The following is a 57,671-nucleotide window of genomic DNA, read 5'->3' on the forward strand; positions in this document are numbered from 1 at the left end:
ACATTGGATTTTGGATCGAAGGATACGAAATGGATCGATACGATGTGGCAAGAGGCAGGCAAGGTATGGGACGGCAAGATGACGGCAGCGGACTGGGCGAAGGAAATGCAGCCGAAGCTTCAGGAGCTGTATGACAAGGGCAACAAGTAAGCGGAATACGCAAGTTTAAAAGCTGTGCCTTCAGGTTCTTAACCTAGGAGGCACAGCTTTTTTTTATAAAGACAAATCATAACTAATTTAGTATACTTAATATATTAATATAAAAAAGAGGGTGCGACGTGAAAAATTATCCTTTATATAAACAAATCCAAGCGGATATTTTAGGACAAATCCAAACGGGGAAGCTGCGTCCGGGAGATCGTGTCCCTTCGGAAAAAGAGCTTGCAGAGCAATACAGGGTCAGCCAAATTACGAGCAAGAATGCTTTGATCGGACTCGCGGATGAAGGTGTGCTCGTTCGCGTCCAGGGAAAAGGGACGTTCGTTCGGCAGGATGGCGAATCCACTGTAGAAGCCGCAGCATCTAGCCATGCGAGAGACGTGATTGGACTCATTTTGCCGTGCATGAAGACCAAGGTGGATCAGAAGATCCTGGATTCCATTGAGAAATACGTGACGGCTAGCGGATACAGCTTGCAGGTTCGCATTACTCGAGAGTCTCAAATCGAAGAGAGTGCAGCAATTGAATCGATGGTCGCTTCCGGCGTACGAGGTCTCATTGTGTTTCCGACGGAAGAGGAGCGATATAATGATAGTATTTTGCGCTTGTCGCTTGATAAATTTCCGCATGTGCTGATTGACCGCTTCCTGAAAGAGATCCGAACATACAGCGTCAGCTCGGACAATGTGAACGGAACGGAGCAGGCGATTACGCATTTGCTGGAGATCGGCCACGAGCACATTGCGCTTATTACCCCGGAGATTACGAATACAGCGACCGAGGAGCGGTTGATCGGGTTCGAGAAAGCCTATCTGGCCAAGAAGCTTCCGATCGATAAGGATTTGTGGTGTATATTAAAAATCGAGGATATATCAAGCGGCAACGCGCAGCCTATAATTGAAGCCTTCATGAACGAGAGGCCTGCCGTTTCAGCTGCTTTCGTAGTTAATGTAGAGTTGACCAACTATACCTACTACGCCGCAAAACGTTTGAAAAAATCAGTGCCGGACGACATCGAGCTTGTCTGCTTCGACCAGCCGGATTTCCAGGATGTATCCTATTTACAGCAAAACGAGGATGAGATTTGCAGGGTTACGGTTGATTTGCTGCATGCGCAATTACAAGGCGAATATACGCCGCAGCGAATCGTCGTACCCGTGAAGTTTTGCAAAAAGTAAGCGTCAGCCTATATAGAGCATCTTTGCACAGCTTTTGTGCAGGGATGCTTTTTTATATTGTATTTAGTATATAAACATATAACAATATAATTTATAATGAGTTTATTGATTTAAGCGCTTACAGTTGGTGTCATGCGTGTTCAATTTACTAGGGAGGGTCAAACGAAATGAAGAGAAAACAATCGGCAAGGCTTGGACTTATTTTTCTATTATGCTTCGGGATGCTGCTGTCGGCATGCTCATCCGGCAATAATGGCAAAGGATCGGCAACGAACGGCAACGAAGGTAATAAAGAGCAAGGCGCGGAAAATACGCCGCAGGAGCAGGTGAAGATCTCGTTTATGGGACACGGCAGCCCGCAGGAGAAGGATATATTCACGAAGCTCATTAAGTCCTATGAAACGAAATATCCAAACGTAAAGGTTGAATATACAAGCGTACCACCGGCAGAGTACAACCAAAAGCTGTCCACGCTGGTCGCATCAGGCAAAACGCCGGATGTATTCTACGTATCGGGGCCGCAATTTTATAAATTCGCYGAGGCAGGCACGATTCAGAACCTGCAGCCGTTTCTAGAAACGACCGAGCTATTCAAAGAGGATAATGTATGGAAGCAGGCGCTCGACCGTTACCGCTACGACGGCAAGCAGCTCGGACAAGGTGATCTGTACGGCTTGCCGAAGGATGTAGGTCCATGGGCAATGGCGTACAACAAAACGATGTTCGAGGAAGCTGGAGTGGAATTGCCGCCGGCCGAGGTTGGCAAATGGACATGGGATAACTGGCTGGACGCAGCGAAGAAGCTGACGAAGGATGATAACGGCGACGGCAAAGTCGACATTTACGGCGGAGCGAACTTTACGCTGGAAGGAGCCGTATGGGCAAGCGGCGGAGACTTCATCGACTACGGAACAGGCAAGGTTACTATCGACACGCCTGAATTCGCAAATGCGATGCAGTGGGTTGCGGATCTTCGCTTGAAGCACAATGTAACCCCTTCGCCAGAGGACGAGAAAGCGATGAATGCATACTCTCGTTTCGTGGCAGGCAAGGTAGGGATGTTCCCGATGGGTCCGTGGGATCAACCGGGCTTCTGGGATTTGCCGTTTGAATGGGATATCGCGGCATGGCCGGTAAATCCGACGACAGGCAAGGCGGGAACATGGGTTGGTTCGATGGGCTACTCGGTATCGAGCAAGTCCAAGCATGCGCAGGAAGCATTTAACCTAGCCGCATTCCTAGCGCTGGACGCAGAAGGCCAGAAGCAAAACTATGAGCTGGGCCAAGCGGTGCCAAACCTAGTGGATATGGCAAAAGGCGAGTTTGTGGCCTATGATAAAGCGCCGGCTAACCGCAAGGTGTTCCTGGATATCATCGAGGATTACGGCCATGCGACATTGGATTTTGGATCGAAGGATACGAAATGGATCGATACGATGTGGCAAGAGGCAGGCAAGGTATGGGACGGCAAGATGACGGCAGCGGACTGGGCGAAGGAAATGCAGCCGAAGCTTCAGGAGCTGTATGACAAGGGAAACAAATAACGTTATATATAAACATTTAAAACTTAAATAACGAATAGCTAGTGCGAGGATGTGTACGCATGAAAAAAAGAAAACCTAGTTATATCCGCAAAGAATACGCTTGGGCTTATGGATTTGTGGCAGCGCCAGTGCTTGGCTTTCTCATCTTTGGAGTCGCGCCGCTTCTCTACTCGGCCTGGCTGAGCTTCACCTCGTGGGATCTCGTTACACCGCCTGAATTTGTTGGCTTTGAGAATTATGTGGAGGTTTTCCACGACGAGAAGGTGTACAAATCTCTCTATAACACGGTATTTATGATGCTTGGCATTCCGATCGGGATGGTAGTCGCGCTGCTGTTGGCGATTATGATGAACCGTCCGCTCAAAGGCATATCCTATCTTCGGACGATTTACTATTTACCGGTTATTTCCCCGATCATTGCCGTTTCGCTGCTGTGGCAGTGGATTTTGAATCAAGATTTTGGACTGCTCAATCAAACGATGTGGAACTGGTTCGGCATCGAAGGACCTAACTGGCTCGGAGATGCAAGCTGGATTAAGCCTTCCATGATTCTTATGGGCGTATGGGGCGGCGTTGGCGGTACGATGGTGCTTTACTTGGCTGGATTGCAGTCCATCTCGTCTACGTATTACGAAGCTGCTGAAGTAGACGGCGCAAACGCGTTCCAGAAGCTGTGGTTGATTACGATTCCGCTGCTCACGAATATTCATTTCTTCGTCGTCGTTATGGGCGTCATCGGCGCATTCCAGTCGTTTAGCCAGATTTACGTATTGGCAGGTGACGGCGGTCCGGAATACAGTGCGGCAACCGTTGTATTTTATATTTTCGAAAATGCGTTCAAGTACTTCAATATGGGCTATGCCAGTGCAATTGCTTGGGTTCTTGGCCTTATTATTTTCATCGTTACACTCGTTCAGTTCCGACTGTCGAAAAAATGGGTGTATAACGATTGATCGTTTACCGTCACAGTTTGCGAGGGGAGTTTGATTTCACATGCTGCAAAAAAGAATGACAAACCTTTGGGTGGCCTTAATCCTCTGTATCGGCTCGGTTGTCATGCTGGCACCGTTCGTATGGACGATTTCCACTTCATTAAAAGATCAACGAAACGTGTTCGAAATTCCGCCAAAGTGGATTCCTGATCCTGCTACGTTCAAAAACTATGTCACGGCTTGGAACGATTCTCCGTTGCTTAGCGGTTTTATGAACAGCATGATTATCGTCGTATTTGTTCTCGTCATCGGACTTTTTGTATCCACGATGGCGGCATATGCTTTTGCTAAAATCGAATTTCCGTTTAAGGATACGATTTTCCTATCCTTGCTTGGAACGATGATGATTCCGTTCTCGGTCGTTATGATTCCACAGTTTATTGGCTTCTCGAAGATCAACTGGACGGATACGCTGCTGCCGCTCATTGTTCCTGGCCTATTCGGGAACATCGTCGTTATTTTCTTCCTGAGGCAGTTTTTGGCGGGCGGTCTACCGAATGAGCTGGTCGAAGCAGCCAAGCTGGACGGCAGCGGATTCTTCCGCACCTTCTGGACGATCGCATTGCCAGTTGCCAAACCGGCGATTGCGGCTCAAGCAGCATTAAGCTTCATGGGGATCTGGAATGATTTTATGGGTCCGCTTATCTACTTAAGCTCGCCGCAGAAGCAAACGATTCAAGTCTTGATTGCTTCGATGCAATCACAATATATGGGCTCTTCTAACTATCCGGTTATTTTGGCGGCGTCGATCATATCCATGGTTCCCGTCATTCTCGTATTTTTCTTCTGCCAGCGCTATTTTATCGAATCAATGGCGATCAGCGGATTAAAGGGTTAACCGGATGCGAATATTTGTAGCAGGAAAAATGAGGGCGATGAAAGCTGTCGCCCTCCTTGCCGCAGCATTGGCGCTCATGCTGAGCGGCTGTGAATCCAGCCCGGATGAGAAAGAGATCACCCTGTTAAAGGAGGATGCAAAAGTGTATACGAACTCGTTCAAGCTGGATCAAGAGTGGGAGGATTACGGAATCGGAGATCCTTTCATCATGCGCTACAATGGTAGGTTTTACTTATACTGCAGTACAAAGGACTTCCGGCCCGGCATCAAAGCATGGAGCTCCGACAACCTCGTGGATTGGAGCTATGAAGGGCTGGTTACAGAGGATCCGATCACGACAGGCGCTTATGCTCCCGAAGTCTTTTACTGGAACGGAAGCTTCTATTTATATACATCGCCCGCCGGACAAGGACATTATGTGCTGCAGAGTGACAGCCCAACGGGTCCGTTCGTCGTCAAAACAGAAAATTTGGGGAACTCCATCGACGGCTCCGTATTTATCGATGATGACGGAAAATGGTATTTCACGAATGCGGGCACGCAGGGCATTGTTGCCCATGAGATGCCTGATCCGTTTACGATTGATGTCGGCGTAACGACTAACGCCTTTCTTGGGCACTGGACGGAAGGCTCGATGATCTGGAAGCGAAACGGCTTGTATTATATGACGTATACGGGCAATCATGTATTCAGCAATGGCTATCGCGTCAACTATGCGGTGTCAAAGGATGGCCCTTTCGGCGATTATGCATTGCCTGCGAACAATCCGATCGTCATCAGTGTAAAGGATGAATTTAAGGGGCTTGGCCATAGCGCGACGGTGCTTGGTCCGGATATGGACTCTTATTATTTGACCTATCATAATTTGGTTGGGCATTCCGCTGAAGGCCCCCCGGTACGCGAGCTCAATATTGACCGGCTTGCTTATAATGGCGATAAGCTGGTTGTGTTTGGTCCCACGCATGACCATAAGCAGCCTGCGCCTGCGATGCCAGCCTTGTATAGCTGGTTGTCAGATGGGATCGCGGCTGAGCAATGGGAAAAGACCGAGTCAGCTAAAGGCGAAACGGTGCTCAGCAAATTAGCGACAGAAGCGACGTTTATTGCCGAATATAATTTCCGATTGGGCGTAGCAGACGCTGCAGCGGATAACGGGATGGTTGAAGCGGTATTTTCATATACAGACGCATCTAATTATTCAGCGGTTATCCTATTGCCGTCGAAACACGAGCTTCATTATATTACTGTAAAAAATGGTACAGAGCAGCATGGCGGATATGCCGCGCTTCCTTCTGACTTTGATTACTCGAAGCTGCATACGATACGCGTGGAGCGGCGTGACGACCGTGTTCTTGTTTTCTTTGACGGGATGAAGAAGCTGGAGGAAGAAACGGCTGGTCCAGGTGAAGGGAAAATCGGGTATGTCGCAACGAATGCGAAGCCGATCTATGAATATACGGCATTCACGAATGATGCAGGCGGCAGCAGTGATTTTGAGGCTTATAAGCCTGTGCCTGGCATGATTGAAGCGGTTCATTATTTGAAGGAAGCGGAACGAGGCTTCCACGTAGAGCAGAAGTCCTCGGAGATAAGCGAATACCGGGCGGCAGACGGCGTACCCATTCAAAAAAGCGATGACGGCAGCTACGCCGTAACGCTGCAGCAGCCCGGAGACTGGTTAAAATACAAGCTCAATGCGAAGGCTGATGCGAAGTATGGAATCGGTCTAGCTCTCCGGAAGCCAGAGAAGGATATCGTGCTGGAATGGTCCATAGACGGAGGAGATTCGGTAAAAACGAGGATTCACGCAGATGATCCAGCGTTTACGGAGGACACGGCTAAGCTTCGAATCGGAACGTTGGATATTTCTGCAGGCTTTCATGAACTGAAGGTTGAACTGAAAAGCGGCGCGGCTGTTATTCAATCTTATGAACTGTTTACTGCCGAGAAGCTGGAAGAGCAGCAAACTTTCGAACAATTGCCTGTGCAATCGGGCTTTGGGTTATTTAACCAGGACGATCAAGCTTATAACGGCAGCGGGACAGAGGATGACCGCTTATTTGCGGGCAGCGATGCGTGGGATGACTATACGTTTTCGGTTGACGTGAAGCTGAATGCCGACACGGATATTGGCGGTCTATTTATTCGCGAGACGAATGAATCCTATCATCGCGATCAAGTGAGAGATGCGGCGATGGGCTATTATATCGGCATTTCTTCTTCTCAGCTGACCTTAAATCGTTTGAACTATGATTCCGTGCTTATAGCCAGTGAAACCGTAGAGCTGGAGACGGGACGCGTTTATACGCTGAAGGCAGAAGCAAAAGGCGGGACTATTCAAGTATTTCTAAATGATGAGCCGAAGCCGCTAATTCATTACACGGATCCGCATCCGTTTTTATACGGCAAGGTAGGCATTCATGCCGAGCGCTCAACTCTATCATTCTACGATTTAATCGTAAAACCAATAAAGAAATAATATAAACATAAGCAATAGGACTGGAGTGGGAACATGATTGAACCATCACGAAATGAATATCCTAGACCGCAGTTTGAACGGACTTCCTGGCTTAATTTAAACGGGGAGTGGGAATTCGCTTACGACGATACGAATGCAGGCTGTGACAATCGATGGTATGAGGGAGAAAATTTTGACCGTAAGATCCAAGTGCCGTTTTGTTATCAAAGCGAGCTGAGCGGCATTAATGAACAAGCATTTCACGATATCGTGTGGTACCGGAAAAATGTCGAGCTGCCTACTGAGTATGCCGGAAAACGCATTATCCTTCATTTTGGCGCAGTCGATTACGAAGCAAAGGTATGGGTGAACGGGCATTTGGCAGCATCCCACGAGGGAGGGCACACCCCTTTTCAAGCCGATATTACGGCAACACTTCATGCTAGCGGGGCGAACAGCATCGTTGTGCGCGCTCAGGACTACAGCAAAGATGTCACGCTGCCTAGAGGCAAGCAGTATTGGAAGGAACAGTCGGAACAGGTTTTCTATACACGGACGACTGGCATTTGGCAAACGGTATGGATCGAGGCGGTGAATGCTGCGCATGTGGACCGTGTGAGGCTGACGCCGGATATCGATTCCAACAAAATTCATATTCGCACTTTTATTAAGGGCACGGAATTATACAAAGGCTTACGCCTCAACATAAAAATATCCTTTGCGGGCGAGCTGATAGCTGAGGATGTCATTCGTGTCATGGCGCAGGAAGAGGAAGTTTCCATTAAGCTGCATGACTTCAATGATCACGGCCTTGGACGCTGGTGGTCGCCGGAGAAGCCGCATCTCTATGACATCGAATTTAGGCTGCTGGACGGCGATGAAGAACTTGATCAAGTGAAAAGCTATTTCGGTATGCGGAAAATATCGATTGAAGATGGCGTTATATGCTTAAATAACCGTCCTTATTATATGAAGCTAATTTTGGATCAAGGTTATTTCCCAGGCGGCGTGCTTACGGCTCCAAGCGATGAAATGCTGCGTACGGACGTGGAATTGACGAAGCAGATGGGGTTCAACGGCGCGAGGAAGCATCAGAAAATAGAAGATCCACGTTATTTGTACTGGTGCGATAAGCTTGGATTGCTTGTGTGGGGAGAGATGGCAAATGCCTATCAATTCTCGGAGCAATATGTAGGCCGAATTACGAAGGAGTGGCAGGAAGCGGTTCAACGCGATTATAACCATCCTTGTATCGTCGTCTGGGTTCCGCTGAATGAGAGCTGGGGAACGCCAAACATTTTAATCGATAAAAGACAGCAGCACCATGCTTCCACGCTCTATTATTTAACCAAATCGCTGGATGACACTAGGCCGGTTATTTCGAATGACGGCTGGGAGCATGTGAAATCGGATATTTATACAGTTCATGATTATGAAAGCCGCGAAGAAGTATTAGCGCGCAGGTATGCAACGCCCGAGTTATCCGTTAAAAGCGATCCGCAAGGCAGAAAAATAATAATTCCCGGATTCTCTTATCAAGGCGAGCCGGTACAGCTGTCGGAATTCGGAGGGATTTCATACATTCAAGGCAGCGGAGAAGGCTGGGGTTACTCTTCGGCGAAGGATGATCAGGACTTCTTGAACCGTTTAACCGCGGTGATGCGTCCGATTATCGCTGCCGGCGGATTGCAGGGCTATTGTTATACGCAGTTGACCGATGTCGAACAGGAGAAAAACGGCCTGTTGTCATTCGAACGCGTTCCTAAGCTTCCGATTGAAACCTATCGCCAAATTGTATCGGGCGCGACTCCGGTGTTAACGGGCGGATTGGAATAGTCATAGAGGGGCGGCTTGAAATGGATAGAACATTTGTGAATCCTATTCTGATGGGCGGAGCAGATCCGTGGATGATGAAGCATTCAGACGGCAAATATTATTTGATGGTAACCAAAAGAAGCTGTTTGGAATTAAGATCGGCTGCTTCGATGACCGGAATCGCTGAAGGACGGCATGAGGTTATCTATACGCCGCCTGCCTCGGGTCCCGGAAGTCAGAATCTATGGGCGCCGGAATTGCATGTGATCAACGGCAAATGGTATATATATTTCACCGCTAATGATGGCGGAGGAGATGATACAAGGAGAGTTTATGTGCTTGAGAACGAGCATCATGATCCATTTGAAGGAACGTGGTTAGAGCGCGGCGCCGTAAATACGCAATTGCCGGGACTGGATGGAACGGTGTTTCACCATAAAGGGACGCTGTATTTCTTATATGCCGGATATGGTCATTTTCCCGATTACGGTTCTGCTATCTATATCGCCAGAATGGAAAACCCTTGGACGATTGCTACCAAGGAAACCATGCTTACGAAGCCCGAGTTTGAATGGGAGAAGCAAGGCGGCATGGCTATTAATGAAGGACCGGTTGTTATACAGAGGAATGGCAAGCTGTTTCTCGTGTACTCTGCTAGCACGACATGGGCGGATGACTATGGATTAGGCATGTTAATAGCAGACGAAACATGCGAGCCGACCGATTCCGCTGCTTGGACGAAGCTTCCGCTGCCGGTATTTAGTAAATCGCCAGAACGAAACGTGTTTGCGCCAGGACATAACAGCTTCACCGTATCGCCTGACGGGACAGAGGATTGGATTGTCTATCATGCCCTTTCTGAATCAGGCGCACCGACGGAAACACGAAGCACGAGAATTCAAGCTTTTGGCTGGAATGAGTCAGGTTATCCGGATTTTGGCGTCCCTGTTGCTGTCGATACAAAGATCCCTTTGCCATCAGGTGAATAGCCATATTAAGATCATGAACCAAAGCAGAGCATAGCGGGTATGCTTACCGAACATAATAGTCCAAACAACTATTATATAAGTCAGGAGCATACCCCTCATGTACACAGAAGCTGTCTCCGTTATGGACAATAAGATAAAGGTTATCGAAAGTGAAAAAGGCATTATTTATTTAGTGGGGCCGATCCAGCTTCCGGTAAAGCTGGACGAAGGTGAAGCGGTATTTGACTGGTACTGCTGGCTGCTGTGCAAAGAAAAGCTGGATGATGCCGAGCAGATAATCAAGAAGCTCTCTGCCATTAACTTAGCGGAAATGCAGCAATCCAGCGTGCTTGTATACGGAGATTTCGAGCAAGCCGATGAGGCTTGGATTCGGATGCACAGCATTTGCCACACAGGAGATATCTTTGGGAGCAAACGCTGTGATTGCGGGTATCAGCTGCATGAGTCGATGCGCATGATTGTCGATAAGGGCTCAGGCGCTTTATTTTATTTGGCGAATCATGAAGGTAGAGGCATTGGTTTATTTAGTAAGGCTATGGCTTACTTGCTGCAGGAGAAAGGTTTTGATACGGTGGAGGCGAATGTGGAGCTTGGTTTTGTGGATGATGCCCGCAATTACGGAGACGCTATTCGCGTGCTAAAGTCACTGCGGTCGAAGCCGGTCGCGCTTATAACGAATAATCCCAAAAAGCTTGATGCGCTTCAGGCCGCGGGGCTTGATGTAACCGATCGAATTCCGCTTTGGGGGGATCGATCCGAGCATAATGAACGTTATTTGGATACCAAAATAAACCGTTCAGGCCATCTTGCGGCAAGCGCTTGTCCTAACGAATAAAGGCCATAAAAAATTGGATAGGGCTGTCCCGTTAACGCATAAATGCGCTAGCAGGACAGCCCTTAGTTGTATCGTATATTTAACCGGACCTCTTCTCAAATGAAAGGCCGTATGGAATCCCCTTGTTAACAGCAAACAGCATGTGTACCAAGTTGTCTAAAACTCGCATCCTAAAACAACGAAAGCCCTACCTCTCTTCCGTCCTCGCGGCTCCGATGACCGCGCCAGTGTGAATCAGAAATACATCACGAAACAGGTTTGGGATTAACAGCAAAGAAATCAAAATCTGAGGAAAACATTGAATCTTACTGGGGATATGCTGGGGTTAAATATAATACATTCTTTATATTGTACTACATATATTTATGAATTGCAATAGTTGAATGGAAAACGAATGACTTTAGCTATTCTGGACACTCTAGGAACGGAAGGGGGAATAGACATGCCAAGTTGGTTGGAAATTGTAATTCGCACATTGGCTGCTATCGTCATTTTATTTGCGCTGACAAAGGCGCTGGGAAAACGCCAAATATCGCAGCTATCGCTGTTCGAGTACATAACCGGCATATCGATCGGTAATATTGCCGCCTATGTGTCACTGGATCTCGATAATCTATGGTATTTGGGTATGGTCTCATTAGCGGTTTGGGTTAGTGTTTCGGTAGCTATGGAATTTGTAACGATGAAAAGCAAAAAGGTACGCGATTTCGTTGACGGTAAGGGGACTGTTCTCATTAAAGATGGTCAAATGCTCAAAAAGAATTTGCATAAGGAACGGCTGACGATAGATGAAGTGCTGGAGCAATTGCGAAAAAAGGATGTTTACCGCGTAGCTGATGTGGAGTTTGCGGTCATGGAATCAAGCGGTGAGGTCAACGTGCTGCTGAAAAAGGAATACCAGCCTATAACCGCTGATCTTCTTGGCTGGAAGGTGGCAAGCGAGCATGAAGCGCAAACCATCATGATGGATGGAGATATTCAAGATGAGGTTTTGGAGAGGTTAGGTCGTAATCGCGACTGGCTGCTGCATGAGCTTAAGACTAGGAACTTAAAAGAGGAGGAAGTCTTTTTAGCTCAGATGGACAGCAACGGTCAGCTTCTTCTCCAAACGGGTGAAGAGGGCAAGCATCCGCAAAATAGCTCATCAAAGCCGAAGGAGCGAGTTGCCATTCTTATGGAACAGTTTGAGGCGGAGCTGCTCCGCCTTGAACGGTTATCTCGGAATGAGAACGATCGCAGAGTGTATCAGACTGCGCRCGACCGGTTTCAAGCAAGCATAAATTCGCTGCCCGATCGAGCGTTAAAGCGTTAAGCTAGTTCCATCTTGCTGACCAAAGCTTCATTTCTTTTAAAATATGATGCAGGTCCTCGCCCTTTGGGGTTAGGGTGTATTCGACTGTGACGGGTACTGTTGGAAAAACCTTGCGTTCGAGCACGCCCTTGTCTTCTAGATGACGGAGCGTGCTTGTTAACGCGCGCGGGCTTACCGCCGGGATGAGCCTCTGAATTTCTCCGAATCGTTTGGTGCCGCAAAATAACTCTCTCAACACAAGAAATGCCCATTTGCCTCCGATGACATCTAATGTCTTCTCGATATTGCATTCAATATGAACGGGCTCTTTCGGGATGTAATTTTGTACGCTCAAAACGTCATACCCCTTTTCGTTTATTACTATCTATGAGTATAGTATATATATTAAAGATAATAAAATGAAAAAACATTCACTACTTACATTAAAACATAAACTGCTATACACTACTACTTGAGAGCGATGGAAAAGCCAAAGAGGAGTGTTATAAGATGAAATATAGAAGACTTGGCAATAGCGGACTTAAAATAAGTGAAATCGGACTTGGAAGCTGGCTGACTTACGGAACGGCAACGGAGACGGAAACGGCTCAAGCATGTATACATAAAGCCTATGAACTTGGCATTAATTTTTTCGATACGGCGAATGCTTACAATAATGGAGAAGCAGAAAAGGTAATGGGGGATGCTTTGAAAGCGTATACGCGCAGCAGCTACGTTCTCGCGACAAAAGTATTTTTCCCGATGGATTCAGGTCCCAATGACCGCGGCTTATCCAGAAAACATATCGTTGAGCAATGTGAAGCCAGCTTAAAGCGTCTTGGCACCGATTACATTGATCTCTATCAATGCCATCGCTATGATTCGGATACACCGACGGAAGAAACACTTAGGGCACTCGATGATTTGACCGCGCAAGGGAAAGTGCTCTACACGGGTATCAGCGAATGGACCGCGCAGCAAATTACTGATGCGGCTCAGACAAGCAAAAGGCTTGGTCTTCGTCCGCTCGTATCTAACCAACCGATCTACAATATGTTTGAGCGATATATCGAGCAAGGAGTTGTTCAAGCATGCGAGCAGGAAGGCCTCGGACAGGTAGTGTTTTCACCGCTCGCACAAGGCGTTTTGACCGGTAAATACAAGCCGGGACAAGCCATTCCGTCAGACAGCCGCGCGGCAAACAATAAAACCAATGGCGTTATTAACAGCTATTTGCGTGAGGATGTGCTGCAGGTGGCTGAGAAGCTCGAGCAGTTGGCAGCTAGCATTGACGCATCACTGTCGCAATTTGCACTGGCATGGGTGCTGCGTCAGTCTAATATCACCTCTGCAATTATAGGATCCAGCCGTCCGGCTCAAGTGGAAGAGAATGTGAAGGCTGTAGATATTGTGCTTACGGATGATTTGCTCGCGCAAACCGAGGCTATCTTAGCGGAAGTAAAAGGCTTCGCGCCCATGCGTTAATTCCAAATAAAGTAAGAAGGCCAAAAAGGCTCTTCATCGGAAGAGCCTTTTTGCTATATATAATAGAAGCGATTTTTTTTATTGATCCATTTGAGACTCGGAAGGGCTATTGGTGCCTGGCTGTGTGATCGGAGGAGGCATTTCTTTGCCGCCGGCAAAATGATATTTCACCACAGTATTGAATTGATCTATCCAAGGCATAAGCGAGCGTCCGCCCCAAGCTTCTTTGGCAAAATCATTAAAGTAGTTCACGAATTCCATGTTAGCCGAGATGTGGACCTCTTGGACCGAAGGCGCAAGCTCACGAACTTTAAGCGCTACCGTTTGTTTCAGTTCATCGGACAAGTCATTAATATCGTTCACGGAAAAATAGGAATTGTAAGGTGAGACTAGAGCGCGGCTGTTCCCGTAAGGGCTGCCGGTATCATGGTTATAGACGCCTTCGTTGGTACCGGTATTGTCCTGCTCGCTTCTTCCGCCGGAATTTCGTGTGCCCACCGCTGTCCAATCCAGCATTAGACCGACATACGCGTTTTTGTCCGTAAGCATAACGATAGCGGATGCAATGCCATTTAAATCCGTTACCTTGCGAGAAATGGCGGAGCTGTATTCGAAAAAGGAGTTATCATGCTGATGCGGATTAGTGGACAACGGGCCGTAGGATTTGCTGCCCAGCATCTTCGGATCGTTAGCCTGGCGGCTTCCGTAATCGGTATCGCTTCTCTGGGCGAGTTCTTCGTAATTGCAGCCTGCAGCTGCCGTAAGCACTATCGCAGAAAGCAGCAGCGCAGCTATTCGTTTAACCATATAGTGAGGACCCCCATTCATACGATAATGGCTTTAGTTTTTGCCTTGGGAGCTTAAATATACGTTTAAGCGGGTATACATAATTGACCATGGGTTTGGTGCACAATGTAGGATAGAGAGAATGCCATGATGACAGGCATAACATAACGAAAATGTAAGCGGAAAAACGTTGTAATGATGCGTTTTTGACAGCTTTGAGAACAATTTGTGAACTCTCTGTGGAACATTGACAAATAGGGTCTTCAACTTTATATTTAATAAAGTGATTTAAGTTGCAGGAGTTGTAATAACATCTGTGAAACACGCAGCCAGCCGCATGCCACGTGAAAATTAGGCAGCTGCGAAAACGTCAAAAGTGGGGTTGATTAATGATGAAACGGTGGCGATTTGTAAAACGGCTTGCGCCGCTTATGGCCATGATGGTATTGGTGCTGACGGCTTGCGGGCGGAGCGATTTGTCGACGCTGAATCCCCAGGGACCTGTAGCGGAAGAGCAATTCGGACTGATGAAACTGGCAATTGGAATCATGTTAATCGTGATTGTTGCCGTATTTGCGATCTCTTTGTATGTAATTATTCGTTTTCGCAGACGTCAGGGAGACAAAACTATTCCTAAGCAAGTAGAAGGAAACCATAAGCTGGAGATTATTTGGACAGTAATTCCAATTATCATGCTTATCATTTTGGGTGTTCCAACCGTACAATCCGTATTTAACTTAGCTAAAGATTACAGCAAAGATCCGGAAGCAGTTCAGGTCATTGTTACTTCGCATCAATACTGGTGGGAATTTGAATATCCTGAATACGGAATCAAAACAGCCCAAGAGCTAATTATTCCAAAAGGTAAAACCATTTCGATTCAAGCGAAATCCGCTGACGTGCTTCACTCGTTCTGGATTCCATCGCTTGCAGGTAAAATCGATACAAATCCTGGTGCGAACGTAAATGCGATGTACTTCTCGGCTCCAAAAGAAGGCGTTTACCTAGGTAAATGCGCCGAGTTATGCGGACCTTCACACGGATTGATGGACTTTAAGGTCAAATCAGTGGACGAGTCTTCATTTGATCGTTGGGTAGCAGCGCTTCAAGAACCAGTAGCTCTTCCAAGCGACCCGGCAATTGCAAAAGCATTCGAGAGCAAATGTTTATCTTGCCACGCAGTGGGAGATCTTGGCGGACCGGCATACCCTAACTTAACTGGTATCGGAAGCCGTGAGACTGTCGGAGGTATACTTGTTAACACCGATGATCCGCAATATTCCAATGAAGGTTCAGTATACGACAACCTGCACCGTTGGATTGAAAATCCGGATGAGGTTAAACCGGGTAACCAAATGGGCAAAATTGATCTAACTGAACAAGAACTTGAAGGTATTGCTAAATATTTATCAGAACTGAAGCTTAACTACGAACAATAATTTATCGGTGATTGAAGGAGGTACCTACTTTGGCTCATGCGCATACGCATACGGTCAAACGTTACAGCGGTCTGATGGACTGGCTGACAACGGTTGACCATAAGAAAATTGGAATATTGTATATGATCGCTGGCGGATTTTTCTTTCTTGTCGGCGGTTTGGAAGCCATTTTGATACGGGTTCAATTATGGAAGCCGCTAAATAACTTTGTTAGCGCGGATACATACAACGAGCTGCTTACGATGCACGGAACGACAATGATCTTCCTCGCCGCCATGCCGCTGTTGTTCGCGCTTATGAATGCGGTTGTTCCGCTTCAAATCGGCGCACGCGACGTAGCCTTTCCTTTCGTTAACTCATTAGGCTTCTGGACATTCTTGTTCGGTGGCGTTTTGCTTAACGTCAGCTGGTTTACTGGCGGAGCTCCGGATGCAGGTTGGACGTCTTACGCACCGCTAGCAGGCACGACTTACAGCGGTGATCATGGTGTCGATTATTATGTACTAGGCTTGCAAATAGCAGGTATCGGTACGTTGATCGGCGGTATCAACTTCCTAGTTACGATTATTAACATGCGTGCTCCAGGCATGACGTTCATGCGGATGCCGATGTTTACATGGACAGCGTTCATTACTTCAGCGCTTATCCTGTTCGCATTCCCTGCTTTGGCAGTTGGTCTTGCGGCGCTTATGTTTGACAGATTGTTTGATGCAAATTTCTTTGATCCTTCCGGCGGCGGTAACGCAGTCCTCTGGGAGCATATTTTCTGGATATTCGGGCATCCTGAGGTTTATATCCTCATCCTGCCGGCCTTCGGCGTTATTTCCGAGGTAATAAGTACGTTTTCTCGCAAGCGTTTGTTCGGTTACAGCTCGATGGTTTTCGCTACAATCCTGATCGGTTTCTTAGGTTTCATGGTTTGGGCGCATCACATGTTCACCGTTGGTCTAGGACCGGTTGCGAACGCGCTGTTCTCGATTGCAACGATGCTTATCGCAGTTCCGACAGGTATCAAAATTTTCAACTGGTTGTTCACGATGTGGGGCGGATCGATCAAATTCACAACAGCGAATTTGTTTGCAGTCGGATTTGTACCTACCTTCGTAATGGGCGGCGTTACAGGCGTTATGCTTGCAGCAGCACCAGCTGACTTCCAGTATCATGATTCTTACTTTGTCGTAGCGCATTTCCACTACGTTATCGTAGGCGGTTTGATTCTCGGTATTTTCTCAGGCCTTCACTACTGGTGGCCAAAAATGTTCGGACGCGTGCTTAACGAAACGCTTGGTAAGCTAACGTTCTGGACCTTCTTTATCGGGTTCCATTTAACATTCTTCATTCAGCATTTCCTTGGATTGCTCGGTATGCCGCGTCGTATTTGGACATATCTTGACGGACTAGGCTTTAATGAAATGAACATGATCAGTACAGTGGGCGCTTTCTTGATGGGCTTTGGTACAATCTTCTTCTTGCTGAATGTTGTCGTGACGGCTTTCAAGCCGCAAAACGCGCCAGCAGATCCTTGGGAAGACGGCCGTACACTGGAGTGGACGATTCCATCTCCGCCTCCTGAGTACAACTTTGCTCAAACGCCGCTTGTACGCGGATATGATGCATACTGGAAAGAAAAAACGGATGGTCACAAGGGCATGACGCCTGCAGAGCCAATTGGTCCTATCCATATGCCATCCCCTTCAATCCTGCCTTTCTTTATGGGACTTGGATTGTTCATCGCAGGTTTAGGCTTTATGTATGCTCACGATTGGGGTAACTTGTTCGGTTCATTCAAAACAGGCTACGCTGTCGGTATTGTTGGTTTGCTTATCTTGTTCGGCTGCATGTTCCTTCGTTCTGCAATCGACGATCATGGCTTCCACATTGAAGAAGAAGAAATCCTTAGAGATTTGGGGGGGAAAGCATGAGTGCGCATTCGCATGTAGAGGGGCAATTGCCTCATGAGCCCGAAAAGGCGACCCTCGAGGGACGCAATAAAGTATTAGGCTTTTGGCTTTTCCTAGGTGGCGAGACTGTATTGTTCGGAACGTTATTCTCCGCGTTTCTTGCACTGCGCCATCAAGTTTTGGATGGACCTCCAGCACATGAGCTGTTCCAGCTGCCGCTCGTCGCTCTGGCGACCGCGCTATTGTTGACATCAAGCTTAACCAGCGTTTTCGCTGTTCATGCTTTGCACACGAATAGAGTGAAGGCGCTCATTAACTGGCTGATTATTACCGTTGTTCTAGGTGCAGGGTTTCTTGCTCTTGAGATCTACGAGTTCTACCACTATGTACATGAAGGCCATGGTTTTACGACAAGCGCATTTAGCTCATCATTCTATACGCTTGTAGGGTTCCACGGAGCTCACGTTGCATTTGGTATTACATGGATCACATTGATCATTATCCAATTGGCAAGAAAAGGTTTGACTGTCGTAACCGCACCGAAGGTATATGTAGCCGGTATGTACTGGCACTTTATCGACGTTGTATGGGTATTCATTTTCACCGTCGTTTACTTGATGGGAAAGGTGGTTTAATCCATGGCAAGCAATCATACAGCCACAGAGGAAAGCCCCAAGCGTCATAAGGTCGAAGGACCTAAGAAACATATCATCGCGTTTCTATTCTCGGTCCTGCTTACGTTTATCGCATTCGCGACCGTAATCAGCGGAGAAATCAATAAAGACTTTATTTACATTATTTTGGTCGGCTTAGCGGTTTTGCAAGTATTCGTTCAGATGGCATTCTGGATGCATATGAAGGATCGTGGTCATACATTCGCCATTATCGGAATTTTGACTGGTGTTTTCATCGTATTCACATGCGTTATCATGGCTGAATATTGGGCTTGGTGGTAAGACGTCTGTTATTTTGAAGAGAGGAGGGTCCCGAGGCTTGGGTCCCTCCTCTTTTGTAAAAAAGGCTAGCGTAATTGAAAGGAGATTCCACGATGCTTGGCTTACAATATTTTCGCTTCGAAGAATTGTGGACCCCCATGTTTTTGTTCGGGATGGCTGCAATAGTCATTCTATATTTCTATTTGATCGGTCCATGGCGTGAGAAGCATACTCCGCAGGCTCCTGCTGCGACAGCAATGCAAAAAACGATGTTCGTTTCGGCTGCAGTCATGTTTTATTTCGTGCATGGCGGGCCTTTTAATCTATTAGGTCATCTGATGTTTACGTTTCATATGATCAATATGTCGGTATCTTACTTGATCGTGCCGCCGCTTGTGCTGCTAGGTATTCCAAGCTTCCTTTGGAAAAAGATGTTTTCGGCTCCTTTTTGGAAAAAGCTGAGCATTATGATGCATCCGATTATTTGTCTCGTACTGTTTAATGTGTTGTTTTCTGTTTATCATATCCCTATTGTCCATGACTATGTGATGACGCACTTTGCGGTGCATCGTCTTTATTATTTTATTTTGCTTATCACATCTTTTATGATGTGGTGGCAAATCGCAGTTCCCGTGCCGGAGTGGGCCAAGCTTACAGATCTGAAGAGAATGGCGTATGTTTTTGCAAACGGGATGCTGCTGACGCCGGCCTGCGCATTAATTATTTTTGCCAAAAGCTCTATGTATGCGATATATAGTGATCCGAACGTTTGGGTGACTGCTATGGGCTATTGTGTATCAGGTGATCCAACAAGATTGCTAGAGAGCTTCAGTGGACCACAATTTTTTAATTTGATGGATGTCGTTGAGGACCAACAGCTTGGCGGGATTGTGATGAAGTTTGTGCAAGAGATTATGTACGGAATCATCCTCGCCTATATTTTCAAGCAATGGTTCAAACGTGAGCATACCGAAGATGATTTGCCAAATACGAATACCGGTACGGCTTAGTACGTACTAATCATTTTGTTAACTATAGGTGGGGTAACGTTGAACAGTTATAATATTATGCCGACAATAAGTACCTTCTTCATCGTACTGAGTGCGGTCTTGGTAGCCGTAGGCTGGAGACTGGCTATTAAACGCAGGTTGGAGGAGCATCAGAAGGTGATGTTCTATGCAGCGGTTTCTGCAACGATCTTCTTTATCGTCTACGTCTCGCGCACGATATTCGTGGGGAATACCTCATGGGGCGGACCGGATGGCTTAAAGCCCTATTATCTTGTTTTCTTGTTATTCCATATTGTGCTGGCAACAGTTGCGGCCGTATTCGGCATTACAACGCTCACGCTGGGCTATAAGAAGAAATTTGCGAAGCATCGCAAGTGGGGGAAGGTAACCTCGCTGATCTGGTTTGTGACGGCTATCACCGGTACGATGGTCTATATTTTGTTATACCTGATGTATCCGGGCGGTCATACTAAGCCGGTTATCGATGCTATTTTCGGATAACCAAATAATTAATGCACACAGCGAAAACCATGCTTACGAAAGAGGCGACTCTTTTGACTGCATGGTTTTTTTACGTTCAAAAAGAGGAATTCCAGTATTTTGTAAATAATTACATGGTAAGGGTTGACAACTGTGTACACAGTGAATATACTGTGTATAAGGATATATACAGTATGAAGAGTGAAGGTTCGAAAGGAGCAAATGCCGTGGGTTTATGGAAGGGTGCTTGGTATTTAGCAAAGCATGAGCTGGCTAAGGATCGATGGAAAAGTCTTTATACGTTAGCGTTTATTGGTTATTTATTGCTATTCACGGTTCCGTTATTAAATGATGTGGTTGATGGGGAAGACAAAAATATGATTAGCTGGGCGACGGACTTTATCTATTTAACGATTCTGCCTTGTCTCGGTTTTGTAGTCAATCAAACGATGATGCGTTCATGGAAAGAAAATTCATACACAAGAAAGATGGCCCAGTGGAGAACGCTGCCTATCTCCTCGAGACAAATTGCGCTCGGACGAATCATTCAGTTAGCGGTTGTATTGTTTTGCGCCCTGCTTCTCTTCTTTATCTTACAGTTCCTTCTTGTACGAAATATGGGTGCAGACCTATCAATCGGGCATTTTGCGTTGTATGCACTATTCTGGTACGGTTACTCCCTAACGATGGCGATTGGATATGTATACTGGGAAGTAGGTCATTCCGGGAAAATATACTTCTTTTTTAATTTGGCCTATATCGTCGTGTTACTCGCGATTTCAGCTAGCTTAGCTATTTTCAAGGTTGGAAATATCGTAGTTTCCTCCTTTGAAGCGATTGAGAACGGCTTATGGTGGTTGCCGTTAGCCGCTATCGCAGTAAGCGCTGTGGCAATATTCATCGGAGTCAATCGAATTGAGAAACGGTTAGAGAGTCGCACCTACAGAGCATAGATCTATTCAGGAATGGAAGAAGGTGAAGGCCATGCGGCTGCCGATACAAATCAACGAGCAAAGCGCAGAACCGCTGTATCATCAAATCGAAGTGCAACTGCGCGCTTTAATCGTCAGCGGCCAGCTTGCGGAAGGGATGCTGCTGCCGTCGATAAGAGAACTTGCCCAGACGGTCAAATGCAGTGTCATAACAGTTAAGCGAGTGTATAACGATTTGGAAGCGGAAGGCCTGCTGCGGACGCGGCAAGGAACGGGGACTTACGTCGCCCAGGTTGGAGAACAGGAGCGCGACCGGCATCGGCTTTCTGCAGTCATTGAAGCGCTTGAACAAGCGGTCGTTGCAGGCAAAAGAGTGCAGTGCACGGAGGAAGAGCTAAAGACGATGTTTAAGGAAGCATTGAATAAGCATTTTGACTAAAGGAGAGTACGCATGATAGATGAGACGATGGCGATTCAATTAGACGGAGTTGTGCAGAATCGTGCGAATTTTAAGCTGGGTCCGCTCCATATGCGCATTCCAAAAGGGTACATCACAGCGATTGTTGGCCCGAACGGCTGCGGCAAGAGCTCAATGTTCCGATTAATGCTTGATTTGGATAAGGYGGACGAAGGGAGAATCGAGCTGCTTGGTCAACGAGTAGAGCAAGGCATCGATACGGAACTGAAGAAAAAAATAGGTTATTTGCATGATCAGTCCTCCTCGCACGAGGACAATATGAAGGGGACAGCAAAGGCTGAGTTTCATCGTTTCTGGTACGACAATTGGGACGTGAATCGCTATCGGGAGCTGCTTCATATCCTTGAAGTCGATGATAACCAGCTGCTGGGCAAAATGTCGAAGGGCATGCGCCGCAAATTCGAATTTGCTTTAACGATGTCACATGGGCCTGAGCTGCTCCTGCTGGATGAACCCTCTTCCGGGCTTGATCCGCTTGCATGGAAAACGATGATTGAAGTGCTCCACCGATATATGGATCGCGGAGATCGTACGATTCTCATGACCTCCCATATTATTGAAGAAGTGAAAAGGCTTGCCGATTTCATCGTATTTATGGCTGGGGGACGTGTACTTGGCATGTACGAGAAGGATGAGTTGTTCAGCAGCTGGTTTACTTTATTCGTAAGCGGCTCCGGCCTGTCACCGAAGAAGGCGGCTGCCATGCCAGGCCAATGCGGAGTAGAGCATGCCGGGGCGACAACGTATCGTATCACAACGAATAAAGCCGCAGCCGCAGAAGAATGGTGCGCTGGCGAGGGGTTTCAAATCGTAAGCAGGCAATCGCTAGAGCTGGACGAAATTATGAGTGCGTTACTCATGCAGGACCGTTTGAGCACAAGAAGTAATTAATCGAGGGGGATGAGTGAATTGAATCCATTAAAAGTAGAGAAAGTCTTTAAACAATACGGAGATAAAACGGCCGTAAACGGCATCAGCTTTGAGGTAAGCGAGGGAGAGATTTACGGCTTGCTCGGCGCCAATGGTGCAGGAAAAACAACAACGATGAGAATGGTGCTTGGTCTGATCTACCCGGACGAAGGCAACATTTTATATCACGGCAAGGCCTACAGTCACAATCAGCTTAGCAATCTTGGTTATTTGCCTGAAGAGAGAGGCTTGTATCCGAAGGTGCGCGTCTGTGACCAGCTTATCTATTTGGCTCAGCTGCGCGGCATGTCGAAGAAGGATGCGGAGCAAAGCTTGAAGAAATGGCTGGACCGCTTCGAGGTTCCGGAGTATTACAGCAAGAAGGTCGAAGAGCTTTCCAAAGGAAATCAGCAAAAAATTCAATTTATCGCTAGCGTAATACACTCTCCTAAAATCGTTATTCTCGATGAAGCGTTCAGCGGACTGGATCCGGTAAACGTTGAGCTGCTTAAGTCGACGGTTAAGGAGCTGCGTGATTCCGGCACGAGTATCCTATTCTCTACCCATCGCATGGAGCATGTAGAGGAGCTGTGCCGAAATATTACGATTTTGCATCGCTCTAACGTCGTGCTGAAAGGGAATTTGAAGGAAATCAAAAAGCAATTCCCGAAAGAACGCGTTATTTTGAACACGGAGAAGGAAGTTACGGGCTTGGAACGGATTGCAGACGTTACGAGCGTTAACCGGCATGAATACGGCTATGAGGTCGGCATTGCGAATGAAGCGGCGGGCGCCGAGATTTTACGCCATGCGTTAGGACAAACGACGATTACGAGATTCGAGATTAAGGAACCGACGTTAAATGAAATCTTTATTAAAACAGTAGGCGGTGATAGCCATGAATAAGTTTTGGACAGTTGTAGGTTTTACGCTGAAAAATAAATTCAGAGGCAAAGCATTCATGATTACAACGATCATTATTGCGGTTATTATGTCTATCGCTATTAATCTACCTTATATTTTCTCACAGTTCGGCAGTGGAGACAAAGCTACGAAAATCGGATATATTCAAACGCAGCAAGCAGAAGGTACAGCCACAGGCGATCAACTTAAAGCGTATTTCGAATTGCAGGAAAAGCCGGGTGTAATGCTTATCCCATACGAGGATAAAGGCTCGGAGGCAGAGAATGAAAAGCAGTTGAAGCAAGCCATTACAGATAAAGATGTGAAAGGGTACTTAGCCTTTGGCCAAATGACCGACAGCGGTTTTCCGGCAATTACGTATAAATCCGAGAAGCTGCTTGCATTCGATCTAACCAGCTCGATTCAAAACGGGCTTCAAGCGATTCGTCAGGCTACCGTATTGCAGGATGCAGGCTTAACGGATGCACAGATGGCCTTGCTGAACGCACCGATTGAAATCGCATCGGTTCAAATTTCCGCCACGGAAGGCGCAGGCAACGTAGGTGAAGGCAAGACACCGGAAGAGCAAGCCGTGAATATGGGACTCGTGTATTTCATCGTCATTCTTCTGTTTATGGCCATCATGATTACGGGACAATTGATTGCATCGGAAATTACAGCAGAGAAAAGCTCGCGGGTCATGGAACTGCTCATTACGAGCGTTTCGCCGCTGAAGCAAATGTTCGGTAAAATCGTCGGCATGTTTTTGGTTGGACTCATTCAAATTACGATTTACGTGATCGTGATCATCGTGAACATCAGCTTGCCGCATAATAACAAAATATTGGATCAATACAATATCGATTTAACTCAAATTGATCCGATGCTTCTGCTTTATGCCATCTTGTTCTACTTGACGGGTTACTTCTTGTTCGCGACGTTATTCGCTGCGGTTGGATCGATTGTCAGCCGTACGGAGGATCTGGGCCAAGCGGTGCTTCCGATCACCATGCTGTCGCTGGCCGGCTTCTATATTTCAATATTCAGTATTTCAAGCCCGGACAGCGTTCTGGTGAAGGTATCTTCCTTCATTCCGTTCTTCTCGCCATTCGTCATGCTGCTCCGTCTTGGGTTGTCCGATCCGCCGGTGTGGCAGCTATGGGCATCGATCGGCATTCTGCTGGTTACCATTTACCTTGCGGTATGGGTATCGGCGAAAATCTACCGTACGGGCGTACTGATGTACGGCAAGCGTCCTAGCTTTAAGGAGCTTCGCAAGGCGATGAAGGCTTATAAGGTTTAGAGTTTGTCGTTTGGTGTGGGTAATACCTACTATTGTCACACGTTGGACTTACTAATGTCACAAGAAATACGATGATTTGTCACCGAAATGACCCCCGTGATCATGCAGAAAGCCTGTATTAACGGGGGTTTTTCGTTTTCTGATTGTATAAATTGATGTACGCCGGAATATGCCAAATTATCATGTTCGAACGATTAAGCGTGATCATAAATTGTCACTTTCCATAAACATGTATTGGGGATGGCCTATGTTTATTATTGGCGAGAATATTCGGAAGTTAAGGAAGATGGCAGGACTAACTCAAATTGAATTCGCCAAACAGATCGGCATTTCACAAGGGACATTGAGCGATATCGAACAAGGTAATTGTAATCCATCAGTAGATACGGCTCTTTCCATACATAGACGATTTGATGTCGACTTGGATTGGCTGCTAAAAGGAGAACAGAATACTACTAACCTTGGACAAAAGCTGTCGTTAGTTTTTTCGGTTCAAGAAAAGCAACTGTTTGAATTAATTAAGAAGTTGAGTGAAGAAGATCAAAAGGAGCTATTAAAGAATATGATGGGTTCCTTTAAAACTAGAATATTGAACGATCGTTAATTCTTCGGGAGTTTGATGTAAATGTTAAGAATTAAGATATTCAATAACAATTCGAAATAAGCATTCAGATAACGGTTACGATAGCTGAGCACAACCGTGATGGGTTGATATGAGTGAAAAAACCATATCAAATGAGAAAGGAAGCCACCCGACATGCAGCCTATTAAAGCGATGTATAGACAATTTTTAAGAGAACCTTTGTGGTTTAAGGTACTTATTTTATCCGCTTTGCTTCTTTCAATTGTATTTAGCAGCTCATATTTTTCGAATCATGGTTATTATCAAAGCCTTTCCAAATTAGCTGCGGCAATCTTCTTCGGTTCATATGGAATAAAAATGCGGAGAAATAAGAAGGTATCTGGCTCCTTTTTCATTGTAGCAGTAATATGCATTTATTTATCGTGGAGCAGCTTAAGTCCTACAAGTCTTTAAACGAAAAGAAGTAGGAGTAAACCATCGCGCCCACATTCCTTGGAATGTGGGCTTTTCCTGTATTCAGCAGCATTATAGATTTGTACCTCCAAAACTGTACCGTGTACTTAACTGATCATCGATAAATTTGCATGACGATCGTATATAACGCTCGTAAATAACGCTCGTACACGGAGCCCAGATAAGCCTACATACGTCATTAAAGTAACGGGAGGAGGAATCATTGAACTAACGGGTAACGATTACATTCCTGTTGAGGCTAAGAAATAGCCTTTGTCAAAAAAGGAGCGCCTCGGTATGATGGGTTTGTCCAATACACCATCAAGGAGGCACTCTTACTATGAAGTTTAAGCAATCAGACGCACAAAATCAACGGATTGAACGAATTACCACCTCGCATCTCGTCGTAGGGATCGACATGGCCAAAGAAACGCATGTAGCACAAGCTGTCGAACAATGTACGCCTGCAGAATCGAATCATACGCTGGCTGGACATTCGCTTTCCTGAGTATCCATCCGTATTCAAAGACTGGACTTGTAAGCGATCATTGGCGACCCTCAAGACATTCCCTTGCCCACAGGATTTGGAGACGTATGCAATACCGGATGTAATCAGTGCTTGGAGAACTCATATGCAGCGCGCTGGGGGTTCTACGGGGATTGAGAAGGCTGCACAGCTCATCGCTCATGCTAAAACGCAGTGTCGGAGATCGAACCGCTGTAGAAGAATCGAAGGCAGATTTAATACGGCTTATTGAAGAATATGAGCGCGTTACCACCATGCTTGAACAGATTGAAAAGGACATTGAAGCGCTCCTTTCTGAGATTCCTATGGCGCATCAGCTTCGCACGATAAAAGGTCTCGGGAAGATCTTCACCGCGGCCATTTTAGCGGGCACAGGAGATTTAAGGCAGTATGCGCATGGACGCCAGGTACTGCGGAAGGCTGGCCTGAATTTGGCCGAAAGTACGTCAGGAAAGCGAAAAGGACGAATTGTTCTTTCGAAACGAGGAGACTCAGCCCTGCGAAAATATCTCTATCTCGCGACGGTTCAGTTCGTTTGGAATAATCCCGTTTTCCGCCATTTGCATGAGCACAATCTGCAAGAGAAGAAGATGAAAAAGCAGCAATCCATATTTAAGCTAATAGGAAAGCTGGCACGAATTTTAGTTGGTATTGTTCAACGAGGAGAAAAGTTCACGCCAGAGAAAACCCTTCTAACTTGGACAGAAGCAGCTTAAGTTAAAAAGCATCACGTATATTGACTCATTCGTGGGATTTCACAAAGAAAGCACGGAGGACCGAGTTCGTGTCCCAAAAGGGCTCAGACCCATCCGCTAAACGCTATCGGTCTCCACACCTTGGACAGGTATAACGAAGGAATGTAAGGGCATTGACCCGTTGAGTTGTGGGAGGGTGAACCTCCAGAGATCATGTGGAGTATGCGTGCAGTAGAGACGGCCTGGGGAATATTTCCTGAGTGTTCCTCTATTTCCGCATGCCCAGCCCACCACCTCAACCGGTAACAACCGCGTTGCTATCTGAGATGGACTTGATCCAAGGTGACGAAATCCTGCGAATGAGTGAGTATATGTGAGATAAATCCTTAAAAACGAGGGAGCTATCGTTTCTTGTTAGCGGAACAAACAGCAAACCTACATTTTGTCGCTATTATAAGTACTACTTCTTATGATTTGGCTTTTATTTCATAGCATTTACATAAAATTTTGTACATCAGATAAAATATTTTTCAGTCTAGAACTTTATTTTCTTCTGACAGCTGCCTTTTCTCATATTACAGTTTTTAGCCTTAATTGCTAAAAAGTCCAGATAAAAATTAAATAAACGATCAAATAAAAACAAAAGAACCTTAACTTATTTGAGTGTATTTTAGAAAGATATGGAATTTAGTTTACAAGATTTGGGGGGCGTAATTATGAAACAAAAGAACAACGAAACCATAGGAAGTTGGACGATTTATCGATGGATCCTGCAGCACATTCGTCCATATCGAGTTAAAATGACTTTTATAATCGGTTGTGGATTCATCGCTTCGTTTGGCGAACTAGTTACTCCGCTTCTCATTCAACGGCTCATCGATAGTATTGCTCCCAATCAGAACAAACTGGCATATTTTCAAATGCTCGGCCTTATGGCGGCTATTTTTAGCGTTATCCTTCTTTGCAACGTTTTAAGAAATTCTCTGCAGAGTAAAGTCAGTGCAAACGCTGCGCGGGATCTTCAATTCGGCGCCTTGCAGCATTTGCGTAAGCTTGGATTTGCCTATTATGAGCAAAATCCAGTGGGAGAAACGCTGTCGCTGATGAATCAGCAAGTACACTCGGCGGAAAGTATAATCCGAAGATTTTTCCCGGAAATTGTACAGCAATTATTATTTCTAACCACCGCAGCAGGACTTTTGCTATATCAATCCGTATTTCTCTCCTTAATCATTGTTCCGTGCTTTCTGGCCTATTACTTATTTGGACCGAAAATTGATCGTAAAGTTTCCGAGGCATCACGCAGGATGGAAGAAGTTAGGATAGACTATGATAAGAAAATTTATGAATCGGTTACCGGAGCGAGAGAATACCGCGCTTTTGGTGCTGAAGAATGGGATATCGACAGAAGCCGCAATAAATTTAAAAAGTTAGAACGAACCGTACTTTCATGGGTTTATTATATCCATCTGAGATGGAGCGTTAGAAGCTTATTGTTTCAGATCGGGTCAATTGCAATTTTTATTACGGGCTATTATTTTATAAAGAAAACATGGATGACCGCAGGACAATTTATTGCATTTCTCCTCATCTACGGCATTTTTATGCAACGCTTGTCGTGGCTTGTGTCTCAATTTATCGAGCAAAACATGCTGCTGCAACAAGTAACCAGACTATATAAACTAGTTAGTACTGTACCATCACTGGAGGAACATTCCTCACCTGTTAAGCAAGGACTTGTCAAGGGCGAATTGTCGTTCGAAAATGTTCATTTTTCCTATCCCGGGCGTACTTCTTTGCTAAAAGGGATAACGTTGCATATCCGTCCGGGAGAACGTATCGCAATCGTTGGTACAAGCGGGAACGGGAAGTCTACTCTTTTGAAGCTGATGGCCCGTTTCTACGATCCTACGCAAGGCTCAATCCTTCTTGACGGCATTCCACTGACTCAGTTTTCATTTCGTGAACTGCGCGGCAACATAGGCTATGTATTTCAGGATACTTTTTTATTCGGCAGCACGATTCGGGAAAACATCCGCTTCGGAAACCCTGATGCAGCAGATAAACAAATCGAAGAAGCGGCGATTGCGGCTAATGCGCATGGATTTATAACGGAATTGCAGGATGGATACGAGAGTTTAGTCGGAGAAAGAGGCGTAAAGCTGTCCGGAGGACAGAAGCAGCGAATTGCCATCGCTCGTATGTTGATTAAAGACCCACAAATATTGTTGTTGGACGAGGCGACCTCGGCACTTGATAACGTAAGCGAGAATGCTGTTGTTGAAGCGCTCCAGTACCTTCTTGCCGGTCGGACGACTATCGCGGTTGCACATAGATTGAGTACCGTGGTGGATTACGATCGAATTGTCGTACTGGATGAAGGTGTCATTGTCGAGCAGGGCACTTATCACGAGTTGATGGCAAAGCGAAGCTATTTATATCGACTTGCCGAAGGAGAAACGCATTCGGCAACGAACGCTTTACACGCTTCAAAGTCTGGAGGAGACCCTGTTGTATTATCTTAAATGGATTTGGAAGAATATCGCGAGCATCCGCGGCGGATTTGTACTAGCAATCATTTTTATGGTGCTGGAAACAAGCTCGGGGATTGCGATGACTTACGTACAAAAGTATATCATTGATTATGTAATAATCCAGGGCCAATATCGGCTTTTTCCTATGTATCTATCGCTATTTGCGCTTGCTGTTGTTTCTAGTTCAATTTTTATTACGGCTGCCCCTTATCGATACGTTTACAATGAATTTAAATTGAATAGTATCCTGCTCATGAGGATGTTCAGGAGATTTTTTCGAGTCCCTATGGCGCGTATCCAAAACGAACGTTCCGCACGATATGTTCAATATTTGACAACAGACCTCCTTCATGGCGGCAGTATGATTGGTTATCATACGCCGATCGGCATACAGAGATTACTTCAAGTTTTAGCCTTGATGGTCATCATAGGCTTTCTCAATTGGCATATTATGTTGTCGGTTACGATTTTCAGCACAGCTTATTTTTTAGGCGGACGATATTTTGCGAAACAAATCAAAGCTGTCAATCGGGAGGTTCAAGACAGTCGGACGAAACTTGCTGTCCATTTAGATGAAAGTATTTCCGCATCAAGGGAAATTATTGCTTATCATCGAACCGGTTGGGAAGCCAACGTCTATCATGCCTTGTATAAAGAATATTTTTCATCCGTTTTAAGGGAAACCAAGACGCGAAACAAACAAATGATGTTCAGCGATCCACTACGTTGGGCAATTACCTTATCTGTACTAGGTTTTGGCGGTTACCAATTGTTTAATGGCCAAGTATCGTTGGGTACCTTTGTGATTGTTTTTCAGTTTACTAATCAGTTAATGGATTCGTACCATAGGCTGTTCCAGTATGTAATGGATTTCTCTGGCATGTTGGCTAATATTGACCGGATGGAGCTTCTGATGAATGAAGAACAAATAAATGCTGGAAGCTTGCCGCTTATGGAGCCTATCCGCAGCATCAAGTTCCAGCAGGTCGACTTCGCTTATAAGGAAGGCGATCGCTCTGTTCTTAAGGGGCTTTCCTTCGACATACCTATCGGACGGAAAGTTGCATTCGTTGGCTCGAGTGGCGGTGGAAAATCAACGATCGCTCAGCTTATGGTTCGCTTTTATGAACCGACCGCCGGACAAATCATTGTAAACGGAGAAGGCTTGCGTGAGATTTCTCACAAAGATTGGACTAGCCGCGTTCGAGTTGTGTTTCAAGATCCCTACATGATGGCTGATACGCTGCGGACCAACCTATGCTTCGGCCGGGAACATTTGAGTGAAGACGAAATCGAGAGTGCCTGCCGCTCTGCTCAATTATATGCCGATATTATCAAAATGCCTGGTCAATTAGAAGAAGAGATAGGGGAGAGAGGTGTGCAGCTTTCTGGAGGGCAACTTCAGCGCTTAGCTCTCGCTCGTGCAATATTGGGCGATCCGGAGATCCTTATTCTTGATGAAGCGACTTCTTCACTTGATTTGGAGACCGAACGCTGTCTTCAATCACAGTTGGATCAATTACGCAAGGGTAAAACAACCATCATTATCGCACATCGTCTCTCGACTGTTAAAAACGCTGATCTCATACTTGTCATGGACAAAGGACGGATCGTGGAACACGGCACTCATGATGAGCTGTTATCAGGTGGTACACACTATCCGGCTCTTATAGCTGCGCAGTATTAGGCAGCAATTCCTTGGTGAGCGATGGCAACTTATTAAGCATGAAGAATGGTACAAAGTGAATAGTTCCACAGGGCAGATACCAAGCTAGATACCAGTGCTTCTCCAAGTCTAAAACTGGCATCGATTGATAGCACCTTTCGGTTAGAATTAATTGGATCAGCGGTAAATAATATCCCCTCCATTTCGGATTAAGTCGGCGATGACTTTAGCATCCTTGTAGTCACTCTTTGTCGGCGAGTGTTGATTTTGTTTCTCTTTCAGTTTATGCTTCATAGTGAGTGCCTCTTTTCGTATGCGGGTTTTGTTCTTTTGGTCGAGAACAACGATTCCCAGTATACAAGAGGCGCTTCTTTTTTTGCAAAGCTGATAATTAACGCTCTACAGGAATGCTAACGGGTAACGATAGTTCAATAAGCTTCCAGGATCAACGGCAGCCTGCTCGATTATCAGGTGGAAGGAGATAGATGATGACAGCAGTTGAAGTTTTGAATAATAACTATGAGGGCATAGAATATAGTTTTGTTTACTTTTTTACACAAGCAAGATAAGTTCAACCAAGAGGCCTTTTGGGACTACTTTAACTGCTTAGAGGACATCACTGACGAAACTTCAAATCAAATTAATTTGAATAGAGATTTATCCCTAATGGTGAGTAAAACATATACTTTTATAATGTGAAGTTTCCTTTGGCATTTCCATCCGAATGATCCGTATGAGGTTAAAAATATTCCCGAGAACAATTTGCACCTTTATATTGAAAGGTTAGAATTTGCGTATTTGGGCTACTTCTCTGGAAAGGTTTTTAAAGAATAGTTATACGATGCCACAACAAACGCGGCGGGTGACGAGCCCGCGTCGGCCATACCGCTCATATGCAAGGGGCAGTACCTTTGAAGTCGTTAACCGACCTTGAAGGTACTGCCCCTTATTGTTTAAATCAAATCATCCAGTCTGCATGGAATTCCTGCTTAAATTCTTGAGGAGAATGGCCTTTGAACACCAGCTCCGGGTTTTTTACACTCACTTTCGTGCCATCCGGAACCGAGGTTGTAATAAAGGCATTGCTACCTATAACGACGCCATTGCCGATAAGCGTCTCGCCGCCTAATATCGAAGCGCCGGAGTAGACCGTTACTTCATCTTCCAGCGTAGGGTGGCGCTTTACGCCGCGAAGTGCTTGTCCGCCCCGGGTGGATATTGCGCCAAGGGTGACACCCTGATAAATTTTCACTTGATTGCCGATAACGGTAGTTTCACCGATCACGACGCCTGTGCCATGATCGATAAAGAAATAGCTGCCGATCGTAGCGCCGGGGTGAATATCGATTCCGGTCTCATTGTGTGCGTATTCCGTCATGATTCTCGGGATGAGTGGCACGCAAAGCTTGTACAATTCGTGTGCCAGCCGATAAATCGTGACGGTAAATATGCCCGGGAAGGAGAAAATGATCTCGTTCGTATCTTGGGCGGAAGGATCGCCTTCGAAGGCGGCCTGCACATCGGTTGCCAAAATCTGCCGAAGCTCCGGCAGTTTGCTTAAAAAAGCGCGACGTTTGCCGTCTTATCGTTAGCAGCTTGATGCTTTAATACGGAACTGATCTGTTCGTGAAGCTTATCGTGAACTTGAATGAGCAGATCGCCGATGTGGTAGTCCAACGTAGCGGGTGTAAGGTTCTGTTTTCCGAAATAGCCCGGGAACAGAAGCTCTCTCAACAATTGGATGACTTCAATGATCGTATCTCTGCTCGGAAGAGCGACTGCATCCAATGGAATTACATGAGACTGCTGTTGATAGCTGGAGCCGATCGCAGAGACAAGGCTGCCGAGCTGCTCGTGAAAATATTTACTCATCTTTTCATCCCCAATTCCCATGCTCGTACAAACAGGGAAGCGAACCCGATACCTGCAATCCTCCCTGTAACGTCACTTCATTTTAACTCCAGTTGAGGTTGCTTTTCAATTTCAAAAGGGCAGCACAATGTTTCCAAAATGTAAAAAGGTCCTAAAGCGGCGGTAATCAGCACAGGGCGACACAAATCTGCTTGAATAAAGTAAGGGAAATAAAATTTTCAGACTAAGAAAGTATAGTCTTGGGCAGGGTGGGGCTAAGCTAACGGGCAGTTTTGCTCAACATAATTGTAATAAAATGGAAAAGAAGTGATTCCATTAATCCTTTAAGGTGAAGTTATGCGTATAGGGATTTTGATTGTATTAATACTGTTAACTGGTTGTTCAGGTAATTACAACAGTATGCAAAAGACTTGTGAGGACATGGTATCACTCGAATAATATTTTTACTCTCAAAGCGAAGAACAGCTAAACAAGCTACATGAAAAGCTTGCCACAGGCAAAGCAATTTGAAGTTAATTACGATGGCCATGGTTTTTCATTGGAGGATTGATAAGCCCTGTTGAACTAACGGGACACGATAGTTGAACATACACGGGGGCAGCTTGCTACGGCAGCTGCTTCATTTCATTATTAAGCTAACGGGCAGGATAACGTAATCCTTTCTAAATTATCTGGACTTTTTGTGGATTATTTTGTAGTATGGTTTTATTAGTTGAAACTAAGTTTCATTTTTATAAACAAAAGGGGGAAGTGTTATGTCATTCATTTTTGACGGAGTCGATCATGTGCAACTGGCTGCACCACAAGGCTGTGAAGACACTGCTCGTAGGTTCTTCACCGTTTTGCTAGGATGGATTGAAATTCCTAAACCAGAGAACCTATTGAAACGTGGAGGCGTGTGGTTTCAGTGTKGTAACCATCAAGTACATATAGGTGTTCAAACGGAATTTGTTCCAGCAACAAAAGCTCATCCCGCATTTCATGTTCAAAATATCGATGCGTTACGGGATCATCTAGTTCTTAATAGCATTGAAGTAACCGACGATGTTGTACGCGAAGAAGAAGGTGTTAAGCGTTTTTATGTAAACGACCCATTTGGAAACCGCTTGGAATTTCTCGAGTGGCAAAAGTTTTAAAGTGAGAAATATGATGACCAATTATTAAGCTAACGGGTACAATATTTGAGAAGGAGTTGCATTTCTAAAGCAGCTCTTCTTTAATTTATTTAGGTATTTTGAATAAACTGTATTATAGAAGGGATATCAATGAAAGGACAGGTATGAAATGAAGAAAATAGCAGCGGTGAAATTAGATGATCTAATTAATGAAATTGAAATTCAAATGGATGAAACCGTTACATATATAAACACCCAGACAGGAGAAGTTATAACATTATCGAGAGAAGAAATGAGAGCTGCAGAAGATGAAGAGCCAATTGAAAACTATCCAGATTGGCAAAGAGAGAACATTGAACAAGCAATAAAAATTATAGAGGATGAAGACGAGGTTTACCTCGGTTTCACATTAAGAAACGAGTACCATGAGTATGAAATAGTAGAAGAATTTATTGGGACATTAAGCGAAGCAGAGGTTCGAGAAGAATTGTTTGGAGCTATTCAAGGAAGAGGGGCATTTAGAAGATTTAAAGACGGGATTAGAGAACATGACGTAGAAAAACAATGGTATGAATTCAAAGAAAAAAAGGTAAAGGAATTAGTTATTGAATGGTGTAAATTGAAGGATCTTGTAATAAAGGAATGAGGTATTATTATTGCTAGCGAGAAAGAGTTAAATAAGAAAAGGAGCTGACTGTGCGAACAGTAAGCTCTTCTTTGCTATTCCGCTAACGGGCAGGATAACGCAACAGTATTATGGAATATATTTGGGATATTAATGCCGTGAGGAGGAAAAATATTTGCGTTATAGGGCATCTTCTCTTTGTATCGTTAAAAGAAGAGAATCAATATTACTTGAACAATTCCCCGAAGAAGACGGTGTCATAACATTTCGCCCAGTTGGTGGCACGATTGAGTATGGAGAAGACAGTAAATCAGCTGTAGTACGGGAAGTAAAAGAAGAGATAAACATTGATATCATTGAACCAAAATTGCTTGGGATTATCGAGAATATCTACCCATGTTACGGTCAAATTGGGCATGAATATGATTTTATTTATCAAGCGAGCTTTAATTGTTCTGATGATTATGAAAAAGATGTATTTGAAGGGATAGAGGGAGACAAAAGGTTTTTAGCTGTTTGGATGAGCCTTAGTGATTTTAAGGAAAATCCTCAATATAAACTGGTGCCTGATGGTCTATATGAGATGCTTACAAGTGGACAAGACAGTGTCTCTGAAATTAAACATATTAACACAAGAGATTTATTAGCTTTTTAAGTCAATCGTGATTAAACTAACGGGAAACGATAGTCCAGCTGACTAGATCTGTTGCACCAAGCAGCTTTTCAATTTAAAATACCGTCAGATCCCGTGAAATTAGTATTAGACTGGCCCCAATAACAAAATCAGCGGTTAGCCTTGGACGAAAAAATAAAGTCCTAGACTGCCGCTGTTTTATTGAGCTAGCTTTCTCCATTCATTGAGCCAGCTTCTTTAAATAGTCAACTAGGTGGTTGAACCGCTCATCGCGGTAGCTCACCAGCCAATCGTCTATCTTCCGGAAAGGCTCCGGCCGTAGCCGGTAGATCCGGCGATTCACATCCACCTGGGCCTCCACGATGCCTGCCTCACTTAGAACACGCAAAAGCTTAGATGCTTGAGGCTGCCGGAGTTGTAACTGTTCAGGGATTTCCCCTACATGAATGATTATGATTTAGGGCACTATTCTAAGTGAGATATTCGCCTCTCTGTTCTCAGAGCTTAGGCTTGTACTCGCATAAAAGCCCTTCATAGATCAATTGCAGCCGGTCGCTTTTTCGAAAATCATCCGGAGTCACGAGCGCGGGCAACTTATTCCATAACCTAATGCCAGACCGCATCAAAATTTCGGCGACGAATTGCGAGCAAAAGTAGGAGTTGCTGAATTCGACCGGTTCTTTCAGCGCAACGCCAATTACGCCCAGAAAGTTATAAAGATACTTTTTACGGCTTCGGATAAAGATTCGCAAGACCCTTTTCATCCTCTCAGCTTCGCGGGCAGTTATTTGAAGCTCGTAGAGGACACATGTTGTATTCGGATACTTGCTAAACGTGCCTTTCTGGATATCCTCCTTCACGAAGCCGCCATTCACAGGATTGTTTGGGCGTTTTCTCCCGAAGCTGTACAACTCCGAAAGTTCCCGATTAAACGAAATTGAGGCATGATTGTAAGGTGCTCCCGTGTAGCCCTGAATGATCCTCGTAAAAAGCGTTCCGGTATTCGTAAGCAAAATAAAAACCGATTGATCAGCTGCCATTTACAGAAATCCCCTTATCAAGTCATTAATTATTTCTTCATAATAACTATGGTTCCCATAATGGAATTTTATCTCACGACAAGTTGGTGATTCGAAAATGGACAGCACACAATTTACGTTATTGTTTATTTTTGCAGTTTTAGCCTCAATTCAATTGATTTATTACGTAATTGGCAGCATCCAACCGGATAAAGACTACTCGGCCATCGGAATTCGGCTTAAGACAGGGTGGAGATTGCTTTTCGTCTTTAGCTTGGCAACCCTGTTCAATCCTGTCGTCTCATTGCTTTCCCTTATGACTCTCACCTTTTTCTCGTTGAAAGAATATTTCTCCATGATCAGATCGAGAAAAGCCGACCGCAGACTGCACCTATGGGCGTACTTGACGATTCCTTTGCAGTTTTATTGGATTTATATCGAGTGGTACGGGATGTTTATTGTCTTTATTCCTGTTTATGTTTTCTTGCTTCTTCCAATACCGCGATTGATCAACAAAGGAACGGTCGGCTTTCTGCACAGCGTCAGTTCGACCCAATGGGGACTCATCCTGATGGTTTTCGGTCTTAGCCACCTTGCCTATTTTCAATTTGCAACTCCGCAGCACGGGCCGGGACTCGTCCTTTTCCTGGTGGTGTTAACGCAGCTCAATGATGTCGTACATAATTTAATATCCATATATTTCAGCAGGTGGAAGGTGGTTCCGACTGCGAACCCGCACTTGACTTGGGCTGGCTTTGCCTGCGCGTTTCTCATAACGACAGCGGTCTCGTATCTGATCTCCCCTTTCCTGACGCCGCTTCCCCCCGCTTTCGGGTTTCTTTCCGGCATGCTGATAAGCTTGAGCGGCTTCTTCGGCAGCTTAACGATATCCGTATTAAAGCGGGATTTACTAATTGCCGATGACGATAAGTTCGATGCTTTGAAAAAAAAATACTTAAACCGGGTCGATAGCCTGACCTACACTTCTCCGGTCTTCTTTCACGTGATCCGTCATTTTTTCGATTTCATGTAGGGATCTAAAAACATTAGATTAAGCCTGAAGAAACTATCTGGACAATAATAGCTGACCAAGATAAATCTTTTTTCGCCCTTCTCAAAATTGGAAATTTCTAAGCATATTCGCGACAACTCATTTCGACATTGAAATAACAAATGGAGCCCTCAATCCCAAAGGATACCACTAATTTCCTATTGTTGTATACTGCCCGTTAACGTAATGCCGTTCCCAGTCTAATACTTTATTTTTCAGTCTAATGGTTTATTTTCTTTTAACACCAGCAATTCAGGAGCAGTTTGCCGCCGCGGCAGCTGCTCCTTTTATGGAGCACAATACTTTGAAATATGGATAGATCTGTGTAGGCCTGATGGGGATCGTGTCCAAATATTATTAAAAAACGATGGACATAATGGTGGCTATCAAATGGTTACATATAAAATTGTGGAGACCACTTGAAGGTGAAAATCAAAACTTGAGCATTCAACTAACGGGTAACGATAGTTGAACAATCAAGGAGCAGTTTGCTACGGCAGCTGCTCCATTTCTTTGTTAAGCTAACGGGCAGTATAGCGTGGAAAATGAATTATTAACGAATAGTCGGAAACAATAGATAATGGGTGGTAAACCTGACTTTCTCCTATAGACGAGCGCTAGTTGACTGATGAATACAATCGTGATATATTTAGCTTGCTAAATAATTTTAATGATAAAGGCAGAGAAAAGTAATATGGAGACATCGGTTGACTGTGAGATCCGTGAGTTGTTCGATAAACTTTCGGCTAGAATGAGACGAGATTACGGCGAAAGTCTAAGAGAACTAAACCTGCATGTCGGACAGGATAATCTGCTCTACCGTTTATGGTCAGGTGATGGCATAACGCAAATGCAGCTAAGTGAATATTTGAATTGTGAACCTCCCACCATCACGAATATGGTTAAATCACTTGAACAAAACGGATTTATTTATCGTAAACGTGATGAGAAAGATGCACGAGTCATGCGTATTTTTCTAACCGACAAAGGTAAAGAACTTGAAGATCCCATTCGTGTCATTTGGCAAAAACATCAAGAAAAGTTGCTAAAATCGATTTCAACTGAAGAACGACTCCTTTTAAGACGGCTTATGAAGCAAATGGAGAGTAATTTGTTTTAAGAATCTCTCCTTTTCCCATATTTTACTTAGCAGGCTAAATAAATATTTAGTGCGCTAATTAAATATTGTGTAGAAATATAGTAACTTATTTAGCAAGCTAATTATTTGTTGAGTTTTTTATACAACCATAAAGGAGACAATTGATTATGATGACTAAACAAAAAATTGGTGTAGGTATTATTGGTGCAAGCCCCTCAAATCCGTACAGTTGGGCAGTTAATACACACATACCTTCGATTAAAGCATTATCGGATGATTACGAATTGAGAGCTGTTAGCACAAGCCGTCAAACGACTGCGAAAGAAGCCGAGAAGAAGTTTGGTGTTCCGGGATTCGATAACCATCTGGATTTGATCAATCATCCTGGTATTGATCTGGTTGTTGTCACGGTAAAGGTTCCCTATCATCATGAAATCATTTCCGCTGCGCTTGATGCAGGGAAGATGGTCTTCTCGGAGTGGCCACTCGCTAATGGTCTAGATGAAGCAGAAAAATTGACAAAACGCGCAGAAGCATCAGGAATACGCACAATTGTAGGCTTACAAGCACGCTATAGTCCTGTAATTCGCTATGCAAGAGAACTCATTTCAGAGGGTTACATTGGAGATGTTCTTGGTACAACGCTTGTTGGTTCAGGCATGGGTTGGACGGGAGTTACCGACCGTTCGAATTCGTACGTCTATGATAAGGCCAACGGAGTAACGCTTCTTTCGGTTCCGATCATGCACACTTTTGATGCCCTACAGTACTTGCTGGGTGATTTCTCGACCCTATCCGCAGAATTAGTCTCTAATCAAACAGAAGCATTAATATCAGACACGAATACCATAATTCCTTTCACCTCACCCAACCATGTATCGATTATGGGGACGCTGACGAAAGGCACGGCTGTGTCTGTCTTTTATCGCGGCGGAATATCTCGTGGTGAAAATATGCGTTGGGAGATCAATGGTACAAAAGGTGATCTGGTCATAACTGCACCAAGTGGTCATACCCAGTTAGCTGAATTAAAATTGCAAGGTGGACAAAATCAAGAAAAACATTTAGAAGATCTAACTGTTCCTGAATCTTACTTTGGTAATCATTTACCGACTGGTATGCCAGGTAATACAGCGCGAATTTATGAACAGTTCGCTAAGGACTTGCGTGAAGGCACATACACGACCCCAGATTTTGCACATGCTTTACGCCAACATAAACTTCTCAGCTCTATTGAAACAGCTTCACTTACAGGAATGAGGCAACATTTAAGCTGATTTTATTAAAGAGGAGAATTTCCAATGAATTCAACTATGAATGAACAAAACATAAGATTATCAGTTTTAGATTTCCTCCATGTATACAAGCACTCCAATCCAACAGAAAGCCTTAATAATACGACTGAGGTTGTTAAATTGGCGGATCTTCTGGGATATACCAGGTATTGGTTCACTGAACATCACAATACTACGAGTCAAATTAGCACTTCTCCAGATTTGCTAAGTTTACATGCAGCCTCCCAGAGCCGGCACATTCGTGTTGGTTCTGGGGGAATTATGCTGCCCAATCATAGCCCATTGAAAGAGGTAGAAAACTTCACCCTGCTGGAAGCCCTTCATCCCGGAAGAGTAGATCTGGGCATAGGAAGAGCTTCCGGGACAGATGGTTTAACGGCAACGGCCTTGCAGGGATCGTGAGATGATTTTTCTGTTCAATTGAATCATTTACTTTCCTTCTTTTCACGAAACTTTCCAGAAAAACATCCTTACCATAGAATTAAGCCTCCTGGAGGTCCAACCCTAATTCCCGAACTTTATATGTTGGGGTCCAGTCAAGGCGGCGTACAGTTCGCAATTGAAAGAGGGCTCGGATTCGCATTTGCTGCACATTTGGCCCCGAAACTGGCAGTACCGATATTACGCTCCTATCGTGAAAACTTTATTCCTTCGTCGTACCTAAAGGAGCCTAAAAGTATATTAACTATCGCCGTTATCACTGCCGAGACTGACGAAGAGGCACGATACTTGAGCGGTCCATTAGAGCTCATGTGGGCAAGAATGGCAACGGGATCAGCAAATATTTCTTTTCCCACCTTAGAAGAAGCAGCATCCCATGTGTATACACCTGATGAAGAAAGAGCCAGGGAATACAACGCTGAACGTTTTGTCATCGGAAGTATTGATAATGTGGCCAAAAGGCTACGGGAAAAAGCAAAAGAAGCATGGGTTGACGAAATTATGATAGCCGATTTTTATCCCGAACAGGCTGCGCGGTTAAAATCCCTTGAATTATTGGCTAGAGAGTTTGGCCTTAACAGAAAAGAGAGGCAAAATGAAAAATAAAAAACAACTTAAGATCGGCGTTATTGTTGATGGTGTTGGTTGGAGTTATACGGCATGGCGCCACCCTAACATGCCTGCCAATGCAAGCGAAAGTGTAGATTTTTATGTCAAGAAGGCACAACGAGCTGAAGAAGGCAAGTTCGATATGGTTTTTTTAGCAGATGTAAGCCATATAGGTCCTGGAAATATTCCGCACTATCTAAGTATGTTTGAAGGTGTAACGATACTCTCCGCGCTAAGTATGGCAACCAGCCACATCGGGCTTGCTGCGACTATAGCCACGTCTTACGCTGATCCATTTACAGTGGCTAGACAGATGGCCGCTCTCGATAAAATTAGCAACGGGCGAGCGGCATGGAATGCTATTACTTCTAATCCTGGAGGGTTGGCTAACTATAGCAGAAGGCATTTGTCTAAAGATGATTTATACCCTTTAAATAAAGAGTTCATCGAAATTGTGGAAGGTCTGTGGGATTCCTATGAAGACGATGCTTTTATTCGTGATAAAAAGAGTGGTATCTTCTTTAATCCAAGAAAGATGCACCCATTGAACTATAGAGGAAAGTATTTTTCTGTAGACGGTCCACTAAATATTAGTCGTTCTCCACAAGGAAGACCCGTCATCTTTCAGGCGGGTACATCTGAAACGTTTATGAATATCGCATCCAAACATGCTGAAGGCGTACTCATAAATGGGGATGATTACAATTACGCCAAGCAATACAGTGAGGAACTAAGAAGAAAAGTAGTCCTTGCAGGACGAGCTCCGGAAGACATGTTGATAATGCCGACACAACACATCCTCGTCGGAAGAACAGAAACTGAGGCAAATGAAAAGTTTCTGGAGTTAAAAAGGTTATCACCTCCAGGATATCATATTTCTAAGCCCCAATTTTTCGGATCTGCAGAGACAGTAGCTGATATGATTGAGCATTGGAATCAAACGGGTGCAATGGACTTATTGCTCCTAAGACAAGAACATCCTTCAGGAATTGACGATTTTATTGATTTGGTCGTACCTATCCTACAGGAAAAAGGAATATTCCGAAGAGAATATGAATCCCGCACGTTGAGAGGTAATTTAGGTCTTCCTTACCCAGAAAATAGGTATGCAAAAGTATAATAAACTACAGTGGAGATGAACAAAATGATTCTTATTGGGTTCTTCATCCGTCGCGTCATTGTCAACCGAAAAGTGAATCATACCATCCATTAATAAATACAAGAAAGCAGCCGGCCAGACGATCACAGAAGCAATAGCCCTTAGAATATGATCATAATTAGGAGGAAAGAAAATGAAAATTGGAATTATAGGTGCAGGACCAATCGGGTCAAATATTTCAAAAAAATTAATTGAGAACGGACATGATGTCAAAATTGCAGATGCTCGAGGCATTAGACATTTAGAAGGAAAAAAACTGAAAGGAACACCTGTGAGTGTAGATGATGTCATTACAAATATTGATGTTTTAATCATATCTATCCCTTTTCATACACTGCCAAGCATTCGCAACGTTATAGATAAAGTTGGTGAGGAAGTAATCGTTGTAGACACTTCTAATTATTATCCTCAAATAAGCAATAGAATTGAAGAAGTTGAGAACGGTATGATCGAAAGTATTTGGGTATCCAATCAATTAGGTAGGCCAATTATTAAAGCTTTCAACAATCTATTAGCTTATACTTTAGAACATGAAGGAACACTCGAAGGAACTAGTGGACGCATTGCCATAGCGATTGCCGGTAATGACCTGCAGCAAAAACAAAAAATCATCAATATTGCCAACGAGCTAGGCTTCGACACAGTAGATAACGGTTCTTTAAGTGATTCTTGGAGACAGCAGCCAGGAACTCCTGCATACTGCACAGAACTAACCAAAGAGGAACTTAATATAGCATTAAAAAAAGCAAATAAAGAAAAAGCCCCATTCTTACGGGATAAGGCGATTGAAAAGCTATTGGCGGCTACAGTCGGATATTCACATAAAGAAATTGTTAATCTGAATAGAGAAATATTTAATTCCTGAGTTAAGAACTCTTATTGGTCTTCTAACAGCGACAGTCTAGAACTTTATTTTATAGTTCTTAGCTGTCGCTTTTCCAATTACTAAGGTCAAAATAAAAACATTTTAAATCTTTAGCAGACATAGGAAGAGCAGATGCGCGACCTGTGACGGGATCACCATACGATCCATTTGTTGAACCAGAAAAGGACAGGAAATTAATGAATGAGGTATTATTATTTGAGCTCAGTTCCAGGATCGACAAAGAAAGAGGAATTTGGAGACGTCCTTTCCGAAACGGTATGAAATCTTACAAGGTCAAGTTAGCGAGTAAAAGCACATCTTTGAAAAAGTCGTCTAGAAGCAAACGATAAGTAGAGTTTGGAGTAGTGATTTAAGGATAATATAATATAGAATGATTAATAAAATGGACATAATGCTTTCTGGGAGGTCCTTATCGTGAATGCTCTGTTGCCACATATATCGAGGAATTCCTTACGCTTCAAGTTGACTGCTTTGGTCATGGCTATAATTTTGCCCATACTTGCCTTGTTGCTATACAACACCTTTTATGCCATTGACGTCGTTAGGGATCAGGTTGCACAATCGAATAAAAATTTGATATCCCTCTATATGGGACAGATCGATGACCGCCTTGATGATGTTGATAATTATTTAATCAGTCTTGCGGCTACCAATCTTGATTTGCAGAACATGTCGGACAATCGTTCTCCGAAAGAGGAACTGTTAAGTCAAATCCGGCTGTCCAGAAAATTGTCCGATGATGTGCTGGTCTATAAAACGATTGACTCTTTGTTTATATATATGGGAAAGGATGATTTGCTGGAAGGCATTAACCTAAGCGCTTCTTATAATCAGAGAGAAGCGGTGCGTGATTATGTAAAGAATCACCTTAATTCAACTGATCAGCTATCCAAAGATTGGAGTGTCCAAAAACTTGGTGATGAATATTATTTGTTACGTATACTAACTACTGAACATTCCTATGTAGGTGCATGGGTAGATATCAATCAGTTGCTGATGCCTTTAAAGCTAATAAATCTCGGTGAGAAAGGCGTTTCTTTGATGGTGACGGATAAAGGTATACCGACGATTCATGCGGATCTTGTAAATGAGAATCGAGTCAATTTGAATCGAGGCTTCGAAAGTTATTATATGTCCGGTGATAAAAATCGTTTTCTGGTCGTAGGCGAGCGCTCAATGAAGGGGAATTTCAGCTTGTTAGCGCTCATTCCTGATGAACAGATATTAGAAAACTTGCCTTATTTGCAGCAAATTGTCACTTTTATCTCTCTGGGATCGTTCTTACTGCTGCCAATTTTCCTTATTATGCTGCGTAAAACGGTCCTGCGTCCGCTCAACCGAATCATCTCAGCAATGAAGTTGATTGGAGAAGGGAATTTGAACATTCGCATACAACCTTACCGTACAAGTGACGAGTATCAGGTCGTAAACCATTCATTTAATAATATGATGACTCAGATCGAGGAACTGCGCATTAGCGTTTATGAAGAACAGATCAATAAGCAAAAAGCAGAGCTGCAGCATCTGCAGTTACAAATCAATCCTCATTTTTTTATGAATTCACTAAATATCATTTATACGCTTGCTCGTTCGGGTAAGACGAAGGTGATTGAGGAGATAACACTCTGCTTGGTTCAATATTTCAGATATATGTTCAGAAGCAATCTATCGGTCGTGCCGCTCCAGGATGAGCTGAAGCATGTACGGAATTATTTGCGTATTCAGGAACTACGGTCGCCAACTGGACTTATTCCGTCCATTGAAGTTCATGACAACGTTGCCGATGTTTTTGTCCCGCCTCTTCTTATCCAGTCGTTTGTGGAAAATACGATTAAGCATGCCGTAACATTGGATACACCCGTATATTTGTTCATTGACATTCGGATGGATCATAGTGGGGGAGCATCGAGAGTGCATATTGAAATTAGAGATACGGGAGAAGGCTTTTCTCAAGAAATGCTTCAACGGCTTAGAGGAAACGAACCGATTCGAGACGATCAGGGCGAGCATATTGGCATTCGTAATATTCAACAGAGGCTTTATCTTCTATATGAGGGAAAAGCAGATATCCTATTTTACAACGGAAATCCTTCCGGAGCCATTATTGAAATTCATTTGCCGTTCGAACAAAACAACTTGAAGAAGGTGAATAATGGATGAATCTTCTAATTGTAGATGACGAGAGTATTGTAATTGACAGCCTTATATCCGATATTAATTGGTCTAAGCTGGGTATTACGGGTGTGTACACAGCATTCAACATTCGACAAGCGAAGGAGATCTTCGAAGGTACGGCCGTTGATATTATGCTATGTGATATCGAAATGCCGCAAGGAAGCGGGTTGGATCTGCTTGAATGGGTGAGGGAACATTCGGAGACAACGGAATCAATTATTATGACTTGCCATGCTGACTTTCATTTCGCCAAACGGGCGATGAAGCTCGGCAGCTTGGATTATATATTGAAGCCCCTTCCATATGAGGAGCTTGAGTTAGTCGTAGCGAAGGCAGCAGACAAAATTATTAAAGATAAAGAAACCGTCAACCTGGGCGAGAAGTGGTTCCGTCATCAATCCATATTGATGGAGCGATTTTGGATTGATGTATTGAATCGTTCTATTTCTTTGCAAGCTTCTCATATCGAAAAAATTGCAGCGGAACGCAGTATACCGTTTTGTGCTTTAGATAAATTCGTGCCTGTGCTTATTCATATTCAGAGATGGCACAAGCCCATCAATCAACGCGATGAACGCATATTGGAATATGCGTTAAAGAACACGGCTGAAGAGATGATGGAGGGTGAGTCTTCCGTAATCCAAGTTATTCCTTTTACAAAAGGAACTCTGCTCGCAATAATATCTTTTGATGAAGCTAACTATAAGGAGCAAGAGCTAAACCGTCTTTGCGAGCAATATATCACAGCTTGCCGCAGTTACTTCTTCTGTGATCTCACCTGTTATATTGGAGGGCAGGTTTATGTGAACCAGCTTCCTGAGCTAGTTGATGAACTGATCGTTACCCAGCGGAATAACGTGGCACATAATAATAAAGTTATGCGACTTGGGAGCGAGCCGCTACGCATTAGCACGGCGATCCGAAAACCAGACCAGCAGATGTGGACGGTGCTGCTGCGTGAAGGTTCACAGCAAAAAATCGTGATGGAAGCGGAGCGCTACTTAGTGAATCTTGCACATGCTTTCGAGCTTGACGCGAGCGCCTTGTATCTTTTTCAGCAATTTATTACACAGACTCAGTACCATATGATGAGACAGGAAGGTGCCCCTTTTCAATCTTTGTACGGAGATGTCAAACTGGTGGAACTGTCCGAGAATGCAACGCGATCGATTCCTGATTTCATCGCATGGATTTCCGGCTTCACGGAAACGATATCAGCATTAAAGAAAGAGAAGGACCCGAATCATAGCGTGATAGAGCATATCATGGCATTTATCACGCAGCATCTGGACATGCCATTGACCAGGGAAGAGATCGCCCAGCAGGTGTATTTAAATCCGGATTATCTTGATCGCTTATGCAAGAGAGAGAAAGGAATGTCCGTAACGGAATTGCTTGTGTTGGAGCGTCTAAAACTTGCGGAATCGTTGCTGCTGAAAACGGAGATGCCAGTCAGCAGGGTAGCTGTAAGCGTCGGTTATTCGAATCTGTCGCACTTTTCGAGGAGATTTAAGAAGCATTCCGGGATGAATCCGTTAGAATATAGGCTTAAGTCTCTCACGCAGTCCTAAATTTAAACAAAAAGCCGACCGTTCCGGTCGTTTTTTTTATTTACATCGAAATAATTATTGGTCGAGATCAGGCAAATGAAAGGTCGATCACGGAGCAGTTGGCTTGTTCCATACGCATTACTATAGAGAATATACAACAAGTGAGTTGAGGAAAGGGAGGATTGTTCGATGACACAGGTCATGAGGGCACAAGAGAAGCAGATCAGCGTGAAGAAAAAAACCATGAAACTAAAGAAATATATGCCGCTAATCTTGATGACGCTGCCGGGTATTTTGTATTTGATCATCAACAACTATTTACCAATGTTCGGAATCGTAATCGCCTTCAAGGATGTTAATTTTTCGAAGGGCATATTGGGCAGTGAATGGGTCGGCTTCAAAAATTTTGAGTATTTGTTTAAGACAAGCGATGCCTTCATCATTACGAGAAATACGATCTTGTACAACACCGCATTTATTATTATTAATTTAATTGTAGCTGTAGGCATCGCTATTCTGCTCAATGAAATTCGAAATCGATTTCTGTCGCGGTTTTATCAGAGCATTATTTTGCTACCGCATCTTATTTCCATGGTCATTGTCAGCTATCTTGCATTCGCTTTATTAAGCGCTGAAACTGGATTTATGAACAAAACGATTCTTCCAATGCTCGGGCTAAACGAAATTTCTTGGTACACGGAATCGCAATATTGGCCATTTATTTTAACCGTCATCCATGTTTGGAAAAGTGCAGGATTTCTGTGCGTTGTTTACTTAGCTGCAATAATCGGCATCGATCAGGAGTATTTTGAAGCAGCTACGCTCGACGGCGCGTCCAAATGGAAGCAAATCATGATGATAACGATCCCTCTAATTATGCCGGTTATTACGATGATGACGCTGCTGGCGATCGGGCGCATTTTCTATTCTGACTTCGGCCTGTTCTATCAGGTTCCGCTCAACGCCGGTGCATTGAACAGCACAACAAACGTTATTGACACCTATGTCTATCGAGGCTTGATGCAGCTTGGTGATATTGGGATGTCGTCTGCTGCTGGCGTTTACCAATCGATTGTCGGTTTTGTATTAGTTCTAATTTCCAATTATGTCGTTCGCAAAATCAACAGTGATAACGCTTTGTTCTAGAGAGGAGCTTAACATTTATGAATGCAGAAAATCGGACGATCCAATCGGTTGGCCATATTACGATGATCATCATTTCGGGTGCATGTCTTATTCCGTTCCTGCTGCTGGTCGTATCCTCATTGACGAGCGAGCAATCTATCCTTAGCTATGGGTATTCGTTTTTTCCGCAGGAGTGGAGCTTTACCGCTTATGAATATTTAGGGAAAGCATCTGAAGAAATTTTTAGGGCATACGGAATAACGATATTTATTACGCTGACAGGCACGGCGACTAGTTTAGCGATTACATCCCTGCTTGCCTATCCGATGTCCAGGGGAGACTTCCCGGTAAAGAATCCGCTTGCCTTCTTCGTTTTCTTCACACTACTATTCAATGGAGGTCTAGTTCCGACATACCTGATCTACACGCAATATTTTGATATGAAAAACACGATTTGGGCGCTGATTATTCCAGGGCTGCTAATGAATGGATTTAATGTATTGCTCATGCGGACGTTTTTCATGACCTCCATTCCGCTGCCGGTTATCGAGTCTGCCAATATCGATGGAGCTGGAGAGTTCAGGACATTTTTTTCTATTGTCATTCCGCTCTCGATGCCAATAATGGCCACCATCGGATTATTCCAGACCATCGCCTATTGGAACGACTGGTTTAATGGGCTTGTTTATTTGACAGATCCGCAGCTGTTCAGCATTCAAAACATTTTGAACCGAATACTGACGGACATACAGTTTTTATCGAGTGGGATGGCGGACTCGAGAGCTAGCGGTTCAGCACAGCAGCTGCCAAGCACTTCAGTACGTATGGCAATTGCCGTAGTGGGTGCTATTCCAATATTGATTGCTTATCCTTTTTTCCAGAAGTACTTCATTAAAGGAATTACGATCGGAGCGGTAAAAGGATAATAGCTTTTTGATCCGAGGGAACGAGGACAAAGTCGATATGGTGCAAATGAGAGGTCGAGCTCAGAGCAGAGTGCTTGAAAGCATGATTATATAATGGGTATACAAGCCAGCGAGGTTCAACGAAATCGGAATGCAACCGCTAACAAATCGCTGGTTATACCATACACAATGAAATGGGGGATTCACGATGGTTCAGAAAATGAAGTGGTTGTCCGCATTAATGGTTCTTTGCATGATAGTGCTGTCCGCATGTTCTTCAAATGGAGACAGCAATGGTGAAACGGCAAGCAATTCTGGAAGCGGAGGAGAGAAGCCTTACGAGCTAAATATTGTATTTCCTATTTTTGGTGGTGTGCCGACCGATCTGCAAGCTGTTCAAGATCAAATCAGCAAATTGGCTTTGGAGAAGATTAACGCTACTGTCAAGCTGATTCCGATTAATTTCGGTGCTTGGGATCAGCAGACGAATCTGATGCTGACAAGTGGCGAGAAGATTGATCTTATGATGCTGTCCGGCAATACGTATCCACTTAAGGTGGCCAAGGGCCAATTGACGGCGCTGGATAAATTGATTGAAGAGCATGGCCAAGGGATCAAGAAAGTATTCGATCCTGCTTATTTATCTGCCAGTAAAATAGACGGAGGCACTTACGGAGTCCCTTCGAACCGCGATCTCGCAACGACTTATTCGTTTACGATGAGGAAGGACATGGTCGATAAATATAAAATTGATGTTACGTCCATTAAATCGTTAGATAATGTGGAAGCGGTTTTGAAGACGATTAAAGAAAGCGAACCAACCATGGCACCTCTTATACCAGCCGCAGTTGGAAGAACGATCGCAGACAGCTATATTACTTATGATACCTTGGGAGACACGTTCGGAGTATTACCAAATTTCGATAATGGTTTGAAGGTCGTCAATTTGTACGAAATGCCCGAATACGCAGAGCTATTGAACAAAATTCATAGCTGGTACAAAGCAGGATACATCCTAAAGGATGCAGCGACGAATAAAGACAGTCAGTTCGATCTATTGAAAGCGAATCGTGGCTTCGGCTACTTGGCAAATACAAAGCCTGGTTTTGATGAACAGGAATCAAAGAACGGCGTTGCCGTTGTATCCGTTCCGCTTACCCAGCCTGTTGCCACAACAACTTCTATTACTGGCGTTATGTGGGGCATTCCAGGCAGCAGCAACAATGCTGATAAAGCAATGCAATTTTTAAATCTTATGTATACGGATAAAGAAATCGTAAATCTATTCGATTGGGGAATCGAAGGCACGCATTTCGAGAAAGTAACGGATAACGTTATCAAATTTCCACAAGGCGTCGACGGGACGAACAGCGGATACAATTTGTTCATGGGCTGGTTGTTTGGTAACCAATTTCTTTCTTACACCTTTGAAGGAGACAACGCTGACATTTGGAGTCAAATGGAAGAATTCAATTCTTCGGCGTTAAAATCCAAAGCTTTAGGATTTATATTCGATGTTAACCCGGTAAAAACGGAGTTTGCAGCTGTGACAGCTGTCAGCCAGGAATTCCGTCTCGCACTTGAAACTGGCATGTTGGATCCGAGTAAATCGCTTCCTGAATTTATTTCAAAGCTGAAATCAGCAGGAATCGACAAAATTATAGCTGAAAAGCAAAAACAGCTGGATGAATGGGCGAAATCGAGTAAATAAAAAAAGATGAGCCCCGGACTACTGGACGGGGCTCTCGTTCAAAACAGAGGTCAAATCAGCTGGTTTCGAACTAGTATGACAATAATAGCGAGGTGCAGATGAAATGAAGCAATTACCCTATCTCAAAAATGAGGATGGATTAACAACTTTGTACGTGGACGGAGCACCCTATATTGCATTAAGCGGTGAGATTCATAACTCCAGTTCGTCCAGTCTCGAATATATGAAGACGAAAGTTTGGCCGAATTTACGAGGCTTGCATTTGAATACTGTGATCGTGCCTGTATTTTGGGAACTAATGGAGCCCGTTCAAGGTCAGTATGACTTTGCTCTGGTTGACGGCATTATCGAGCAGGCAAGAGAAGAAAGCGTAAGACTTGTCCTGCTATGGTTCGGGCTGTGGAAAAATGGTCGATCTACTTATGCGCCTTCCTGGATAAAAAAAGATTATCAAACCTATTTCAGAGCGCGTTATCCGGGCGGAGTGGCATCGGATACGATTTCACCGCTATGCGACGCAGCCGTTGAAGCGGACGCCACGGCGTTTCATTCTCTGATGAAGCATTTGAAGGAAATAGACGGGGAGGAGCAAACCGTCATTATGATGCAGATTGAGAACGAAATTGGTTTTCTGGGCTCAGAAAGAGATTACTCGGACAAGGCTAACAAGCAATTTGAAGAGGTTATTCCTTCGGGCCTTGCTGCCCTATATAGTAATAACGGGAACTGGAAAGAGGTATTTGGTGAAGCAGCCGCTGAAAATTTCATGGCCTATCACTATGCTTGCGCTATAGAAAAAATTGCTAAATCCGGTTCGAAAGCATATCCACTGCCAATGTTTGTTAACGCATGGCTGGAGCAATACCCTTGGAAGGCTGGCTCTTATCCGAGCGGCGGTCCAATTGCGAAGGTTATGAAAATATGGAAGCACGCTGCTCCGACCATCTGTCTGTATGCGCCAGATATTTATTTACCTAATTTTGCTGAGGTTTGCGAAGAATATACGGCAGACGGCAATCCTCTCTTCATTCCTGAAGCAAGAAGAGATATGGTGTCGGCAACAAACGTATTTTACGCTATCGGAAAGCATAATGCACTATGCTTTGCCCCGTTCGGTATTGAGGATTTTCTTGCTACAGCGACAAATGAAGACGGGCCGGATTTCGGAATCATGATGGCACTTAATATCGATATGTCGGCCTTCATCTTAAACGGTACCGGTCCATATCTCGCCGAAAGCTATAGATTGCTCGGCAATATGATGGGTATTATTAACCGGTATCGGGGTACTGGGAAAATGACCGGTTTCCTGCAGCATCATAACAGTGGATGCTTGCTGACTTTCTCGAAATATGATGTGAAGCTTACCTATAAACGGAAGGAGGACGGCAAGCCAGTTTCAGGGGGGCTGGTTATCGAGGTTAACGAGGATGAGTTTCTATTCGCGGGAATCGGGTTCTCGGTGGAATTTCTTCCGAAATCAGGAGAAACGGATAAGATCGGCTACATTCAAATCGAGGAAGGCGAGTTTATGAATGATCAATGGATTAGAGGTAGAGTATTGAACGGTGATGAAGCTGCTTATATGATTTCGGTAGGTCGAAAACCAGCTGCTCTTAAAGTGGAGATGTATAAATATAATTAATCTATCAGCAAGGCTACTTCTTCAAAAACTGGTTTCTGAGAAGGTGCGGAGCAGCTTAGGTTAAGTAGCAATCACGTATATTGACTCATTCGCAGGATTTCAAAGTAAGCATGGAGCACCGAGTTCGTTACCCATAAGGGCTCAGCCCCATCCGCTAAACGCTAACGGTCTCCACACCTAGTTCTATTATTAAGCTTGCACCAATAAAATAGAGATGTGAAAGCGATGTAAGGCGCGGCATCGCTTAACGTATAAGAAGCCTAATAGTTCCTTATTGAACAAAAATACAGTTTTTGAAAATTGCTGCAAAGCCATCCTCAACAGGATGGCTTTTTTTGTACGCTAAACATTCATAACAGAATATTCATTCTGTTACGATTCAGTTAAACCCTTATTTTCACAAATAGGATAGTAGTCTTAAGTTACCAGAACGAGGCTACCGGAATAAAACGGCAGCCTCGTTGAACTAACGGGCAGGATAGTGCAATAAAACTTGATCAATTGTGGTACTATTATTAAAATAACTTCCTAAAGTGGTGATATCATGAAATTTGTTTTGATATTTGGTCCGCAGGCAGTAGGTAAAATGACAGTGGGGCATGAACTAGAAATGATATCTGATTTAAAATTGTTCCACAACCATATGACGATAGAATTGCTGGCTCCTTATTTTGGCTTCAGTGGTGAAATGTGGGGATTAGCGAATAAATTCCGTCAGGACATATTTGAAGCGGCCGCCGCCAGTGATATGTATGGAATGATATTCACATATGTATGGGGATTCGATTTGCAGTGCGATTGGGATTACGTCGATAAAATTTGTAAAATATTTGAGGAACAAGGTGCGGATGTCTATTTTGTTGAGCTTGAAGCCGATCTTGAGGAGAGAATAGAGCGTAACAAGACTCCCCATAGGCTTGAACATAAACCAACAAAGAGAGATATCACACGCTCTGAACAGGATCTAAAACAGACGATGGAGCAACATCGATTGAACTCGTTAGAGGGAGAAATTAAAAAAGAAAACTATTTGAGAATAAACAATACGAAAATCAACGCACGTGAAGTTGCTGAAACCATAAAAAATAGATTCGCTTTATAACGATTCTTGTTGATCTAACGGGTAACGATAGGTGAACAAACTGGGGGGAGTTGCTGCGGCAGCTGCTCCTTTTATTTGTTAAGCTAACGGGCAGGTTTGCTTGAAAATCCTTACTGGTCACATGGTATTTAGGTTAAATTTGATTGACCGTTATTATTAACAAAGTTATTAGGTGTTGATGGTAGAAATTGTTTGTTTAAATTTTTTTCTTATCTTGGTACGGTTATTCTGTTACTTGTATAATTTGTGCATGGCGAATTATAAAAATAGTGCGGGAATGTCCCGATACAAGTACGGACACATAAGGAAGGAGGCTATCATGAACTGGCCAGAGATAGATGAAATTTATACTGAACCAACACTTCCTATGTCTAAAGGGATTATTATTAACCTCTCAGCGGATGTTGAGGGTGACTTAGATGAATTTGAGTCGTGTCCTCTTGGAATTAAGGCGATTATCATGGGTTGGAGTTATGAAAACCACAAGGAACGTGTCAAGCCCTTTCAATTGCTGGAGTATTCAAGAACGGATAAGTCCTTTTTGGCTGTTATAAAAGTACTCAGAAAGTCCAAACACGTTGATGAACTGAAGTTGTTATGTGTAGATATAAACGATGTGTGTGGCCTAGAGGGCATAGTGATTAAAAAGTGGACGGCGAGCTTAAAGGAATAAAGACGCATATACAAAGCATTTGATGGTTATATTAACGCTTCTTTGCGGGAAAGAATCCCTCGGCTTGTTCAACTAACGGGTAACAATAGTTGAACAACACACATTGATGAGCAGGCGCTGCGGTGGCCTGCTCATTTTAATAAGCTGACGGGTAACAATAAATATGGCAGTTGACWCGAGTATSGTTGGTTGAAATCAAGAGRAAAATTACTATAAGGAATGATAATTATGAATCTAATGGAATTAAGAATCCCTGCAGGTTTCGCAATGTATTTTAATAAGTTCTTTRATGTTGAACCTGAACCTGATTTAGAWACAGAAGACTTTCTAAAGAATTGGGATTACTTCACCGAGGATATTCTTCATATYATCAAATTGGAATATACAAACGGGAAAATGTGTATACCCACAGAGGGAGAAGAATCAATAATAATTGATTTAGGCTGGTACCCAGATTCAAGTCCCGAAGGAGAATACGCTTTACAAATTGTAAAAAATAATGGGTACTGGGATGTGTTAAAAGAAAAACGCACAAAAAATCGGTTTGATATCAAAGAAACACTTGAGGAATGGTTAGAGCTATTGAGTTCCAATCCTGAGTGGCTGAAGAAGTGGAAAATTAGCTTAATTAATTAATGGCTCATTCAACTAACGGGAAACGATAGTGAAGGAGCTTACCTCGCCGGCAGCTCCTCTTTTTATTCATTCAAGTAACGGGCAGTTTTGCGTAGTAATGAGTGTTATAACTATAATTTGGATGTTATGGTACACAGTTAAGCTGAGTAAAATTGAGATGAGAAAGGTGAGATGAGGAGCATGGCTCAAGTAAAAGTTTTTGGTTTAAAGGAAAGTCTGAACTCAATAAAGGGGRGATTTTCGGACATCATTCATTCATGTGTTGTTGAAGCTTTTATATTCCCATTAGATAAGAAGTTTCATCGTTTTTTTTCGATGAATAAGGAAGATTTTTATTACGCCCCTGGACGAACAGAAGCATACACCATAATTGAAATAAGCATATTTGAAGGACGTTCACTTGACTCGAAGAAACAATTAATACGGTTGCTTTTTGAACGTATTCAAAGCGAATTAAGTATTTCTCCAGAAGATATTGAAATAACGATTTTTGAGACCCCTAAATCAAATTGGGGGATAAGAGGATTGCCTGGGGATGAACTTCAGTTAAATTACAATGTGAATGTATAGTGATTAAATTAAGGCAACCAAAGTTGGTCCCTTTTATTCTAACGGATGCGATAGTTCAATGATGGCCGCGGCGAACCAGTCCTTGAGGGGCTGGTTTTTTCAATACATAAGATAAGTTATGTGTTGAAATTGACATTAAGCAAACGGGAGGAAAGTTTCATCACTTCGCGAATACTAAGTATGGAATTTTAGAATATTCAAGTAAGTTCGCAGAATACAATGTTATAGAAACACTCGCATACACATAGTAGTCAGCCTAATATAATGAAAATTTAGGAGAAGTAATGAAACTTGAATAAAAACATCAATATTACATTTGGGTTGATAGGAAAAAAGAAGAGGCAGATTTGCCATCGCGAACTGTAACCCGAAAGATAGACACTTAGAAAAAGTGCCCATCTTTCGGGTTTTAATGGCGTTGCCGTCTCTTCTTGCTCCTTTGTGGCCATTGCAGAATGTTCTTAGCATCCTGACGCGGCCACAATTGTTCAGCTACAAAAAGGCTCCTTGTTCGCCCGTGGGGCTGGTGACGTCTACAGCCCTTAACAAATTCCCATCTTTTCTAGTTGGGGGCTATTTGACGTTTACGGAGGAGCATGGCATTATATCTACGGTTAAACTTGTCTAACGAATCGGGGTCCCGCATTAGGTGCTGTGATCTGGCAACAACGAACTGACTATCATTGACAGAGTTTGCTTGTATACGGCATGAGCCGATTGTACATCTCCCAGGTGTCCACCCATGTAAAGATGAATAACGCCGTGGAGCGAGGCCCAGACTATTCGTACAACGGATTCCGTGTCGTACTGGCCGGGAATCAGATCTTGCTCTTGCGCGTTGCTGATCAAGGTCAATAATTGCCGCATGGCTGTTACGGTGCCATGCAGGCTTTCTTCGTCCGGTTTGAAATCTGCGAAGGCTCCTCCGAACATCAGCTTATAATAGCTGGAGTAACGCTGCCCAAATTGCCAAAAGGTTTCCCCTAGATTCAGCAAATGCTGCACCGGATCAGCAGCTTGCGGCGTCCCCTCGAATTCGTTAGCGAGAAGCTTACAACCTTCCAGATACAACTGCTGAGCCAAGCCCTCTTTATTGACAAATAAGCTATAAATGATTTTTGTCGAGCAATCCATTTTCTGCGCTACTTTACGCACCGTAACGGCTTCCGGTCCCTCTTCTTGCAAGAGCGTGGCTGCAGCATCAACAACGAGCTTGCGGAGATTTTCAATATTCTGTAAGCGAGCCTCTTGATAGGTTTTCAACACTCGTGTGTTCGTATTAACGGAGTTATCCTGGTCGCTCATTATCATCACCTTCGGTTATCGTGTTTTCGTCAGGAAACAAAGTTTCTTAATTTCTTACAAAGAATTTTATACAGTGAATGGATAGTTGTCAATGAGACGTGTGATGTTCCAAAATCGTATTGACTTTATAAAAAAGTGTAGTTACAATGAAATCAATCGGAAACACTGTTACCGAATGACGGGTGACTCTTCATTTTCTTGGTAATTGAGGATTACCTTTAATCATTTGGTAACAATGTTTCTATATCATAACAAAGTATCCAAAAGGAGGCTAACACTATGACATTTCAAGGAAAATGGGCACTCGTCACGGGAGCTTCTTCCGGTATTGGAGAGCAATTCGCGAGACAACTGGCCAAACAAGGCAGCCATTTGGTACTCGTGGCCCGATCGGTGAGCAAGCTTGAGAGCTTGGCATCAGAGCTCAAAAAGATGTATGGCATCAAAGCTGAGGTTATTTCTATGGATCTTTCGAAAGAAGGCGCGCCCAGCGAGTTATATCAGCAATGTCGACGTTTGAAAGTGGATATCGAACTGTTGGTCAACAATGCAGGCTTTGCTACACATGGTTTTTTTGAACAAGTGTCAGGTGAGCGTCAACATGAAGAAGTTATGCTCAATGTCGCGGCTGTTGTAGATATGACCCACTTATTCTTACCGGATATGTTGCGTAAAAACTCAGGTGCAGTTATCAATGTTGCTTCAACCGCCGGATTTCAACCGCTTCCCTATATGGCTGTATATGGGGCGACGAAAGCTTTCGTCCTGTCGTTTACTCAAGCGTTATGGTGGGAAAACCGCGACCGAGGTATCAAATTCTTCGCACTTTGTCCCGGTTCGACGGACACCAGCTTCTTTAATGTTGTAGGAACGGAAGAAGCCTCTGTCGGAAAGAAAGATACGCCGGAAAGAGTCGTAGAGGTTGCACTTCGTGCGTTGACGGAAGGGAAAATATACGTCGTTCCGGGTGTGCAGAATTATATCGGGGCGCAGTTATCGCGATTCATAACACGCAAGCAAGGTCTTCGACTTGTTGGAGGCATGCTTCGTCCACGCGGAGGATCCGGCAATAATAATAATTATAAGAATACAGGTAATCAATCTGATCTTGCAGGGAGGACAATTCGATGAAAGCTATACAACTGACAAACGGCTTCGGCTTTGAGGAATTAAACTTAACGGAACTCGACATACCAACGCCAGGCCCCCATGAGGTGCTGATCCGCATGAGGGCAGCCTCTCTCAATTACCGGGATCTAGTGATCCTCAGCGGATTAATGCCGATTGAAATCAAATTCCCCATCATTCCATTATCAGACGGTGCGGGAGAAATTGTAGCCGTTGGCCAAGGA

52 protein-coding genes and 2 pseudogenes (1 of these 54 running past the window's edge) are annotated in these 57,671 nt (G+C 44.1%); 47 read left to right on the forward strand and 7 right to left on the reverse strand.

The genetic code is table 11. From position 1 onward, the window contains the following. Positions 1-278 precede the first annotated feature (278 nt). From AC1DLI_RS29740 to AC1DLI_RS29780, 9 genes are all read left to right on the forward strand, one after another. Positions 279-1,337: a GntR family transcriptional regulator gene (locus tag AC1DLI_RS29740; protein ID WP_477608575.1), complete on the forward strand. Its 1,059-nt coding sequence runs from the start codon at positions 279-281 to the stop codon at positions 1,335-1,337. A 167-nt stretch (positions 1,338-1,504) separates the two neighbouring features. After that, positions 1,505-2,881: an ABC transporter substrate-binding protein gene (locus tag AC1DLI_RS29745; protein WP_477608577.1), complete on the forward strand. Its 1,377-nt coding sequence runs from the start codon at positions 1,505-1,507 to the stop codon at positions 2,879-2,881. Between the two features lie 59 nt (positions 2,882-2,940). Continuing rightward, complete coding sequence (locus tag AC1DLI_RS29750; RefSeq protein ID WP_477608579.1) at positions 2,941-3,834, forward strand: carbohydrate ABC transporter permease; 894 nt, start codon at positions 2,941-2,943, stop codon at positions 3,832-3,834. 40 nt (positions 3,835-3,874) lie between these two features. Further along, complete coding sequence (locus tag AC1DLI_RS29755; protein ID WP_308995985.1) at positions 3,875-4,711, forward strand: carbohydrate ABC transporter permease; 837 nt, start codon at positions 3,875-3,877, stop codon at positions 4,709-4,711. Between the two features lie 4 nt (positions 4,712-4,715). Next, positions 4,716-7,190, forward strand: a complete 2,475-nt coding sequence (locus AC1DLI_RS29760; RefSeq protein WP_477608581.1) for a family 43 glycosylhydrolase — start codon at positions 4,716-4,718, stop codon at positions 7,188-7,190. 33 nt (positions 7,191-7,223) lie between these two features. Continuing rightward, on the forward strand, positions 7,224-9,005 hold the full coding sequence (locus AC1DLI_RS29765) for a glycoside hydrolase family 2 protein (RefSeq protein WP_477608583.1): 1,782 nt from the start codon (positions 7,224-7,226) through the stop codon (positions 9,003-9,005). Between the two features lie 20 nt (positions 9,006-9,025). After that, on the forward strand, positions 9,026-9,973 hold the full coding sequence (locus AC1DLI_RS29770) for a glycoside hydrolase family 43 protein (protein ID WP_477608585.1): 948 nt from the start codon (positions 9,026-9,028) through the stop codon (positions 9,971-9,973). Between the two features lie 97 nt (positions 9,974-10,070). Continuing rightward, positions 10,071-10,808 (forward strand): GTP cyclohydrolase II, encoded by a 738-nt coding sequence (locus AC1DLI_RS29775; protein ID WP_477608587.1) that lies wholly within the window; start codon positions 10,071-10,073, stop codon positions 10,806-10,808. 442 nt (positions 10,809-11,250) lie between these two features. After that, complete coding sequence (locus AC1DLI_RS29780; RefSeq protein WP_477608589.1) at positions 11,251-12,120, forward strand: DUF421 domain-containing protein; 870 nt, start codon at positions 11,251-11,253, stop codon at positions 12,118-12,120. 1 nt (position 12,121) lies between these two features. Here the strand turns inward: AC1DLI_RS29780 and AC1DLI_RS29785 are convergent, their stop codons facing one another. Then, positions 12,122-12,454 carry a winged helix-turn-helix transcriptional regulator gene (locus AC1DLI_RS29785; RefSeq protein WP_308995979.1) on the reverse strand — a complete coding sequence of 111 codons (333 nt, stop codon included), beginning with the start codon at positions 12,452-12,454 and terminating at the stop codon, positions 12,122-12,124. Between the two features lie 155 nt (positions 12,455-12,609). Here AC1DLI_RS29785 and AC1DLI_RS29790 point away from each other — a divergent pair, with 155 nt between their 5' ends. Then, entirely contained in the window at positions 12,610-13,584 is a 975-nt protein-coding gene (locus AC1DLI_RS29790) for an aldo/keto reductase family protein (protein WP_477608591.1), read from the forward strand. Positions 13,585-13,662: 78 nt separating this feature from the next. Here the strand turns inward: AC1DLI_RS29790 and AC1DLI_RS29795 are convergent, their stop codons facing one another. Then, entirely contained in the window at positions 13,663-14,391 is a 729-nt protein-coding gene (locus tag AC1DLI_RS29795; protein ID WP_477608593.1) for a hypothetical protein, read from the reverse strand. Between the two features lie 368 nt (positions 14,392-14,759). Between AC1DLI_RS29795 and coxB the strand changes: the two genes are divergently transcribed. From coxB to AC1DLI_RS29875, 16 genes are all read left to right on the forward strand, one after another. Next, on the forward strand, positions 14,760-15,809 hold the full coding sequence (gene coxB / locus AC1DLI_RS29800; RefSeq protein WP_477608595.1) for a cytochrome c oxidase subunit II: 1,050 nt from the start codon (positions 14,760-14,762) through the stop codon (positions 15,807-15,809). Between the two features lie 74 nt (positions 15,810-15,883). Next, the gene (ctaD, locus tag AC1DLI_RS29805) at positions 15,884-17,731 is read left to right on the forward strand and encodes a cytochrome c oxidase subunit I (RefSeq protein WP_477608683.1); all 1,848 of its coding nucleotides are present in this window, start codon (positions 15,884-15,886) and stop codon (positions 17,729-17,731) included. Continuing rightward, entirely contained in the window at positions 17,728-18,345 is a 618-nt protein-coding gene (locus tag AC1DLI_RS29810) for a cytochrome (ubi)quinol oxidase subunit III (protein WP_477608597.1), read from the forward strand. The genes ctaD and AC1DLI_RS29810 overlap by 4 nt, the downstream gene beginning before the upstream one ends. 3 nt (positions 18,346-18,348) lie before the next feature. After that, positions 18,349-18,666 carry a cytochrome C oxidase subunit IV family protein gene (locus AC1DLI_RS29815; protein ID WP_477608599.1) on the forward strand — a complete coding sequence of 106 codons (318 nt, stop codon included), beginning with the start codon at positions 18,349-18,351 and terminating at the stop codon, positions 18,664-18,666. A 92-nt stretch (positions 18,667-18,758) separates the two neighbouring features. After that, the gene (gene ctaG / locus AC1DLI_RS29820) at positions 18,759-19,655 is read left to right on the forward strand and encodes a cytochrome c oxidase assembly factor CtaG (protein WP_477608601.1); all 897 of its coding nucleotides are present in this window, start codon (positions 18,759-18,761) and stop codon (positions 19,653-19,655) included. A gap of 57 nt (positions 19,656-19,712) precedes the next feature. Next, positions 19,713-20,156 carry a DUF420 domain-containing protein gene (locus AC1DLI_RS29825; protein ID WP_414698884.1) on the forward strand — a complete coding sequence of 148 codons (444 nt, stop codon included), beginning with the start codon at positions 19,713-19,715 and terminating at the stop codon, positions 20,154-20,156. A gap of 206 nt (positions 20,157-20,362) precedes the next feature. Beyond that, positions 20,363-21,088 carry a hypothetical protein gene (locus AC1DLI_RS29830; RefSeq protein ID WP_477608603.1) on the forward strand — a complete coding sequence of 242 codons (726 nt, stop codon included), beginning with the start codon at positions 20,363-20,365 and terminating at the stop codon, positions 21,086-21,088. 31 nt (positions 21,089-21,119) lie between these two features. Continuing rightward, positions 21,120-21,506 (forward strand): GntR family transcriptional regulator, encoded by a 387-nt coding sequence (locus tag AC1DLI_RS29835; RefSeq protein WP_477608605.1) that lies wholly within the window; start codon positions 21,120-21,122, stop codon positions 21,504-21,506. Positions 21,507-21,518: 12 nt separating this feature from the next. Continuing rightward, the gene (locus tag AC1DLI_RS29840; protein ID WP_477608607.1) at positions 21,519-22,436 is read left to right on the forward strand and encodes an ATP-binding cassette domain-containing protein; all 918 of its coding nucleotides are present in this window, start codon (positions 21,519-21,521) and stop codon (positions 22,434-22,436) included. 18 nt (positions 22,437-22,454) lie between these two features. Then, on the forward strand, positions 22,455-23,360 hold the full coding sequence (locus tag AC1DLI_RS29845) for an ABC transporter ATP-binding protein (protein ID WP_477608609.1): 906 nt from the start codon (positions 22,455-22,457) through the stop codon (positions 23,358-23,360). Further along, positions 23,353-24,660 (forward strand): ABC transporter permease, encoded by a 1,308-nt coding sequence (locus AC1DLI_RS29850; RefSeq protein WP_477608611.1) that lies wholly within the window; start codon positions 23,353-23,355, stop codon positions 24,658-24,660. Before AC1DLI_RS29845 ends, AC1DLI_RS29850 begins: the two co-directional genes overlap by 8 nt. A 247-nt stretch (positions 24,661-24,907) precedes the next feature. Further along, positions 24,908-25,264, forward strand: a complete 357-nt coding sequence (locus tag AC1DLI_RS29855) for a helix-turn-helix domain-containing protein (RefSeq protein ID WP_477608613.1) — start codon at positions 24,908-24,910, stop codon at positions 25,262-25,264. Positions 25,265-26,036: 772 nt separating this feature from the next. Then, entirely contained in the window at positions 26,037-26,204 is a 168-nt protein-coding gene (locus AC1DLI_RS29860; protein WP_477608615.1) for a hypothetical protein, read from the forward strand. A 152-nt stretch (positions 26,205-26,356) separates the two neighbouring features. Further along, on the forward strand, positions 26,357-26,938 hold the full coding sequence (locus tag AC1DLI_RS29865) for a transposase (protein WP_477608617.1): 582 nt from the start codon (positions 26,357-26,359) through the stop codon (positions 26,936-26,938). A gap of 695 nt (positions 26,939-27,633) precedes the next feature. Then, positions 27,634-29,442 (forward strand): ABC transporter ATP-binding protein, encoded by a 1,809-nt coding sequence (locus tag AC1DLI_RS29870; protein WP_477608619.1) that lies wholly within the window; start codon positions 27,634-27,636, stop codon positions 29,440-29,442. Beyond that, positions 29,429-31,138 (forward strand): ABC transporter ATP-binding protein, encoded by a 1,710-nt coding sequence (locus AC1DLI_RS29875; protein WP_477608621.1) that lies wholly within the window; start codon positions 29,429-29,431, stop codon positions 31,136-31,138. Before AC1DLI_RS29870 ends, AC1DLI_RS29875 begins: the two co-directional genes overlap by 14 nt. A gap of 937 nt (positions 31,139-32,075) precedes the next feature. Here AC1DLI_RS29875 and AC1DLI_RS29880 read toward each other — a convergent pair. Beyond that, positions 32,076-32,648 (reverse strand): serine O-acetyltransferase, encoded by a 573-nt coding sequence (locus tag AC1DLI_RS29880; RefSeq protein ID WP_477608623.1) that lies wholly within the window; start codon positions 32,646-32,648, stop codon positions 32,076-32,078. Positions 32,649-32,674: 26 nt separating this feature from the next. Then, positions 32,675-32,989 carry a hypothetical protein gene (locus AC1DLI_RS29885; protein WP_477608625.1) on the reverse strand — a complete coding sequence of 105 codons (315 nt, stop codon included), beginning with the start codon at positions 32,987-32,989 and terminating at the stop codon, positions 32,675-32,677. 755 nt (positions 32,990-33,744) lie between these two features. Between AC1DLI_RS29885 and AC1DLI_RS29890 the strand changes: the two genes are divergently transcribed. The 3 genes from AC1DLI_RS29890 to AC1DLI_RS29900 all read left to right on the forward strand — a co-directional run bounded on the left by AC1DLI_RS29890 (position 33,745) and on the right by AC1DLI_RS29900 (position 35,384). Beyond that, on the forward strand, positions 33,745-34,125 hold the full coding sequence (locus AC1DLI_RS29890) for a VOC family protein (protein ID WP_477608627.1): 381 nt from the start codon (positions 33,745-33,747) through the stop codon (positions 34,123-34,125). A 148-nt stretch (positions 34,126-34,273) separates the two neighbouring features. Then, on the forward strand, positions 34,274-34,750 hold the full coding sequence (locus AC1DLI_RS29895; RefSeq protein WP_477608629.1) for a UPF0158 family protein: 477 nt from the start codon (positions 34,274-34,276) through the stop codon (positions 34,748-34,750). Between the two features lie 154 nt (positions 34,751-34,904). Next, on the forward strand, positions 34,905-35,384 hold the full coding sequence (locus AC1DLI_RS29900; protein ID WP_477608631.1) for an NUDIX hydrolase: 480 nt from the start codon (positions 34,905-34,907) through the stop codon (positions 35,382-35,384). Between the two features lie 199 nt (positions 35,385-35,583). Here the strand turns inward: AC1DLI_RS29900 and AC1DLI_RS29905 are convergent. Both AC1DLI_RS29905 and AC1DLI_RS29910 read right to left on the reverse strand, forming a co-directional pair. Beyond that, positions 35,584-35,805: pseudogene (locus tag AC1DLI_RS29905) on the reverse strand (ArsR/SmtB family transcription factor); the annotation flags it as partial. Positions 35,806-35,860: 55 nt separating this feature from the next. Beyond that, entirely contained in the window at positions 35,861-36,403 is a 543-nt protein-coding gene (locus tag AC1DLI_RS29910) for a hypothetical protein (protein ID WP_477608633.1), read from the reverse strand. A 97-nt stretch (positions 36,404-36,500) separates the two neighbouring features. On the opposite strand from AC1DLI_RS29910, the gene AC1DLI_RS29915 reads away from it, so the two are divergent. The 16 genes and pseudogenes from AC1DLI_RS29915 to AC1DLI_RS29990 all read left to right on the forward strand — a co-directional run bounded on the left by AC1DLI_RS29915 (position 36,501) and on the right by AC1DLI_RS29990 (position 55,014). Beyond that, positions 36,501-37,415 carry a phosphatidate cytidylyltransferase gene (locus AC1DLI_RS29915; RefSeq protein WP_477608635.1) on the forward strand — a complete coding sequence of 305 codons (915 nt, stop codon included), beginning with the start codon at positions 36,501-36,503 and terminating at the stop codon, positions 37,413-37,415. A gap of 712 nt (positions 37,416-38,127) precedes the next feature. Continuing rightward, positions 38,128-38,553, forward strand: coding sequence for a MarR family winged helix-turn-helix transcriptional regulator (locus AC1DLI_RS29920; RefSeq protein ID WP_477608637.1), 426 nt, complete (start codon positions 38,128-38,130; stop codon positions 38,551-38,553). Positions 38,554-38,699: 146 nt separating this feature from the next. Next, entirely contained in the window at positions 38,700-39,809 is a 1,110-nt protein-coding gene (locus AC1DLI_RS29925) for a Gfo/Idh/MocA family protein (protein WP_477608639.1), read from the forward strand. A gap of 36 nt (positions 39,810-39,845) precedes the next feature. Continuing rightward, positions 39,846-40,874: pseudogene (locus tag AC1DLI_RS29930) on the forward strand (LLM class flavin-dependent oxidoreductase). Beyond that, entirely contained in the window at positions 40,864-41,997 is a 1,134-nt protein-coding gene (locus tag AC1DLI_RS29935; RefSeq protein WP_477608641.1) for an NtaA/DmoA family FMN-dependent monooxygenase, read from the forward strand. The pseudogene AC1DLI_RS29930 and the gene AC1DLI_RS29935 overlap by 11 nt, the downstream one beginning before the upstream one ends. A gap of 172 nt (positions 41,998-42,169) precedes the next feature. Further along, entirely contained in the window at positions 42,170-42,901 is a 732-nt protein-coding gene (locus tag AC1DLI_RS29940) for an NADPH-dependent F420 reductase (RefSeq protein ID WP_477608643.1), read from the forward strand. Between the two features lie 435 nt (positions 42,902-43,336). Beyond that, a complete protein-coding gene (locus AC1DLI_RS29945) occupies positions 43,337-45,082 on the forward strand; it encodes a sensor histidine kinase (RefSeq protein WP_477608645.1) in 1,746 nt (581 codons plus the stop codon). Then, positions 45,079-46,668 carry a helix-turn-helix domain-containing protein gene (locus AC1DLI_RS29950; protein WP_477608647.1) on the forward strand — a complete coding sequence of 530 codons (1,590 nt, stop codon included), beginning with the start codon at positions 45,079-45,081 and terminating at the stop codon, positions 46,666-46,668. Before AC1DLI_RS29945 ends, AC1DLI_RS29950 begins: the two co-directional genes overlap by 4 nt. Before the next feature lie 222 nt (positions 46,669-46,890). Continuing rightward, complete coding sequence (locus AC1DLI_RS29955; protein ID WP_477608685.1) at positions 46,891-47,793, forward strand: ABC transporter permease; 903 nt, start codon at positions 46,891-46,893, stop codon at positions 47,791-47,793. A 17-nt stretch (positions 47,794-47,810) separates the two neighbouring features. Continuing rightward, positions 47,811-48,698: a carbohydrate ABC transporter permease gene (locus AC1DLI_RS29960; protein WP_477608649.1), complete on the forward strand. Its 888-nt coding sequence runs from the start codon at positions 47,811-47,813 to the stop codon at positions 48,696-48,698. Between the two features lie 187 nt (positions 48,699-48,885). After that, on the forward strand, positions 48,886-50,388 hold the full coding sequence (locus tag AC1DLI_RS29965; RefSeq protein WP_477608651.1) for an ABC transporter substrate-binding protein: 1,503 nt from the start codon (positions 48,886-48,888) through the stop codon (positions 50,386-50,388). Positions 50,389-50,491: 103 nt separating this feature from the next. Continuing rightward, a complete protein-coding gene (locus AC1DLI_RS29970; RefSeq protein ID WP_477608653.1) occupies positions 50,492-52,033 on the forward strand; it encodes a GH35 family beta-galactosidase in 1,542 nt (513 codons plus the stop codon). 544 nt (positions 52,034-52,577) lie between these two features. Further along, on the forward strand, positions 52,578-53,135 hold the full coding sequence (locus AC1DLI_RS29975; RefSeq protein WP_477608655.1) for an AAA family ATPase: 558 nt from the start codon (positions 52,578-52,580) through the stop codon (positions 53,133-53,135). A 319-nt stretch (positions 53,136-53,454) separates the two neighbouring features. Then, positions 53,455-53,808 carry a hypothetical protein gene (locus AC1DLI_RS29980; protein WP_477608657.1) on the forward strand — a complete coding sequence of 118 codons (354 nt, stop codon included), beginning with the start codon at positions 53,455-53,457 and terminating at the stop codon, positions 53,806-53,808. Positions 53,809-54,036: 228 nt separating this feature from the next. Next, on the forward strand, positions 54,037-54,444 hold the full coding sequence (locus tag AC1DLI_RS29985; RefSeq protein WP_477608659.1) for a hypothetical protein: 408 nt from the start codon (positions 54,037-54,039) through the stop codon (positions 54,442-54,444). Positions 54,445-54,624: 180 nt separating this feature from the next. After that, a complete protein-coding gene (locus AC1DLI_RS29990; RefSeq protein WP_477608661.1) occupies positions 54,625-55,014 on the forward strand; it encodes a tautomerase family protein in 390 nt (129 codons plus the stop codon). Between the two features lie 645 nt (positions 55,015-55,659). Here AC1DLI_RS29990 and AC1DLI_RS29995 read toward each other — a convergent pair. After that, positions 55,660-56,319, reverse strand: coding sequence for a TetR/AcrR family transcriptional regulator (locus AC1DLI_RS29995; RefSeq protein ID WP_477608663.1), 660 nt, complete (start codon positions 56,317-56,319; stop codon positions 55,660-55,662). Between the two features lie 279 nt (positions 56,320-56,598). On the opposite strand from AC1DLI_RS29995, the gene AC1DLI_RS30000 reads away from it, so the two are divergent. Then, on the forward strand, positions 56,599-57,450 hold the full coding sequence (locus tag AC1DLI_RS30000; RefSeq protein ID WP_477608665.1) for an SDR family NAD(P)-dependent oxidoreductase: 852 nt from the start codon (positions 56,599-56,601) through the stop codon (positions 57,448-57,450). Beyond that, positions 57,447-57,671, forward strand: the beginning of a protein-coding gene (locus tag AC1DLI_RS30005; RefSeq protein ID WP_477608667.1) for a zinc-dependent alcohol dehydrogenase family protein. The gene runs 786 nt beyond the window's last position; only the first 225 of its 1,011 coding nucleotides appear in the window; the start codon lies at positions 57,447-57,449; its stop codon lies beyond the right edge, outside the window. Before AC1DLI_RS30000 ends, AC1DLI_RS30005 begins: the two co-directional genes overlap by 4 nt.

Source organism: Paenibacillus sp. 01T443, assembly GCF_056398325.1.

What these genes read in the sequence shown, in the direction of transcription:
- AC1DLI_RS29980 (WP_477608657.1), top strand. Translation starts at nt 53,455, where the DNA reads ATGAACTGGCCAGAGATAGATGAAATTTATACTGAACCAACACTTCCT.
- AC1DLI_RS29855 (WP_477608613.1), top strand. Translation starts at nt 24,908, where the DNA reads ATGTTTATTATTGGCGAGAATATTCGGAAGTTAAGGAAGATGGCAGGA.
- AC1DLI_RS29750 (WP_477608579.1), top strand. Translation starts at nt 2,941, where the DNA reads ATGAAAAAAAGAAAACCTAGTTATATCCGCAAAGAATACGCTTGGGCT.
- AC1DLI_RS29935 (WP_477608641.1), top strand. Translation starts at nt 40,864, where the DNA reads ATGAAAAATAAAAAACAACTTAAGATCGGCGTTATTGTTGATGGTGTT.
- AC1DLI_RS29775 (WP_477608587.1), top strand. Translation starts at nt 10,071, where the DNA reads ATGTACACAGAAGCTGTCTCCGTTATGGACAATAAGATAAAGGTTATC.
- AC1DLI_RS29885 (WP_477608625.1), bottom strand. Translation starts at nt 32,989, where the DNA reads ATGAGTAAATATTTTCACGAGCAGCTCGGCAGCCTTGTCTCTGCGATC.
- coxB (WP_477608595.1), top strand. Translation starts at nt 14,760, where the DNA reads ATGATGAAACGGTGGCGATTTGTAAAACGGCTTGCGCCGCTTATGGCC.
- AC1DLI_RS29895 (WP_477608629.1), top strand. Translation starts at nt 34,274, where the DNA reads ATGAAGAAAATAGCAGCGGTGAAATTAGATGATCTAATTAATGAAATT.
- AC1DLI_RS29965 (WP_477608651.1), top strand. Translation starts at nt 48,886, where the DNA reads ATGGTTCAGAAAATGAAGTGGTTGTCCGCATTAATGGTTCTTTGCATG.
- AC1DLI_RS29815 (WP_477608599.1), top strand. Translation starts at nt 18,349, where the DNA reads ATGGCAAGCAATCATACAGCCACAGAGGAAAGCCCCAAGCGTCATAAG.
- AC1DLI_RS29860 (WP_477608615.1), top strand. Translation starts at nt 26,037, where the DNA reads ATGAAGTTTAAGCAATCAGACGCACAAAATCAACGGATTGAACGAATT.
- AC1DLI_RS29870 (WP_477608619.1), top strand. Translation starts at nt 27,634, where the DNA reads ATGAAACAAAAGAACAACGAAACCATAGGAAGTTGGACGATTTATCGA.
- AC1DLI_RS29950 (WP_477608647.1), top strand. Translation starts at nt 45,079, where the DNA reads ATGAATCTTCTAATTGTAGATGACGAGAGTATTGTAATTGACAGCCTT.
- ctaD (WP_477608683.1), top strand. Translation starts at nt 15,884, where the DNA reads ATGGACTGGCTGACAACGGTTGACCATAAGAAAATTGGAATATTGTAT.
- AC1DLI_RS29940 (WP_477608643.1), top strand. Translation starts at nt 42,170, where the DNA reads ATGAAAATTGGAATTATAGGTGCAGGACCAATCGGGTCAAATATTTCA.
- AC1DLI_RS29920 (WP_477608637.1), top strand. Translation starts at nt 38,128, where the DNA reads ATGGAGACATCGGTTGACTGTGAGATCCGTGAGTTGTTCGATAAACTT.
- AC1DLI_RS29925 (WP_477608639.1), top strand. Translation starts at nt 38,700, where the DNA reads ATGATGACTAAACAAAAAATTGGTGTAGGTATTATTGGTGCAAGCCCC.
- AC1DLI_RS29825 (WP_414698884.1), top strand. Translation starts at nt 19,713, where the DNA reads ATGCCGACAATAAGTACCTTCTTCATCGTACTGAGTGCGGTCTTGGTA.
- AC1DLI_RS29770 (WP_477608585.1), top strand. Translation starts at nt 9,026, where the DNA reads ATGGATAGAACATTTGTGAATCCTATTCTGATGGGCGGAGCAGATCCG.
- AC1DLI_RS29810 (WP_477608597.1), top strand. Translation starts at nt 17,728, where the DNA reads ATGAGTGCGCATTCGCATGTAGAGGGGCAATTGCCTCATGAGCCCGAA.
- AC1DLI_RS29955 (WP_477608685.1), top strand. Translation starts at nt 46,891, where the DNA reads ATGAAACTAAAGAAATATATGCCGCTAATCTTGATGACGCTGCCGGGT.
- AC1DLI_RS29960 (WP_477608649.1), top strand. Translation starts at nt 47,811, where the DNA reads ATGAATGCAGAAAATCGGACGATCCAATCGGTTGGCCATATTACGATG.
- AC1DLI_RS29970 (WP_477608653.1), top strand. Translation starts at nt 50,492, where the DNA reads ATGAAGCAATTACCCTATCTCAAAAATGAGGATGGATTAACAACTTTG.
- AC1DLI_RS29975 (WP_477608655.1), top strand. Translation starts at nt 52,578, where the DNA reads ATGAAATTTGTTTTGATATTTGGTCCGCAGGCAGTAGGTAAAATGACA.
- AC1DLI_RS29915 (WP_477608635.1), top strand. Translation starts at nt 36,501, where the DNA reads ATGGACAGCACACAATTTACGTTATTGTTTATTTTTGCAGTTTTAGCC.
- ctaG (WP_477608601.1), top strand. Translation starts at nt 18,759, where the DNA reads ATGCTTGGCTTACAATATTTTCGCTTCGAAGAATTGTGGACCCCCATG.
- AC1DLI_RS29850 (WP_477608611.1), top strand. Translation starts at nt 23,353, where the DNA reads ATGAATAAGTTTTGGACAGTTGTAGGTTTTACGCTGAAAAATAAATTC.
- AC1DLI_RS29995 (WP_477608663.1), bottom strand. Translation starts at nt 56,319, where the DNA reads ATGAGCGACCAGGATAACTCCGTTAATACGAACACACGAGTGTTGAAA.
- AC1DLI_RS29795 (WP_477608593.1), bottom strand. Translation starts at nt 14,391, where the DNA reads ATGGTTAAACGAATAGCTGCGCTGCTGCTTTCTGCGATAGTGCTTACG.
- AC1DLI_RS29910 (WP_477608633.1), bottom strand. Translation starts at nt 36,403, where the DNA reads ATGGCAGCTGATCAATCGGTTTTTATTTTGCTTACGAATACCGGAACG.
- AC1DLI_RS30000 (WP_477608665.1), top strand. Translation starts at nt 56,599, where the DNA reads ATGACATTTCAAGGAAAATGGGCACTCGTCACGGGAGCTTCTTCCGGT.
- AC1DLI_RS29755 (WP_308995985.1), top strand. Translation starts at nt 3,875, where the DNA reads ATGCTGCAAAAAAGAATGACAAACCTTTGGGTGGCCTTAATCCTCTGT.
- AC1DLI_RS29765 (WP_477608583.1), top strand. Translation starts at nt 7,224, where the DNA reads ATGATTGAACCATCACGAAATGAATATCCTAGACCGCAGTTTGAACGG.
- AC1DLI_RS29790 (WP_477608591.1), top strand. Translation starts at nt 12,610, where the DNA reads ATGAAATATAGAAGACTTGGCAATAGCGGACTTAAAATAAGTGAAATC.
- AC1DLI_RS29760 (WP_477608581.1), top strand. Translation starts at nt 4,716, where the DNA reads ATGCGAATATTTGTAGCAGGAAAAATGAGGGCGATGAAAGCTGTCGCC.
- AC1DLI_RS29835 (WP_477608605.1), top strand. Translation starts at nt 21,120, where the DNA reads ATGCGGCTGCCGATACAAATCAACGAGCAAAGCGCAGAACCGCTGTAT.